This window comes from Kitasatospora sp. MAA4 (genome assembly GCF_029893355.1).
Classification (GTDB): Bacteria; Actinomycetota; Actinomycetes; order Streptomycetales; family Streptomycetaceae; genus Kitasatospora.
This window is the reverse complement of the sequence record NZ_JARZAI010000045.1, coordinates 1-45,170: the sequence shown is the minus strand read 5'-3', so window position 1 is coordinate 45,170 and position 45,170 is coordinate 1. Positions and strand designations below refer to the sequence as shown.

Sequence of the window (45,170 nt, the reverse complement as noted above, 5' to 3'; positions counted from 1 at the left end):
GCTCCCTCAATCCTGCGAGACCACCACGCTCAACGCCCACGGTCCCCGCAACTCCCATCGATCACGGGTGTTGCGAGGACCGTTAGAACCCAAGCGTTGGTCAGGGCCTCAGCGACCACGAAATACGCGGCCGTCTCAACTGCGGCGTCCGGCCGACGGTTCAGGGGTCCGAGGTCGAGCTCGGCGGGTACGACACAGCGCGCGGCCAGCGCGGAGAGCGCCGCCTGCAGGCCGCGGTCGGCGAGGATCGGCGGGGCGATGCCGCGCGACAGGGCCCGTAGCTCCTCCAGCGTCTCCTGAGCCTGGACGATCGCGTCGGCGAGCGCTTCCCGGGCAGCTTCCGGCCTGCTGTCGAAGTGGTGCTGGGCACGGCCCAGTTCCATCGCCAGGCGGACCAGACGCTGCTGGGGGCCGTCGTGAATATCGCGCTCGAGTCGGCGCAGGGCGGCCGCCTCGGCCGTCACCGCGGCGACGGTCTGTGCGCGGGCGGTGTCCCGCTCCTGCTCCAGCCCGTTGATCCTGCCGTGCAATGCCGACAGATCGGACAACAGTGCCTTCCCCAGGCCGGCTTGAGCGGCGACGCATGCGCGGGTCACCAGCGGCAGGGTGGCCAGCACGAGGAGGCCGACCGCGACCGCGAAGGGGACCCGCTCGTCCGGCGACGTCAGCCCCAGGCTCAAGGCGATGTGGGATTGGGGACTGCCCACGTACAGGTTCATCGGCCGCAGTGGCCCGGGCGTCGCGTACGGGCTGCGCAGGGGAGACGTGACGGCAGCCACGCCGACGAACCACCACAGCGCCGTCACCACCGACGTGACCACAACGACGGGGAGCACCAGTACCGTGTGCGCCACATCGAGCCACAGCCCCGGGTCGGACGCGGCGGCTGTCTCCCGCGGCCTCGGCCGCCGACGCGCGCCCTGTGCCCCGCCCACCTGGGAACGCACCTTGGCGATCCGCCACCGTTCCATGTCGGCGGACCATCGCGCCAGTTCCGACGCACCGGTCATGACCGGCGACCCGCTCGGCAACAGCAGACCGACCGTGCCGACGAACAGGCCGCTGAGCACCAGCAGCAGACCGAACGCCGCACTCACCGGCGCGGTCAGCAGGTACAACGAGTCCAGAAGCGTGCGGTGACCCAAGCGCACCGCGAACCGGGGACCCCGCCGCCACCGACCCGCGACCACGCCCGCGACCACGGAAGGCAACGACTCAGCCATGCGCCCAGCATAATCGGGATCGCCTCAGTGCTGTTGACAGCTACCCCCGCCGGCCGAAGGCGTCCAGCAGCAGCCGCAGGACAGCCCGCGCCGCCTGCCGCCGCGCGGGCTGCCGGGACCACACCGCGGGCAGCACCACGCCCAACAGGACGACCAGCACGGCCAGGTAAAGGAAGTAGAGGGTCACGACGACCTCCGAGAGCAGAGCTTCACTTTCACGGACGAGGACGAATCTCCCCGACTGCGTGTTCGCCGCCGTTCGGCCGTACGAAGATGAACACGCACAGCGGAGGCTCAAGGACCGGAGGTCACGTGGACGGTATGACGGCGGAGAACCAGGCGGCGCTCACCGAGCTGAGCGGCACGATGGCGGCACTCAGGCTGGAACAGCGGCTCTCCGTCGAAGCCCTGCAACGCCGGGCGCAGTTGGGCCGCACCACGGTCAGCCAGGCCCTGAACGGCTCCGCCATCCCCTCGAAGGACACCGTGCGCCGGCTGGCCCAGGCCCTGCACACCAATCCCGCACCGCTGCTCGCCCTCCAGCGCAAGGCCAGCCCGGCCAAGTCCCCCGTGGCACCGCAGGATCTGGAGTTCTCCACCCGCTACCGTTCCTATCTGGTCGGCCGCCACGGGCAGTTGGACATCATCGGGCTCGACCTGAGCCGTCCCGAGCGGACCAACTGGCCCCTGGACGCCGCCTACCTGAGCCTGGAGCTGGCCGAGGACAGCCGGGGCGAGCGGTACGGCGCCGGGCAGTTGGACAGCCTCAACGGCCTCACCGGCCGGGTGCGCCGAGCCGAGCAGGCCCTGGCAGGACGGCGGCGAGTGCTGATCCGCGGGCACGCCGGCAGCGGAAAGACCACGCTGCTCCAGTGGCTGGCAGTTGCCGCCGCCTCCGACCAACTCCCGGACGAGCTGTCCGACTTACGCGGTCACGTCCCCTTCGTCCTCCCGCTGCGCACGCTGATCCGACTGGACAGCCTGCCGTCGTCCCCCGAACAGCTGCTGCGCGCGCTGGACTGCCCGATCGCCGACGCCCAGCCGCCCGGTTGGAGCGATCGCGCGCTGGCCGCCGGGCGGGCCCTGGTGCTGATCGACGGGCTCGACGAGGTGTCGCAGTCCGCGCGCGAACGGACCCACCGCTGGCTGCGCGACCTGCTGGCGGCCTATCCGCGCGCCTTCTACGCCGTGACGACGCGGCCGTCCGCCGTCCGGGAGGGCTGGCTCGCGGCCGACGGCTTCGGCGAGTTGGCGGTCCGCCCGATGAGCTCGCGCGATATCGGCGTCTTCGTCACCCGCTGGCACGCGGCGGCCCGGGCGGACGCGGCGACCGCCGAGGAGAGCGCCCGGCTGACCGCGCTGGAGGACCAGCTCAAGGACACCGTCCGGGCCCAGCGCGACCTCGCCCAACTGGTCACCACACCGCTGCTCTGCGCGCTCGTCTGCGCCCTACACCGCGACCGGCGCGGCCATCTGCCGCACGGCCGGATGGAGTTGTACTCCGCCGCGCTCTCGATGCTGATGGTCCGCCGCGACCACGAACGCGACATCCAGGCCCCCGAGGGCATCGCGCTCGGCGAGCAGCAGACCGTCCAGCTGGTGCAGCGGCTGGCCTGGTGGATGATCCGCAACGGGCAGGCCGAGATCGACCGCGCGGACGCCGAACAGCAGATCGCCGACGCACTGCCGGCGATGCCCGCCGTGGCGGCCCAGGGGGACGCCGCGCAGGTCCTGGATCACCTGGTCGCCCGTTGCGGCCTGCTACGCCAACCCACCACCGACACCATCGACTTCATCCACCGCACCTTCCAGGACCACCTGGGCGCCAAAGCCGCCGTGGAGACCCGCGACTTCGGCCTACTCGACCGGCACGCCACCGACGACCAGTGGGAGGACGTGCTGCGGATGGCGGTCGCGCACGCCCGACCGGACGAGGGCGCCCGGATCATCCAGAAGCTGATCACCCGCGGCGACCGCGTGGCCAAGCACCGCCCCCGCCTGCACCTGCTGGCAGCCGCCTGCGTGCAGTACGCGACGGAGCTGGACCCGGCGGTGCGGGCGCAAGTCGAGGAGCGGGTGACGAAACTGCTGCCGCCGCGCAGTGTCCGGGAGGCGATCGCGCTGGCTGAACAGGGCGCTTTCGTCCTCGACCTGCTGCCCGGACCGGAGGACCTGGAGGGCGACGAGCTGGAGGCGGTCGTCCACACCGCCGCCAGGATCGGCGGGGAGGCGGCGCTCCCCTTCCTCAAGAGATTCCGAACCCGTACGGAGGAGGCGGTCTGGAACACCCTGGGCCAGGGCTGGTCCTGGTCTCCCTTCGATCCGGCGGAGTACGCCCGCGAAATTCTGGCGCATTGCCCGGGCGATGGCCGCGTCACCGTCAATTCCCCGGAGCAACTCGCAGAACTGCCCGGTGGAGAGAAGTTCCCGTCCGTCACCTTCGACGGGCCCTTCACCGCCCAGGAGTTGGCCACCACTCCCGACATCGACGGTCGCTTCAGCGTCACCGTGCAGAACAACACCTCCATCCACGACCTCGCGTTCGCCCTGCGCTTCCCGTGGCTGATGAGTCTGACGCTCGACTGTCCCCAGTTGACGGATATCACGCTCCTGGCCGGGCTGTCCCTGATGGACCTCAGCTTGGAGATCGCTCCTGGAGTCGACCTCGGTGTCCTCTCCGAACTGACCGACCTGAAGACCCTGTCGCTCGCCATGCCGTTGCGCTACCGGGACCTCTCCGAGCTGCCGGCGCCCTGCGGGCTGACCAATCTGTACCTGTCCCACCGCGCGCTTGAGGACACCTCGGCACGAGGGATCAGTCGCTGGGATCAGCTCCGAAGTCTGTACGTACCGGCTACCGCTCTGCCCGAGGTCGGCTCCGAACTCACAGCTTTGAAAAACCTAGACCGCCTGAGTCTGCTGGGCCCGTCCGACCTGCGCCTTAACCCGCTGCCTTCGGTGACCGAGGTGTTCCTAGGCAACTTCATGACCGGCCTGGATCTGGGCCCGCTGGTCAGCAGCTTCCCCGGCCTGCGGAAGCTCGCACTCTTTGGACTGAACGGGCAGAGCGTCGACATCGCGCCACTGGCCACAATAGATGGGCTCACGATCAGCGCTCTCGGCCATATCCGCATCGAAGGCGCCGACCACATTCCCGCCGACAGACTCACCCGACGCCTGTGACACGGACGCTCAGGCCGCGAAGCCGCCGTCCACGGCGATGGAGGCACCCGTGACGTACCGGCCGCCGTCACCCGCGACGTCCGAGGCCTGCCCGAAGCGGCTGAGCGCCGTCAACTCCCGCTGCATGTCGGCTGCCAGTCCGTCGGCGGGGTTCATGTCGGTGTCGATGGGTCCGGGGTGGATCAGGTTGGCGGTGATCCCCCTCGGGCCCAACTCGCGGGCGAGGGCCTTGGTCAGCCCGGTCAGGGCCGTCTTGCTCATCGCGTACAGCGAACCGCCCGGGAACGCGACCCGCTCGGCGATGCAGCTGCCGATGGTGATGATCCGCCCGCCCGCCGCCATGTGCCGCAGGGCCGCCTGGGACGCGAGGAACGGCGCGCGCACGTTGACGCTCAGCACCCGGTCGACGTCCTCCAGCGACAGCTCCTCGACGGGACCGAGCACACCGATCCCGGCGTTGTTGACCAGAACGTCGAGCCGGCCGAACTCCGCCACCGCCTGGTCCACCGCCTCCCGCACGGCCGCAGCGTCCGCACTGTCGGCCCGGACAGCCCAGGGCCGGCGGCCCAGCGCCTTGATCCGCTCGACCACCTCCGCCGCACGCTCGGAACTGTGCTGGTAGGTCAGCGCGACGTCGGCTCCGTCCTCGGCCAGCCGCAGCGCCACCGCCTCGCCGATCCCCCGGCTGCCGCCGGTCACCAGGGCCACCTTGCCGTCAAGCACCGCAGTCGTCATGTTCGTTCGCCCATCTCGCTGTCGGGTGTGGGGACATGACGATGCTCGTACGCCACGGGCGAGGAGTCCGGCACAATTCGGACGTCGAGTTGGAGCCCGCCCCCTGGTCCTCGACCGCTACTCGCCTGTAGCGCCGTCGATGCACTCGCGCAGCAGGTCAGCATGTCCGTTGTGCCGTGCGTACTCCTCGATCATGTGAGTGAGGACGTAGCGCAGCGAGAACCGCTCCTCCTTGAAGTACCCGACGAGATCGAGCGACTCGGCAGCGTCGACGATCTCCCTGGCCCTCGCACACGCCTCCTCCCAGGCCTTGAACGCCTCGTCCGGGTTGGCTTCGTCGACGTCGAACTGGGCCAACTCCCCGTCAGGCCTGCGCGCCCAGTGCCCTCGGACCTCCTCGCCGTTCATCACGTACCGGAACCAGGTCAGCTCGACATCCGCCAGATGACGGACCAGCCCGAGCAGGGACATCGACGACGGCGGAACCGCCCGCTCCCGAAGCTGCTCGGTCGTCAGTCCGACGCACTTCATGGCCAGGGTCTGACGCTGGTACTCCAGGAAGGCGACCAGGGAGCTGCGCTCGTCGGTCACCCGAGAAGGTTCGGTTCTCGTGTACTCGCCCATCGGCCGATCCTCTCAAGCCGACCCGCGCTCAGGACACCGGATTTCCAGGCTCGGTGGGGTCTGCGAGCCGGCGTCGGTGTGGCTGAGCGTTCCGGTCGGCATGTCCGGCGAATTAAAAAAATTAGGGACCCCGGGGTCGCCGGGAACGGTGCCGTACGCGGCTTCGCCGGGCCCGCAGCGGCCGCCGGGGCGGCAGCTCGCACCCCTGTGGTCGACCGTCTCCGGACGGGTGCTCACGCACCCGTCCACGCCCTCAGCAAACATGGTCTGACCTGGTGTTTTCCCCGAATTCGCCTAGGCTGGGGAGGTCTGCTGGACACCATCGGAGGGGACATCATGAGCGAGGAAACCAGCAAGTACGACGCCAGCCAGATCGAGGTGCTGGAGGGGTTGGAGGCCGTTCGCAGGCGGCCCGGGATGTACATCGGCTCGACCGGTGAACGCGGTCTGCGTCAGCTGGTGTTCGAGATCGCCGACCAGGCGGTGAACGAGGTCCTGGCCGGCCACGCCAGCTGCGTCGACGTCACTCTCACACCCGACGGCGGCGTGTGTGTCGCCGACGACGGGCGGGGCGTTCGCATCGACGAAGAGGGGGGCACGGGCGTCCCCGGCCTCGAAGCCCTGCTGACCCGCATGGGCGCTGGGGTGGGACCCGGCGACCGCCACGATGTGACGCTCGGCTTTCGCAGGGTAGGGCCTTGCGTCGTCAATGCCCTGTCGAGCCGCCTGACAGCGGAGGTGCGGCGCGGAGGAGCGCACTGGGTCCAGGAGTACGCGCGCGGCGTGGCCGTGACACCGCTCACCGAAGCGGGGACGTCGACCGGCCGTGGGACCGCCATCACCTTCTGGCCCGACGCCGGCATCTTCGAAACCGCGGAGTTCTCGTTCGACGGACTGGCGGAGCGATTCAGGGAACTGGCTTTGCTGAACCGGGGATTGGAGATCTCGCTGACCGACCGGCGCCGCCCGGGCGAATCCCGGTCGGCGCGGTTCCGGTACCCGGACGGAGTGCAGGACTTCGTGGCGTTCCTCGACGGGCAGGAGGAGGAACCCGTTCATCCGCACATCATCGGCTTCGAGCGGGAGGACCCGCGAATGGCCGGAACGGTGGAGGTGGCCCTGCGTTGGCGCGGCTCCCGAGAGGAACGGATCCGGAGCTTCGCCAACAGCCGGCCCACCATCGATGGCACACACGAGCGCGGCTTCCGCGACGGGGTGGCGGCCGCGGTCACCGCGTACGCACGGCAGCGGCAGCTGCTGACAACGACCGACCCCGACCTGGACGCCGACCGTATCGGCGAGGGCCTGACGGCGGTCGTGTCGGTGAAGCTGGACCATCCCGAGTTCGAGGGCTCCACGCGCGGCGCGCTGGGTAACGCCGCAGTGCGCGCCTGCGTCGAACAGGCCGTCCAGGAACACTTCGGCGGGTGGCTGGCGGGGCACCCGGAGCAGGCCGCAGCCGTCATCGACCGGATCCTCCGGGGCCCCCACCGGGACTGACCTGCCACAGGCCGCCCTGCTGCGACGGAAGCCCACGCTCCAGGCCTTCCACACATCATCACCTCCGGCGGCCGACTCATCGTCGGCCGCCGGCAACTCACAGCTGTCCGGGTTGCACGCCCTCCCCGGACACGCAGCCTCCGACGTCCCACAGGTGACCCAGCGGACGCGGCGCCGCGTATCGATCTTGTCGGCTAGGCTCTCTACAGGCTCGGGGACGGCGAGTTCATGACATGAAGTGCGGCGGGGACGCCAGGCGGCGAGGATCCGCGAGTCCCCGGAGGCCTCCCCGGCAAGGGTGTGCTGCGGACAGCGCGGCCGACTGGCCTCGTCGCACCAGGCCGCATGGGTGCGGGGGCGCACGGGGGTGAAGTGAAGGTTCGCGGGCAGGACCGTCCCGCACAAGACAGACAAGGGAGTGGAGTACACGTGTCCGACTCGATACAGCAACTGCTTTCGTGGGGCAGTGAGAAGCTCGCCTACACCACGCGGGAGCCGACCGGTGCGCCGACCGGTCGCACCGCGGTCGTCATGCACGGTGCGGGCACCAGCGACCAGAGCGTGCACGCGCAACTGGCACAGCAGCTGGCCGAGCGCGGCTGCCGCACCATCGCTTTCGACTTCACCGGCCACGGCGCCAGCTCCGGCCGGCTTCAGGACCTCAGCCTCAGCGACCGCTTCGACCAGGCGCGCGCCGTCATCAACTCCCTTGCCCCGGACGGCGACCAACTCCTGCTCGTGGGCGCGAGCATGAGCGGGCAGACGGTCGCCGACCTCACCGCTCACTACGGCGGCCGGGTCGTAGCGGTCGGCCTGCTGGCCCCCGCCGTCTACCCTCGCCGGGCCTGGCCGCTTCGGTTCGGCGCCGGCTTCACACAGGCCATCCGCGTGCCGCAAGCCTGGCGCGACTCGGCCGCCCTGGACACCTACACCCTCTACACCGGCCGCGCCGTCCTGGCCGTCCCGGGAGAGGACCACGTCATCCCGCAGGCCGTGAACGATGCCCTCGTCCAGGCGCTGTCCATGCGGGCCGACTTCACCCACCTGGTGCTCCCCGACGCCGACCACCACCTCGGGCGCTACTTCAAGGCCCACCCGGATGCCTGCGCCCGGTTCGCCGACACACTCACCGCACCCTGACCCCGGCAGGAGCCGGACAGGGATCTACGCGACTCCGAAGTCGCCGGCCTTGATCCCCGCGACGAACGAGGTGAACGCGGCGGTGGTCAGGGTCAGGGCAGGCCCCTCGGGGTCCTTGGAGTCGCGGACGGGGTCCACGGCGTGTCCGCAGTGGCGACCCTCCATCGCGCATGTCCATGTGCAGCCAGATCAGTTGAGGAGCGCGGCATCCAGGTAGACCTGCACCGGCTCGAAGAGCCCGTACGGCACATATTCGGGAATCTCGGCATGAGTGACCCACGCCAGCTCGTCCAGTTCCTCGGTATCTACGACCTGGGCTGTTCCAGCCACGACCTCGCAGGCCGTGTACGACATGAGCCGTCCCGTCTTCGGATGCACGCGCTCGCCGAGGAGCTTGGTGGCAGCTACGCCGAGTCCCGTCTCCTCCTGCGTCTCGCGGACGGCCGCTTCCTCCGGTGACTCGCCGGTCTCGATCTCGCCGGCCGGGAACTGCCAGGAGAGTTGGCCCTCGCTGACCCGGCGTCGCACCATCAGAACGCGGCCGTCACTCACCACGATTGCGGCGGCGATGCCTGGTCGATCATCGGCAGTCTGCTGCGACACGTCTGCTCCTCCAGGGCGGCCAGGATGGGTGGGAAGATCGTGTCGGCGGCGAGGAAGCCGGGCACCGAATGTCGGAAAACCACATCACGTCAACGTTCTCGACGGCGTCGCTGTCGCACCCGAACATAGGCGACCCCGGCGGTGGCCTGAACGCGGCCCGCGGCCTGCGGGCCGACGTCCTCTTGCGCCCCTGATCGCCGACCCGGACAACGACTCGGCGGTCGCCCGAGTCGCCTCCGCTCGCTGTACTACACGGTTCCGAAGTCGCCCGCGTTGATGCCCGCGACGAACGAGGCGAACGCGGCGGTGGTCAGGGTCAGGGCAGGCCCGTCGGGGTCCTTCGAGTCGCGGACGGGGACGACGGTGGCGAAGTCCGGACAGATCTCCACGCAGTCGCCGCCGTTGTTGCTGTAGCGCGACTTCACCCACCGAGCGCCGGTCAGATCGATGTCGTGAGTCATGCGAGCTCCTTCCGAGTAGTCAGACGCGCCCGAAGTCGCCGGCCTTGATCCCCGCGACGAACGAGGCGAACGCCTCGGCGGAGACGGTCAGGGCCGGGCCCTCGGGGTCCTTCGAGTCACGGACGGGGACGACGGTGGCAAAATCCGGGCAGACCTCCACACAGTTGCCACCGTTGCCACTGTGCAGCGACTTCACCCACCGGGCGCCGGTCAGATCGATGTCCATCTCTCAAGGTCCTTCCGAACGGCGCGAATCATGGCGAGCGAGGCCACCTTGGACAGCGACTCCACCTGGAGCTGATCGTACTCTCTCTCCAACGCCGAGATCGGGTCTCGGCTGCGCTCAAGGTGACCGCGGAGCTGCGATTCTGAGTAGCCGACCACCGTGCGATCAGGCTGTGTCATCAGAACCACGGGCAGCATGAAAGGGCGGTGCTCCGCCAGAGCGAAGGGGGCGATCTGGATGGTGATATGTGGTCGACCCGCCAGCTCTTCGAGGTGGTCGAGCTGATCGATCATCACATTACGCCCACCGATAGGACGCATGAGGCAGCTCTCATCCATGACCGCATGGATGATCGGCGGCGACTTTTGAGCCAATAGCCGCTGCTGTCGGTTGGCGAGGAACGCAACTCGTTCGTCTGCCTGGTCCTGGGTGATACTGCCGCGCTGTACGGCCGCTGCCTCAAGTGCCGCTGCATAGGCCGGGATCTGGAACAGGCCGGGGATCACGCCCAGTTCAAAGGTCCGCAGCCGTCGGCATCGGGACTCGCAGTCCGCGAACTCCGGGAAGCCCTCCAGCAGCGCAGCATGGGCGATCCTTCGCCACAGCTCGTAGAAGATGCCCGGGGTTCCCAGCGCCTCGTCCGCCTTAACAGCGAAGTTAGGCGTGGGAGGGCGCTTCCCTCGTTCGACGTACGACACCAGTGCGTTGGAGAATCCCATCCGCCTGCCGAGCTCGACCTGGGACCAGCCCTTGGCCCGCCGTAGCCTGCGAAGTTCTGCGCCGAACCGCGTGAGCGGAGATGACGTTGCGTCAACTTCCGCATCTTCCAAGATCATCAAAGCCCCTCACGCGTCGGAAGTGTCAATGTCCAAGCACTTCCGATCGTACGCGTCGATGACGATCCTGGGTAGTGGAACGACTACAGAACGGAGTCACCATGCACCCGCTCAAGGCGGTCATCGAACAGGCGCTCAGGCGAGCCACCGATGCGGTGGCGGAGTTGAGGGAGGCGCTGGCGCTGGACGGCGCCGTGCTCCCCTCCCTTTGCGTCGACTCGGTCGGCGAGATCACCGGCATCGTCCTGGTCGACCTCGGCAGGATCCGGCCCGATGTGGCGGTCCACTTGGCCGGGCTGGTCCGGGACGGGGTGAAGTACCGTGCTCAGCAGAAGGGTTGATCAGCGTCCGCGCGGGAGTGCGATGACCATCGCCACCTACCGGATCACCCAGCGCGGGGAGCGGATCGAGCTGTCGCCGCGCGAGGTGGTCGACGCCGATCGGCCGTCGCACGATCCGCTGAACTGGCCGCCCTGCCGCTGCCCGCGCCACCGGGAGTCAGCTGACCGTAAGGACGCCGACTGAATCGCCCGGCCGGGAAGTCCCGGCCGGGCGACTAGGCATGGGCCAGGCGTCAGGCCCCCGGGGTCACCGAGGCGAGGTAGGCGCCGGCGAGCTCGGGGTCGTAGAACCAGTGCTCGAAGTCGGCCGCGTTGTTGAAGCCGTTGGCGAAGCGGTGGGCCACGGGCGGGAGTTGGCCGGCGGCGCCGATCAGGTTGAGGACGTGCTCCGGCGGCGGGGCGAGCATCGCGTTGGTCCACTTGGTGACGTGCTGGGCGTCGTCCCAGTAGCGGTCGAAGGCGGACTGCATGAACTCGCGGTCGAACGGCTTGTCGCCGTGCGCCAGGATGGCGGCCAGGTAGACCGCCGCGCAGCGGGCGGCGTTGTTGGAACCCTGGCCGGTTATGGGGTCGTTGGCGACGACGACGTCGGCCACGCCCAGCACCAGGCCGCCGCTGGGCAGTTCGCCGATCGGGTTGCGGACCACGGGGGCGTAGCGGCCGGCCAAGGTGGCGCCGGCGTCGGTGAGTTCGACGCCGTTGCGGGTCCGGTCGTACTCCCAGGGGGTGAAGGTCTTCATCAGGTCCAGGGTGAGCCGCAGGTGCTCGGCCGGGTCCTTCACCTGGCCGAAGACGTCCAGCGGGCCGCCGGGGATGCCCTCCCAGAAGAGGATGTCGCACGGGCCGGAGGTGGTCAGGGCGGGGATCACGAAGAGCTCACCGGCACCGGGGACCAGGTTGCAGCGCACGGCTTGGAAGTCGTGCTCGGGCCGCGGGCCCAGGCCGTGGACGTAGGAGACCGCGAGGGCGCGCTGCGGGGCGTCGTACGGCGAACGGCTGGCGTCCCGGCCGAACATCGAGACCAGCTCGCCCTTGCCCGCCGCGACCAGCACCAGGTCGTAGGTCCGCGCCAGGTAGTCCAGGTCGGAGACGGCGACGCCGTGCACCACGACCTGGCCGCCGCGCTGGGCGAACGCCTCAAGCCATCCGGCCATCTTGAGCCGCTGGTCGACGGACTGCGCGTAGCCGTCGAGGGTCCCGACCCAGTCGATCACCCGGGAGGAGTCGGGCCCGGTCACCGAGACACCGAGGCCCTCCACTCTGGGTGCCTCGTCCTCCCAGAAGTTGATGCCGAGATCGCGCTCGTGCTGGAGGGCGGTGTCGAACATGCACTGCGTGGACATCACCCGCCCGTCCCGGACCTCGTCCGCGGTGCGGTTGGTCATCACCGTGACGTCGTAGCCGTTGGACTGGAGACCCAGCGCCAGCTGGAGTCCGGCCTGACCGGCCCCGACGATCAAAATCCTGCGCATCGCTGTCTGCCTTCTTATCTGGAGAAGAGAATTGAGGGTGTGTCAGACCATTTCGGGAGCCGGTGCGGGCTCCTCGGCCAGGGCGTGCACCACCAGGGCGGTCAGCACCTCCACCGTCGAGGAGCGCTGCCGCGCGTCGCAGAGCAGCACCGGCACGCGCTCCGGCACCGCGAGCGAGTCGCGGACGGCCTCGGCCGTGTAGACGGGAGCGTCGTCGAACTGGTTGACCGCCACCACGAACGGCAGTCCGCTGCCCTCGAAGTAGTCCAACGCGGGGAAGGAGTCGGCCAGTCGGCGGGTGTCGACCACGACGACGGCGCCGACCGCGCCGCGCACCAGGTCGTCCCACATGAACCAGAAGCGGCCCTGGCCCGGGGTGCCGAAGAGGTAGAGCACCAGGTCGGGCGCCAGGCTGATCCGGCCGAAGTCCATCGCCACGGTGGTCGAGGTCTTCGCGGGGACGGCGGAGGTGTCGTCCACCCCGAGGCTCGCCTCGGTCATCACCGCCTCGGTGGTGAGCGGCGGTATCTCGGAGACCGAGCGGACCAGCGTGGTCTTGCCGACGCCGAAGCCGCCCGCCACCACGATCTTGGTAGAGGTGGCGTTGCCCGCCACCAGCGGCACACCCGGCGGGATGACCGGTCGGGACGAGCCGGCCGAACCAACTGAGTCGGCAGTACCTGAGCCGGCACCAGCCGCCTCAGAGCTTGCGAAGTCCACCCAACACCCTCTCCAACAGATCCCGCTTCGACGCCCCCGGCACCTCGTCCCCACCGTCCAGCTCCGCCCCGTCCACCGAGTCGGCGCCGTGCACCCGGATCCGGCCCTGGTCGGCGAGGTCGCTGACCAGCACCTTCACCACCCCCAGCGGGATCCGCAGCAGCGCCGAGATCTCCGCGATGGACCGCATCTGCCCCCGGCAGACGTCGCAGATCGCGGTGAGCTCGGGCAGGCTGCGGTCCGCCGGGTCGGCCGGCCGGTTCAGCGCCGAGACCAGCGTCTCGACCAGCAGGACCCGCCCGAACCTGGTCCGTCCACGGGTGATCGCGTACGGCCGCACCCGGGACGAACGCCCCGCGCCCGGACGGACCGTGTCGCTCCGGCGGCCGCGGACGGGACTACTGCTGCCACTTGCGGTACTGGGCATGTCTCCCACCTCCTCTGGGCTCATCGGACGGCTATCGCCCGGTGGAGTTCGCTGCGCACCTGCGGCGTCAGCGCGTGACCGGCGCGCTCGACGAGCAGCGCCATCTGGTAGGCCAGGACGCCAAGTTCACAGTTGAGCGTGGCGTAGACGCCAAGGCAGGAACCGTCGCTGATGGCCATCACCACGAGGTGTCCCTCGTCAAGCGTCACCATGGTCCGGCGCACGCCGCCGTACTCGAGCACCCGGGCCACACCGGCTGCGAGGCTGGTCAACGCCGAGACGATGGCGGAGAGTTCGTCGGTCCGGACACCCGCGCGCGAGTCGGCGAGCAGCAGTCCGTCGGACGAGACCACCACGGCGTCCGCGACGCCGGCCACGGTGCCGAGGAACTCGTCCAGGAGCCAGCGGAAGTTCTTCGCGGCCTGGCTCACCGGCTGTACGGAGTCGAAGTCGGTCATCGGTCCTCTCCTTCGCCGGGCGCGGGGCGCTGGTCCTCGGCTGTGCTGATCTCGGAGGCTTCGGAGGCCGCAACGGCGCTCTCGGCTGCAGCGCTCTCCGCGGCGGCCTGGCGCAGGCCGCTCTGGAAGCCGCCGAGTCTGCGTCGCAGCTCCTCGGGCGAGATCCCCGATCTCGGCGCCGCGGTCGGCTGCTCGGCGGGCGACGGCTGGGCGTGCCGTGGTCCGCTCGCCACCGGTGCGGGCGCCGCCTCGGGCTCCGCCGCGAACCGCCGCAACCCGGAGGCCGGCGTCTCGCCGGTGCCCGGCAGCCCATTGCCGCGCGGCAACCGCCGGGGCAGCCCGAGGGGGGTGACGGAGTCACTCTCCGCCTGATCGGGAGCGGGAGCGGCAGCAGGAGCAGGAGCAGGAGCAGGCGAGTCAACCACTGGTTCGGGCGCAGCCGGCTTGCGCCGCGGCAGCGCCGGCAGCTCCGCACCCGCACCCGCCACCACCACCACCGCCGGCAGCGGCGCGAGCGGCACCGGCTGCGCGGCCGCAGCCGCGGCCTCCACCGCCCGCGCCTGCGCCGCCGCCGACGTCACCGTGCGCTCGGCCCGCCGCTGGTCGTCCAGGTCCGCGGTGCTGACGGCGTCCGGTTGCAGCGCCTCGCGCGGCAGCACCACCATCGCGGTGACGCCGCCGCCCTGCGCGTTCTCCCGCAGCTGGACCCGGATGTCGTGCCGCCGGGCGAGCCGGGCCACCACGAACAGGCCCATGCTGCGCCCGGTCAGCGCCCCCGCGAGCAGCGCGTCGCGCCGCTCGGCGCCGGCCTCGGAGGGTTCCGCCAGCTGGTCGTTGAGCGCCCGCAGTCGCTCGGCGGGCAGGCCGATGCCGCGGTCGACGACCGAGATCATCACCTCGCCGTTGTCCAGCAGCCAGCCGCCGACCTCGACCTGGTCCTGCGGGGGCGAGAACGCCGTGGCGTTCTCCAGCAGTTCGGCGAGCAGGTGGCTGGTGTCGTCGGCAACCGCGCCGGTCAGCCGGACGGCGGCCAGGAAGCCGAGCTTGACCCGCTCGTAGCGCTCGATCTCGGAGACGGCTGCCCGGACCATGTCCAGCAGCGTGACGGTCTTGCGGCTGCGGTGGCTGTTCTCCATCCCGGCCAGCAGCAGCATGTTCTCGCTGTTGCGCCGCATCCGGGTGGCCAGGTGATCGAGCCGGAAGAGGCTCTCCAGCTGGGCGGCGTCGGCCTCGCGGCCCTCCAGTGCCTCGATCAGCACCAGTTGGCGCTCGACCAGGGTGAGTGTGCGCATCGCCAGGTTCACGAAGGTGGCGTCGACGCTGCCCTGGAGTTCGTCGCGCTCCTTGACCAGTTCGTCGCGCTCCCGCAGGAGTTCGTCCCGCTCCCAGCGCAGCTGCTCTCCCCCGCGCTGCAACTCCTCCACCCGGCTCGCCGTTTCGGCCTGGACGGCCATGGCGTCGTTCCACTGCCTGGCGAACTCGTCCTGGCGGCGCAGGAGTTCGTCGCGTCCCTGGACCAGCTGGCCGCGTTCGGCGAAGTGCCCGCGCAGCTCGGCGATGAACTTCTCGCGCTCGGCGACCAGGACGGCGCGCTCCTCCAGCAGGGCCCCGAGGTTCTGCGCGGCCTGGTCACGCGCTCGCTCCAGGGGTCGCGCGGTGACCCGTCGGACCACCACGGCGGTGCCACCCAGCAGGACGACGGCTGCGGCGGAGCCCGCGGTCCACAGGGCGGGGCCGCTGCCACTGCCACCCGTCAGGCCGCAGCCGGAGAGCGCGGTCACGGCCGGGAGCGCCAGCAGCGGGGCGGCCAGCCGGCGCGGGAGCCGTCTGACGGAGCGACGGCGCAGCAGCCGCCCGGCGGCCGTGCTGCCGACGGGTTCGGGGTCGCGCTCGCGCGTCTCACCCGACAGCCGGGCTGCGCGGCGGCGCCCCGTAATCCTGTTACGCAACGGTGCTCTCAATCTCGTCAGGCCTCAAGTGTCCAGACCATGACTGGCCCTGACATCACTCTCAGTAAGACGGCCGCACCCCGTTCCGCCGCTTATACCCGCAAGAGTGAATCGTAGAACAAGGTCGAGTAACAAGATCAACTCTTTCGCCGATCTTGGCGAATTCTTCACGCCGCATCCCCGATACCCGATGTTTTCGCAGGTCACGGATCTATCTCCGACGACGTTGAAGTCACCCCACCACAGCCCGGTGTGACGCATATCTCACCACTCCCCGCCGCTGTCGCACCCGGCGCTCAACTGAGCACCCGCCAGGCCGCCTTCCGGGCCGACGACCCTCCCGAAGCGGCGGTTCGGGTGCCGCTGCGAACGGAATTCCCACCACCATGAATCCTCGCCGGGCGCAATTCCGGTTCGCCCCCGTCCCGTTATCCGGACATGCGTGAACACCCGTCCACCGGCCCCTGTTCGGGCGGTGGACGGGCGCCGGGAAGCGTGCGGTCGCAAACGGAGGCGGCAAACGAAATCCGCGGCATGCGGCCGAACAGCGGTTAGTGGCAGGGTTGCTGACGGTCCAACGTCAGATAGCCGTGGTCCGCGGCGAGCCGGTGGTCGTAGCAGCCGCCGTCCGCCGTCCGCCCGACGTAGTGCTCGGAGGCGCTGCCGTCGGCCTGCACGAGGGTGCCCGACTGCCGCTCCAAGACGCCCTGCGCCGTCAACTCGTCGTCCGTGGAGACGAAGGGGTGCTGATGCCACCCGCCGCCCAGCGTCTGGTCCGTCAGGTGCCGGGCCACGGTGACCTGGCCCATGGCCAGGTAGCTGTCGGCGTCGGCGCCCGGCGTGTAGGTGCTGGTGACGTCGATCGGGTACGACCAGGTGCTGCGCTCCACCTGCGGCACCCCGAACCCGCGACCGCGGTCGGTGCTGGTCACCGTCCAGCCGCTGTCGCGCTGCGAACTGATCTGCTGCTGGCCCTGGTCGGCGATGGTGTCGCTGTTGCGGTACTCGCCGTGGTGGTCGATCCGGGTGCTGACCCGGCCGTGCGAGGTGTCCACGTAGCCGGCCACCGTCCAGTCGCGGTCAGCGGTGGCGGTGATCAGGTCGCTGCCGTCCGCCGTGGTGCTCTGCGTGGTGGCGACCTGGGCGGCGGCCGTGACGGTGTCGGTCGTGACCGCGCCGGTGGTCTGCGCGCGCAGCGGGTCGGTGGTCAGGAAGAGGCTGCCGTCGAGCGTCCAGCCGTCGCTGATCCCGGCGGGCGGGACGAGCGTGACGGTGTGCGGCTTCCCGTCCGTCAGCGTGCCGGCGAACGGCGTCAGGTCGACGTCGTACGGCAGCGTGCGGAACGCGTCGATGCTCGGGATCGGCCGCCACATCAGCGGGCTGATCCCACCGGTGTAGATCGCGGGGAACGGCTGCACCGTCCCGGCGATCCGGCCGTCCACCAGCACCTGGACCTCGCGGTAGGTGCCGCCGCCGCACAGGCCGTAGCCGGGGTGCGCGGCGGCGTAGGCGTCCGGCACGTTGGAGTACCAGAACTCCTCGCAGCCGCCGCCCCGCGCGTACACCTGGAGGCGGGCGGCGGTGAGGTTGCGCGGGAAGGTGAGGGTGGAGGTGGCGGTCTGGCCGTTGGTCAGCGTCCACCAGCCGGGCGCGGTGGTCGACTGCGAGACCGGGAGCACCTGGTCGGCGGTGGCAGCCGGCGGGTTGGCGCGATCGGCCTGGTAGTACGTGACCGTCATGGTCATGTGATACGTGCCGGTATAGGTGGAATTGACGATGTTTCCGAGGTCGACCACCAGCGGCTGCGGGGTGCGCAGCAGCGGGATGAAGCTGCTGAGGTCCTGGTCGACGTGCCAGCTGATACCGGCCGGGTCGGGCTCCGGGGTGCTGGTGCGGAACACCTCGGCGCCGCCGATCCAGACGCCGGCGAGCCGGTCGTACTGGCGGCCCGCGACGCTGCCGGACCAGTCCAGGACCACCTTCGACCAGGGTCCGGGGCAGTTCGCGGGCGGCGCGAGGGTGCCCGTGAAGGGCTGGCCGTAGCTGTTCGCGAAGTCGTGCTGCATCGCGGTGACGGTGCAGTGCGGGGTATCCGGACGGCTGACCGGGGGCAGCGCGGTGGCGGGGTCGGCGTAGTTGGTCTCGACCTTGCCGGCGGCGCCGGCGGCGGGCGCGGAGACGGCGGGTGCGGAGACGGCGGGTGCGGTGTCCGGCGCGGCGGCCGAGGCCGAGGCGACCGGCAGGCAGAGCGCCGCGGCGACCGCCAGCACCACGGCGGGGACGGCGAGTGCGCGCGAGCGGCGGTGCGGGGATGTCTTCATCGGGCCTTCCTCCGGCGGCGGCCTCGCACGGTGCCGCGCAGCGCTGTGCTCTGCTGCGCTGCACTGTGCTCCGCGGCCATGACGACATTGATGCGCTTGGCATGTACTCACGCTGCAGCGATCACTGTCAAGGCTCCCGACCGCCTTTCCGGCCACCGGCCCGCCCTGCTGACACCCCGTCCGCCAGTCACGGCACGGCAGGGCCGCCGTACCCGACGCCGTAGCTCGGGTGCGGCGGCCCTGCCGTGACTAGCGGACGCAGCGGACGGCGTTCACCGCGCGTCGTGGTGCAGCTGGGCGGCGAGCGTCCGGCACCAGCGCGCGAGTTCCTCGCGGCCCTGTGGCCGCCCCGCCGACTGCCCCGCGCAGAGCGCGTCGACCTGCGCGTCGCTGAGCCGGTTGGCGCCCTGCACGGCCAGCAGGTGGCCGAGTTCGTCCAGCACCTCCGCGAGCCGGATGGCGTCGGTGTGCTCGACGGTGCTGACGGCCTCGGTGTGGCCGATCGTGACGGATCCAGGCATCGCGGTCTCCTTTTCTCGCCCCTTTCCCCACCGTACGACCGCGACGGGGGGCCCGCATCGGGGGCCGAGGGGGCCGAAAGGGCAGAATCGTCGGCGTGCTCCCCTTCTTCGTCTACGGCACGCTCCGCCCCGGCCTGCTCAACCACGCGCGCTACCTGGCCGGCCGATGCGAGACGGCCCGCCCGGCCGTCCTGGAGGGCGCCGCGCTGCACGAGGGCCCGGGCTACCCGTACGCCGTCCTCGCCCCCGGGCAGCGCGTCCACGGCGACCTGCTCACCGTGAGGCCCGCCGACTACCCGCAGGTGCTGGCGGAGCTGGACCTCCTGGAGGAGTGCCGCCCGGACGGCACCGGCCTGTACGTCCGGGTCCGCCTGCCGGTCACCGTCGCGCCCGGGGCGGAGCGGGTCGACGCCTGGGTCTACCTGGCCGGCCCCGCGGAGTCCGCCCGGCTGCGCGCCGCGCCCGCGCCGATACCGTCCGGCGACTGGCTGGACCGGGGTTGAGCGCAGCGTTCCGCAGAAAGCACCGGATCAGCCGGTGACCGGCAGCGCGTGCAGATACGCGTCGCGCCCGGCGAAGATCCGCCGGCCGTCCGTGCTGACCGTCCAGACGTCCACGCCGGGGCTGCTGTCCCGGAACGTCCAGCGCACGGCGCCCGTCGCGGCGTCCAGGGCCACCACGCCGCCGTCCGCGGTGCCGGGGACCACCAGGGTGCCGGCCACCAGCAGCGGCCGGTTGCGCGTGTCCAGGCGGAACGGCAGGGTGGCCGACCAGATCTGGCGCCCGCTGTCGGCGGCGTGCGCGGTCACCAGGCCGTCGTCGGTGAACAGGTAGACCGACCCGGCGGCGGCCAGCGGTTGCAGGTAGTGCCAGGACTGATCGGCACGGGGTGCGACCTGCCAGCTCACCGTGCCGTCCGCCAGGCTCAGCGCCTGGACGCCCGTGGTGTCCAGCCCCAGGTAGACGTGCTGCTCGTCGGCGGTCTGCCAGCCGAGGTAGCCGCCCGTCGCAGCCGACCAGAGCCGGCGGCCGTCGGCGGTGTTCAGAACGGTCAGCCCCTTCTGGGTGTCCCCGCAGAGCAGCCGACCGCCGGGGGCGGTCGCGGCGCCGAGCAGCCAGGCGTCCGGCGCGCCGGGCAGGGACCAGCGGACCTGGCGGCTCGGCACGTCGACGGCGACCAGGGCGGAGCCGCTCAGACCGTTCCCGGGCTGCTCGTTGGTGCAGTAGAGCACCGTGCCGTCGCAGGCCAGCGGCTGCGCGTCGACGGGTTTGCCCGGCGTCTGCGCGGGTGGTGCGTAGCTCCAGCCGGTCTGGCCGGTGGCCAGGTCCCAGCGGTCGATCCGGCCGCTCGGAACGGCGCTGACGCCGCTGCCCCGGAACATCTGCTCGGCGCCGACCACCAGCATGGCGCCCGGCGCCAGGTCCAGGTGGTAGCGGCTGCGGCCGGTGGCCGGATCCAGGCCCGTCAGGCCGGAGTCGGAGAGGAAGACCGGGAGGGTCGGCGGCCGGTCGAAACGGGCCAGCGCGTACGAGCCGGTGCCGTGGTACGTCCAGAGCGGGGCGCGACCGCTGAGGCTGGGCGGCGCGGGCTGCGGCGCCGCAGTCGGCGGGCGATGGCGCGGACGGCTCAGCGCCCAGGCGGAGCCGCCGGCCAGCACCGCCCCCGCGCCGAGCAGCAGCTGCCGCCGGGTGGGGCGGCGCCCGTCTCCGAGCCCTGCCGCCGTCGCGGGGTCGGACAGCTCCTCCAGCCCCCCGACGAACCCCGTACCGTGCTCATCGTTCCCCATCGGACGCACCGTTCCTCCCCGAACCACCGACGTCTCCCCGGCGTCTCCACGACCCTAGCCGACGCCCGCGCGCGCCTTCCGTGCTGCGCGTCGCGGTGCGCCCGCGACAGCCGGGGTGTAGTCAGGAGAGGTGCCCGCGCGGCAACGATCCGACAGAAGCCACCAGCCCCGCCGACCGGCCGGGGCCCTGGTGCTGCTGCCGCTTGTGCTGATCGTGCTGATCACGATCGCCGACATCCTGTCCCCGCCGTCCATCCACCTCGGCCCGCTGCTGGTGGTGGCCCCCGCGATCACCGCCGCCTTCGCCGGCACCCGGCTCACCGCGCTGATCAGCGTGCTCGCGGTGGCGGCGCTGACGGTGATCGGGGTGCTGCGCGACGGGCTGACCACCGCCAACCATCTGACCCAGATCGCCGCGCTGATCGTCGTCTCGGCTCTGGTGGTGGTCTTCTGCGCGGTGCGCGGACGGCACGCCCGCGAGCTGGTCCAGGTGCGCTCGGTCTCGGAGGCGGCGCAGCGCGTCCTGCTGCGGCCGCTGCCCGCGCGGATCGCCGGGCTGCGGATCGCCTCCGTCTACCTGGCCGCCGAGGCCGAGGCGCTGATCGGCGGCGACCTGTACGCGGCCACCCGCACCGCCACCGGCACCCGGCTGCTGGTCGGCGACGTGCGCGGCAAGGGTCTGCCCTCGCTCAGCGACGCGGCGCTGCTGCTCGGCGCGTTCCGGGCCGCCGCGCACCTGCAGACCGGCCTGCCGGAGCTGGCCGCCCACCTGGACGCCAGCGTCAGCTGGGACAGCGCGGAGACCGAGTCGTTCATCACCGCGGTGCTGCTGGACATCCCGGACCACGGCGGCGAGATCCGGGTGGTCAACTGCGGCCACCCCTCGCCGCTGCTGCTGCGCGCGGGCCGGGTGCAGGCGCTGGACCCGAGCCGGCCCTCGCCGCCGCTGGGCCTGGGCGCCCTGGCGGACGTCACGTACCGGCCCGACGCGTTCTGCTTCGAGCCCGGCGACCGGCTGCTGATCTACACCGACGGCGTGATCGAGGCCCGCGACGGCCACCGCACCTTCTACCCGCTGGTCGAGCGGATCGCCGCCTGGGGCGGCGAGCACCCCGCGGAGCTTCTGGAGCACCTGCGCGCGGACCTGCTGGACCACGCCGGCGGCCACCTCGGCGACGACGCCGCGATGGTCGCCGTCGAACGCCTGCCGGACGCGTAGAGGCGCTCACGAACCACCCGGTGTGTAGGCGGGCGTCGCCGGGTCGGCCGGGGTGGCGGTGCCGGAGACGGGCGAGCCGATCTCCCCCGGCTGGGGCGGCGCGGACGCCCCCGGAGCCGGCGGCGGCGCCACCGGGAACTGCGTCGCGGGCGCCCGCAGCACGCCGTGCAGGGTCAGAAGTACGGTGCCGACACTGGCGGTTGTGCAAGCCAACCAGATCAGCGGGTAGCGCCAGACCGGTTTCATGAGGCCATCCTGACGCATCGGCTACGGTGTGCCTCATGGCGTCCGTCCTCGTCGTCGAAGACGATCCGATCATCCGCACGTCGCTGATCCAGACCCTGACCACGTGCGGCCACCTCGTGCGCAGCTCGCCGGACGGTTTCGGCGCGCTGCGCGAGATCACCCAGTCCCCACCGGACGCGGTGGTGCTGGACCTTGGCCTGCCCGACATCGACGGCGCCGACGCGCTGCGGATGATTCGCGGCCTGTCCAGAGTTCCGGTGCTGGTCGCGACCGCCCGGGACGACGACCTGGAGATCATCAGGCTGCTCAACGCGGGCGCCGACGACTACCTGGTCAAGCCGTTCTCCGGCGGACAGCTGGCGGCGCGGCTGGAGGCAGTGCTGCGCCGGTGCCTGCCGGCGGCGGCCGGGGCGCCGCAGTCCGGCGCCGGGAGCCTGCCGGGCGGTGGCGGCGACCCGTACAAGCCGGAGCGCGCGCCGATGGTGATCGGGGAGTTGCGGATCGACCCGCTGGCCCGGGTGGTGCAGCTGGCCGGGCAGGATGTGCAGCTCACCCGGCGGGAGTTCGACCTGCTGGCCTTCCTCGCCGAGCACGCCGGGCGGGTGGTCTCCCGGCAGCGGATCCTCAGCGAGGTGTGGCGCCGGTCGTACCTGGACGAACAGACGGTCGACGTCCACCTGTCCTGCCTGCGGCGCAAGTTGGGCGAGTGCGCGGCGCAGCCGCGGTTCCTGCACACCGTGCGGGGTGTCGGCGTCAAGCTCGTGTGCCCTCCGTGAGAGCTCTGCTGGCCGGGGTCGTTCTGGCGGTGACCTCCACGGCGGTGCTCGCCTTCCTGATCCCGCTCGCCCTGCTGACGCAGACCCAGCTGCGCGGCCAGGCCATCGCCCGGGCCGAGCAGCGGGCCGCCGCGCTGGCACCCGTGCTGGCCGTCTCGGGCCCCTCGGCCGAGCCCGACGCGCCGGACGACCCCGAGCACACCACCATCGCGGTGGCCGAACGGGCCAAAGCCTGTGTCCACCTCCCCGACGGGAGCGTGGTCGGCCTGAGCCACGCCCCCGCCGCCCGGCTGCGCGGCGCCGTCCGCGGCGGCGAGGCGGTCGGGTACGACGTGCCCGGCGGCTGGGACTACCTGCAACCGGTGGTACTGGCCGACGCGCGGGTCGCGGTCGTCGAGGAGTTCGTCCCGGCCGCCGAGCTCTCCAAGGGCCTGACCGCCGCCTGGACGGAGCTGGCCGCGCTGGGCACCGCCCTGGTGCTCGGGTCGGTGCTGGTGGCCGACCGGTTGGGGGCCAGGATCGGGCGGGCCCTGCGCCGCGTCTCCGCGGCCTCGGACGCACTGGGCGCCGGCGATCTCGACATCAGGGTGGACCCGGCCGGCCCCCGGGAGCTGCGCGCGACGGGCCTGGCCTTCAACGCGATGGCCGACCGGATCAGCACCCTGCTCGCCACCGAGCGCGAGCTGATCGCCGACATGTCGCACCGGCTCCGGACGCCGCTGACCGCGCTGTACCTGGCCAGCGAGCAGGTCGGGCCGGTCCCGGGGGCGGAGCGGGTGTCCGCCGCGATCCACCAGATGGAGTCCGAGCTGGACTCCGTCATCCGCGCCGCCCGCGCCCCGCTGCCCGCCAACCGGCCCGGCGGGGACGGCGGTTCGGCCGCGCGTACGGCCCCGGCCGCACGGACCGCCGGGCGACGGGCCGGGGCGGGCTGCGAGGTGGCCGAGGTCGCGCGCCACCGGGTCGGCTTCTGGGAGGTGCTCGCCACCCAGCAGCAGCGCAGCTGCACCTTCGCCGCGACCGACGAGCCGACGCCCGTCGCATTGCCGGAGGACGACCTCGCGGTGGTCGTCGACGCGCTGGTCGGCAACGTCTTCCGGCACACCGGGCGCGGGGTGCCGTTCGAGGTGAGCGTCCAGCGGACGGCGCAGAGCGTCGTGCTGGTGGTCGAGGACGGCGGCGCGGGCATCGCGGACCCGGACAGCGTGCTGGCGCGCGGCGTCAGCGTGGGCGGGTCCACCGGACTCGGTCTTGACATCGCCCGGCGCACGGCCGCCTCGACCCGAGGTTCGCTGCGGGTCACACCCAGCGCGCTGGGCGGCGCCCGGGTGGAGGTGGAACTCGGCCTGGTCGTCGGGCCCCGCCGCCCGCTGCACGCGGCCTGGACCGAGCAGCGGCGCCGCCGCCGGGCCCGCCGCTAGCTGACGATGTGTCAGCACACTGCCCGAAGGGGCACCTCAGCGGAACCTTAGGGCTTCGTTAGGTACGCCCTCCGGCCGCATATCCGGCCGAGAACTGCTCATACGATCGGCCATGCCGGCCCCGGACCGCTGAGGGCCGGCGTGTGCTCGATCGGTGGCCGGCAGCCGACCGCCCCGCCGCGAGCAGACACGAGGCAAGGGATCCACGACCATGACTGCTGATGCGGCGTCTCGACTCACCTCCGCGCCGACACCCCAGGCGCCGACACGCCAGCCGACAGCGCCCATCCCGGGCTCCGCCCTGGACGCCTGGACCAGACACCTGACGTACGACTACGGGATCCACCACCTGGCACGGCTCACCGCGCTGATCGCCTACGTCCTGCTGGTCTGCGCGCTGGTGCTCGGCACCGTCCTGCGGATGCGGTACTTCCAGCGCATCGTCAACCGCCCCACCGTCTACGGCGCCCACATGACCATCGCCCTCTCCGCGCTGATCTTCGGCGCGATCCACGGTGTGACGTTCCTCTACCAGCCGGTCTGGAACATCGGCTCCGCCGAGCTGATCGTCCCGTTCGCTGGAGGGGAGCAGCGCGTCCCGGTCGGATTCGGCGTCCTGGGACTGGAGTTGGCGATCGCCGTCGGGTGCTCGGTCTGGCTGCAACGACGGCTGGGCTATCGGCGCTGGCTGAGATTCCACCAACTCGGCTACCTGGCCTTCGCGCTGATCTGGCTGCACATCTTCACCGTCCATCCCGAGCCGCGGCATTTCGACCCGGTCGCCGTGGGGGTCGCCGCGGGTGCGGGCGCCTGCCTGTTCGCCTTCGTGATCCGCGTCCTGCCCTCCAGGTCCAGGCTCCTCAACTACCCTGGAAGCCAGCCGAGGTGAGCCAGTGACCACCCAACTCGCGGCCGGTCGTCCCGGCCCTGCGCGTCCGGTCCCGGCCGGGCCCACCCCGGTCCGTCCTGTCCCCGTCCGCCCCGGACCCGCCCGGCGCTCCGGTCGCCTGGAGAGTCGCAGCCGCCGGAGGCGCCGATGAGCCGCCGAGGCACCCGCGCGCGCCGGCGCCGCAGCGCGCCCGCGCCGTACGGCGGGTCGGTGCGCCGACTACTCGCCCTGCCCGCACTTCTCCAGATCCGCTGGCTCTGCATCGTCGCCGTGATGGCCGCCGCAGCGGCCGCGTACGCGGCGGTGCTGCTGACCGCACCGCCGATGCCCCCCAGCCGGGCACCCGTTCAGATCACCCGTTGACGGAGGTTCCCATGCCGTTCTCCCGCCCCCGCGGTCGACGCAGCTCCCGCCAGCGGCAGCGCCGGATCACCGTCCTGAGCCTGGCGGGTGGCGGCGTGCTCGCCGCCACCTCGGCACTGCTCAGCCTCTCCTTCGCCGCCACCACCCCTGCCCCCGCCGTGGCCGACCCCTCACCACCGAGTACCTGACCACCGCCCGCGGCGCCACCGCCCAGAAGACCGCCGCCAACTCCGCTCGACTGCAAGCAACTTCCCTGCTCAACGGCAGCGACAACCTGCTGCTGACCCGGTTCGTCGACCCCGCCCTCGGCTGCACCCCGTGGACCGCCCCCGACCTCGCCGACCCGGGCGCCCGGGTGACGTCACTGGCCCTCGACGAGCTCCAGGCGGCGAAGTTCCAGACCACCCCGGTCGCCCTCGTCCCCCTCAACGACCCGATGGTCCTCAACAACACCCGCCAGAGCACCGCCAAGACCAACCTCTACCGCGCCGGCGTGGACCAGCCCCGGCTCAGCGGCGCCGCCAACGGCTCCCCCACCGCCTACTGCACCAACCTCGCCACCCTGGGCGCCCGCCGCCTCACCCTCGACCAGCCCTTCACCGCCGCCGCCCCCTCCCCCACCGCCGGCCAGACCCTCCTCACCTTCCTCTCCCAGCGCCTGGCCGCCTCCCTCACCAACCTCGCCTGCCGTCCCACCCCCTAGCCGACTTTACTTATCCATTGCCTGCACTTGGTGCAAACTTGGCCATCTGCCCAACTGATCGTATGCTTGCGATCTCAGCGGCCGTCGGGGGGTCCGGCGCCGAAACAGGTTGGGGGAAACCGCATATGGCGGACGAGAAGGTCCTTGCCGCGCAGAAGTGGGTCAACGCCACCTACGCGAGCGTGCCGGGATACACCAAGTGCCCGGAGGACGGCCGTACCGGCTGGTCGACGATGTTCTCGCTCACCATGGGGCTCCAGGCCGAACTGGGTATCAGCCCCGTGGTGGCGAGCTTCGGACCGGGCACGCTGGCCAAGTTGGCCGCGCGCGGCGACATCGGCTCGAACGAGCCGAACGCGAACATCCGCAGGATCATTCAGCACGGACTCTTCTGCAAGGGCTACTGGGGCGGCGACGGCAAGGGAACGTACGACGCCCTCACCGGGCAGTCGGTCGCCAAGCTGAAGATCGACGCCGGCCTCGACGGCACCAACGCGATGATGCAGCCCAAGCTCTTCAAGGCACTGCTCACCATGGACGCCTACGTCATGCTCGCGGGCGGGTCGGACAAGGTGCGCGAGATCCAGCGCTGGCTCAACGGCCGCTACGTCAACCGGTCCACCTTCTTCGTCGGGCCCTGCGACGGCCACTATTCCCGCGACGTCCAGAAGGCGCTGATGCGGGCCATCCAGTACGAGGCGGGCATACCCGACGACCAGGTCACCGGCACCTTCGGGCCCGCCACCCAGGCCGCCCTGAAGACCCGCACGGTCAAGCAGGGCGACTCCGGCATCTTCGTCCAACTCATCTCCGCCGCATGCGTCTTCAACGAGCCGGTGACACTGCCGACCGGCTCCTTCGTCACCTCGTTCAAGAGCAGCTTCGACAGTAAGCTGCGGGAGTTCGTCGAGGCGTTCCAGGCGTTCTCCGTCCTGGGCGTCAACGGGACCGGCGACTACGGGACTTGGACCCAGCTGCTGCTGTCCACCGGGGACCCGGACCGCGCGGTCCAGGCCTGCGACACCCGCTTCACCATCACCGCGTCCCGTGCCAAGTCCCTCCACGACGCCGGATACCGCTACGTCGGCCGCTACCTGTACGACCCGCCGGGCAGCACCCTCGACAAGGCGATCAAGCCGGGCGAACTCCAGGACATCTTCCAGGCGGGCCTGCGGGTCTTCCCCATCTACCAGGACAACGCCCGCAAGTTGGCGGACTTCACCTACACCCAGGGCTTCCAACACGCGCTCAAGGCCCACGAACTCGCCTCGGGCCACGGCTTCAACCGCGGCACGGTCATCTACTTCGCGGTGGACTACGACGCCACCGATCCGGAGATCGCCTCGAACATCGTCCCGTACTTCAACGGGGTCTACGCCGGCCTCGCCAACCGGGGCAGGACGTACGTCCACGGCGTGTACGGCTCGCGCAACGTCTGCGCAACCGTCACCAAGGAGACCTACGCCCGCTACTCCTTCGTCTCGGGCATGTCCTGGGGGTTCTCCGGGAACCTCGGGTTCCCACTGCCGCCGAACTGGGCGTTCAACCAGATCAAGGAGTTCAAGTACGCCGCCGGTGCCGACACCTTCGACCTGGACAACGACGCCCACCGCCCGGGCTCGGACGAGGGCCAAAGCAGCGTCAACCAACTGGTCGACCCCGCAGGTGACTTCATCGCCTACATCCAGCAGCTGTACGGCCTGGCGGTGCAGTACGCCAAGGGCGACCCCAACCGGCTGGTGATGGAGTACGTCCGGCACCTCGGCTACGCCGACTTCACCTGGTGGGCGCTGATCGGCGATCCGGACCAGGGCTTCATCACGTACGCCGACGACCACGGTATGCGCGTGTGGAAGGAGTTCGAGGACCCGTACACCGGCTTCGACCTGGACGCCCAGCACCTGATGGCCACCGCGAACGGCCACTACGTCAAGCCGCAGTCCTCGGATCTGCGGACCACCGGCGCGGGCGATGTCGGCGGCTGGGGCGGCGACCTCATCACCCTCTACGGTGAGTGGCGCCGCGACAGCGACAGCTACTCGTCCGGATATACGTACTGCATGGACAAGTTCGCCAAGATCGGGGTGAGTTCCACCTTCAGCTACGACGATCTGCTGGAGGACGCGGACGGCTACCTGATCGCCGAGCGCTGCCGGAGCACGGACATCGCCACCGCAGTACGCGAGCACTACAGCGGCCCGGGCGGCCTGACCCGCTTCCGCGACTACTACGCCCGGCGCTTCGGCAACACGGCCGGCGCCGCTGCCGACATCGCGCGCAGCATGCTGACGACGCAGGTCGATCCGGTCATCGCCGCGGGGCGCCAGCTCCTCATCGACAAGATCGCCGGTCCGCTCACCCTGATGCCCAGCAACCTCCCGGAGGCCAAACTCACCGAGTTCTGCAAGGGATTCGGCGATTCGCTGCAGAGCCGGGTCGGCCTGGAGAACGCCCAGCGCTCGGCGTTGGCGGCCGCGCAGCAGCGCAGTCCGGCGGCCTCGTGACAGCCAGGGCCGGCGCGGGGTCGCGGTCGCGGTCGCAGTCGCGGTGGTGGCTGACGGGCGCGGTGCTGAGCCTGGCGGCCTCGGCCGTCCTGTTCGGCTACGGCGCGCTGTCCGGGTTCACCCGGGCGGGCAAGCTCTGCGCCCTGGCGGCCGGCCGCAGCCCGAGCGACCTTCCGGACGGCACCGTGGAGCAGACCCTCCTGCCGCTCTCGCACGTCTGCCGGTGGCGCGACGGGACGTCGGTGGACCTGGTCCCCGGCTGGCTGAACCCGCTGCTCGCCCTCTGTCTCGCGGCTGCGATCGGCTGCGTCGTCCTGGCCGTTCGGTCGGCCCGTACCCCATCCGAGGAACCCTCATGAGCTCACAGCCCAGCCGCCGCCGCGTCCTCACGGTCGGTCTCGGCCTCGCCGGGGGCGTGGGCCTGTGGTCCGCCGCCGTCACCGCGGCCGGTGCCGCGACCACCTTGACCGGCTGGGCCGGCGACACCAGCGCCAACGGCTGGCCGGTCATCGCCCAGGCGGCAGCGCGACCGGTCGAGGGCGCGGGCGCGGTGTCGGTCGCCGTCCTCGACGGCGACGCGGCCACCGTGCTGCTGCACGTGGCCCGCCGCTTCCACTACGACGTCCAACCCCTCGCCCCGGACGAGATCACCGGCCACCGCACCGACCGCGCGCTCGCCGTCCCGTACGAGAGCAACTACCTGTCCGGCACCGCGATCGCCGTCCACCCCCTGCTCTACCCGGTGCACGCCTCCGGCGGCTTCTTCCCTCCCGAGCTCACCGTGATCCGCGACATCCTCGCCGACCTGGAGGGAGTCGTGAGGTGGGGCGGCGACGAGAGCGTGCCCAAGGAGTCGCACTTCCAGCTCGACGTGCCGCCGGGCGACCCCGGGCTCAAGCGGGTCGCTGCCAAGGTCCGCCAGTGGAACTCCCAGCCCGGCGAGGGCGCCGGAGCCATCGACCCGCTCGCTCCGGGCCGTCTGCAAGCCGCCCGCTCACTGGCTCAGCGCCAGCGCTGACTCAGCTGCGGCGACGGTACGCGCCGGGCGGCGTCCCGTGCGTGCGCTTGAACGCGTTGGCGAACGCGAACTCGGAGGCATAGCCCACCTGCCCGGCGATGGTCCGCAGCGGTGCGTCCGAGGTCCGCAGCAGGCGCGCTGCCGTGGTCATCCGCCACCAGGTCAGGTAGCCGAGCGGCGGTCGGCCGATCAGCATCGCGAACCGCCTGGCGAACGGTGCCCGCGACAGCCCCGCCTCCGCGGCGAGTCCCGCCACGGTCCACGGCGCCGCCGGGTCGCGGTGGATGGCGTGCAGGGCGGCGGTGACCGGTGGATCGTTGAGCGCCGCGGCCCACCCGGTGGCGTCGCCCCGGGCGGGCTGTTCGTCGAGCCAGCTCCGCAGGATGTACAGCAGCAGTGTGTCCAGGAGCGCCGGGACGACCCCGTCCGTACCCAGACGCGGGTACTCCACTTCGGCGGCCAGCAGATCCACGGCAGCGCGCAACCGGGGATCGCGAGGGGCGTCGGCCGGCAGGTGGATCAGGTCCGGCAGGGTCAGCAGCAGCGGGTGCGTCCGGGACGGGTCCAGCTGGTACGCCCCGCAGAGCACCACGGTGACCGGACCGCCGGCCGCGCTCCGGTCCACGCTGTCCGACGCATGGGACCCGGGCCCCTCGGACACCCCGCAGGCGGGGGCCGTCACCGGGGTCTCCGGGCTGTCGGCCAGTGTGTGCCCAGTGCCGTGGGGCAGGAACACCACGTCGCCCACGCCCAGTTGGACGGGCTCCGCGTCCGGCGGCAGCAGCCAGCAGGAGCCCTGGAGAACCACCTGGAAGCCCGCCGACCCCGGCACGGAGGCGAACTCCTGCCCCCACGGGGCATGCCACCGCACGTGCGCCGACCGGGGCCGGCCGGTCCGCGTCACCGCCAGCACATCGCTGAGTACGTCCACCCGCCGAGCGTACGCATGGGGGACGTGGGAGACGTACGCGTATGAACTGGGCACTCTGGCACATGGATCGTCTCCGTGCGCGCTCGTAGATTCGCGGCATGACGATGATGAAGAGCGCACGCATCCACGCATACGGCGATGCATCCGTGATCCGCTACGAGAACGTTCCGCGCCCGCGACCCGCCCACGGCGAGGTGCTCGTCCGTGTCGCCGCAACCTCGTTCAATCCCAGCGAGGCCGCGCTGCGCGCCGGACTGCTGCGGACGTTCCTCCCCGTGGACCTGCCCCACACGCTCGGCTGGGACGTCGCCGGCACGGTCACCGAAGTCGGCCCGGGGGTGGAGCGGTTCACCGTCGGCGACCGCGTCATCGGGCGACTCGACGGCGGAGGCGCGGCAGCCGAGTACGTACGGGCACCGGTCGCCGTGCTGGTCGGGGCACCGGAGTCGATCCCTCTCGCGAACGCCGCGGCCCTGCCCGTAGCCGGTCTGACGGCGTGGCAGGCGGTGTTCGAGCACGGCAGGGTGGCCGCCGGTCAGCGGGTCCTGATCAACGGCGCGGGCGGAGGCGTCGGCGGCTTCGTCACGCAACTCGCCAAGTACGCCGGCGCCCAGGTGATCGCCACGGCCGGCGCCCGAAGCGCCGAGGCGGTCCGGCGGCAGGGAGCGGACCACGTGGTCGACTACACCGCCGTGCCGTTGGGGGCCGCACTCGGCGACGGGCAGGTGGACACGCTGCTCAATCTGGTCCCGCTGAGCCCGCCGGACGCAGCAGCGCTGGCGCGCCTGGTGCGGCCGGGCGGGCGGATCGTCTCGATCGCAACGCCGATCGAGCCACGGCCCGACGCCGGTGTGACTGCGCTGCACATGGTCACCCGCAACGACGTGGCGCAGCTGACGGCGCTCGTGGAACTCGTCGATGCGGGCACGGTCACCGTCGACATCAGCCAGTCGCACCCGCTGACCGCCCTCCCGGACGTCCACCGCCTCAGCGAGGCCGGCCGAACCCGAGGCAAGATCATCATCCTGCCCCACCAGCACTGACCACCCGCCGCCCGTCATGCGCCCGCACCCTCGGCGCCAGCTCCTCCCCCAACGCATCGAGCACCCGCACCGCGTAGACCTCCTCCATCCGCGCAGTCACCTCCTCCGGCGTGAGCCACGCGACAGCCGTGGCCTCGTCGGTGGGGCGCGGCTGCCCGCCCTCGACACGACACCGGAAGACCAGCGCCACGACGCCGCGCGCCAGGTTCTTGTACACCCCGGTCAACCGCTCCACCCCCACCCGCACCCCGGTCTCCTCGAACACCTCTCGCACCACCCCGTCCTCCACCCCCTCCCCCAACTCCAACACCCCACCCGGCGCCTCCCACCGCCCGTTGTCCGCCCGCCGAACCACCAACACCCGCCCATCCCCCCGCACCACGACACCGGCCACGGAGACGGAGTGCAGGGGCGAAGAGGGGCCCACCTGACCGCTGTTGCTCATATACAGGAGGATAGGAGAGAGTGCAGGACTGTGACGAATGGTGAGGTGGCCTCCACGGCCAGGGCGAAGTACCTCCAGATCGCAGAGGACCTCGCGGCCCAGATCCGCTCCGGCACGCTTGCACCCGGCGCGGTAGTACCCAGCGAAGCCGAGCTGATGGAGCGCTACGGCGTCGCTTCGGGCACTGTGCGCAAGGCGGTCGCAGAACTTCGGACGACCCAACTCATCGAGACCCATCAGGGCCGGGGCTCGTTCGTCCGTTCTCGACCGCCCGTGCAGCGAAAGTCTTCCGATCGATTCCGGCGGGCTCATCGCCTGGCGGGGAAGGCCGCCTACCTGGCCGAGGCCGAGCAGTCGGGCGGGACTCCCTCGGTGAACGTCCTCTTCGTCGGCCCGCTGGACGCGCCGTCCGGAATCGCGGAGCGACTCGGCGTCCCCCAGGGCACAAAGGTGCTTGCCCGCAAGCGACGCTACTTCCGGGACGGGATTCCGACCGAGGAGGCCACGTCTTTCCTGCCGTGGGACGTGGCGAAGGACATCCCGGAACTCTTCGCCGAGAATCCCGGTGGCGGAGGGATCTACGCGAGGCTGGAGGAACATGGCCATCTCCTGGTCGAGTTCGGCGAAACCGTCCAGGCCCGCCTCGCCAGCAAGGCGGAGTGTGTCGCCCTCACCCTGAGTCCCGGCTCGCCCGTGATCCACCTCGTCCGAGAGGCCGTTGCGGCGAACGGAAGAGTCGTTGAGGTGTGCGACACGGTGATGGCAGCCGACCAGTTCGTTTTGGACTACCGCTTCGTCGCCGAGTCCTGATTATTCGTCAACTCTCTTATATGCATAGATAGATCATCTCTGGACCGGCTTGACTCATGCACACGAGGCAGGGCACTCTGAATCAGCTCCTGTACATGAGTGGATGAGTAGACCTCATCTAGCTGAGCTCAACCGGAGGTGGCTCCACCATGCCGAATACGCTCGACACCCTGCCTATGTCGGAAGGTGAGAGTCACCACTGGCTGCGGCCCACCAGCAAGTCACCCCACCTGGCTCGTCAGCTGCTGAGGGAGTTGCTCGCGAGGGTGGAGGGCGGAGAGCGCTTCGCGGACATCGGGCAGCTGGTGCTCAGTGAGCTGGTGACCAACGCGGTACTGCACGCACGGGTACCAGGACGGCTGATCTGGACGTCGTTCGCGGTGAACGCCGATCGGCTGCGACTCGAGGTCCACGATGCGAGCAGCGACCGGAGGCCGGTGCTCGCAACGGCGACCGAGGAGGACGAGTCGGGCCGGGGGCTGTTTCTGGTCAAGGCCCTCTCCCGGCGGTGGGGGTGCTGCCCACGCGGGGGAGGTGTCGGCAAGGCTCTCTGGGTCGAGATCGGGCCCCAGTAAGCGACGGCCACCGGTGACCACCGGCGCCCCGGAAGTCGGCCCCTCCGACTTTCCATACCAGCGAACCCCCAGCTCGCAGCCCCGCCGCCCCCGCTCCGGCTCGCCTTGACACCCCCTGGGGGCGGGCGTAGAGAGGGAGGATGCGCCAGGGTGTGCCGGCGGCAGGTGGTACCAGGGCGACGCGTGGCGCGCGTCGTGGGTGGGGTGATCCCGACGGCGCGGCGGCGCGGGATGCGCTGCTGGCGGGGGCGGTGCGCAAGGCGGTGCAGAGCAGTGAGGCGTACGGGTGCGTGATGTACCTGCGCTCGCGGGATCGGCGATCGCTGCTGCTCAGCACGGTGGCGGGGGTGCCGGTGTCGCTGCTGAGCGGGTTCCGCAGCCTGCCGGTGAACGGACGGCTGCCCGTACCCGCCGCGTACCGGACCGGGCGCACCGTGTACCTGTCCGGTGCCGAGGAGACGCTGCGGCGCTTCCCGCAGCTGCTGATGGGCCTGCCGTACGCCTTCGCGACGGTCTGCGTGCCGGTGACGGCGGGGGCGGAGCGGTTCGGGGTGCTGTGCGCGTTCTGGCCGGGGTCCGCGCAGGGGGTCGCGCCGAGCGCGCGGCGGCATCTGCGGGCCATCGCCAACCGGCTGGGTGCCTCGCTGGCGACGCTGACGGGCAGGGCCGGGAGGGTGGACCCCGTCGAGTCGGACGGCGGGACGGCGGTGGTCGAGCTGCCAGCGGCGGCCGGTCCGGCGATCACCGTCGGGCTCTTCGACTGGGACCTCGCCACCGGCGCGTTCAGCGCCGACGAGACGGCCCGCGAGGTGCTGGGCCTGCCCGCCGGCACGCCCGGCACCGTCGACGCCGTGGCCGAGCGGCTGCACCCCGCGGACCGGCCCGAGTTCCTCGCCGCCGCCGAGGAAGTCCGTACGCACGGCCGGCTGCTCGGCCTGCACCTGCGCGTCGAGGACGAGGACGGCGACGGCCGGCAGCGGCCGGTCGAGCTGTGGGGGCAGGTGCCCGGAACCGACGCAGGCCACCTGCTCGGCGTCGTGCTGGACAGCCGGACCGGCGCGGCAGCCGCCGGGGCCGTCGAGCGGCTGCCGCACGCGGTCTTCTCGCTCGACCCGGACGGCTGGATCAGCTACGTCAACCACCGCACCGAACTGCTGCTGGAGACCTCCCGCGAGGATCTGCTGGGCCGCCACCCGTGGGACGCACTGCCCTGGCTCTCCGACCCCAGCTACGAGGACCGCTACCGGGCCGCGATGCTCTCCCAGCAGCCGACCTCGTTCCTGGCCTGCTGCCCGCCCGAACGGTGGTTGGCGTTCTCGCTCTACCCGGACGCGCACGGGGTGACCGGCACGGTGGCGCCCGCCGCCGCCCCGAACCGTCCGCCTCCGAGCCCCGACACCAGGTCAACGCCCGCGCCCGCCAGCGTCGGCGCGATGTACCACCTGCTCCAGCTGGCCGGCCTGCTGACCCAGGCGGTGACCGTGAGCGAGGTCTGCGAGACCGTCGCCGACCAGATCCTGCCCGGCTTCGGCGGCCAGCAGCTGGCCATCTACGTGATCCGCGACAACCGGCTGCACCTCGCGCTGGAGACCGGCTACCCGGACGGCTTCCTGGACGAGTTCGAGGGCACCCCGATGCGCGCCCGACTGCCCGGGGTGGAGACGCTGAACACGGGCTCGCCGATCTTCTTCGAGTCCGCCCACGACCTCTCCAGCGCCTACCCGGGCATCCCGCTGGACGAGATGTCCTCCTGGGCCTTCCTGCCGCTGATCGCCTCCGGGCACCCGGTCGGCAGCTGCATTCTGGGCTTCGAGGAGCCGCGGCCGTTCACCACCGAGGAGCGCGGCGTGCTGACCGCGCTCAGCGGACTGATCGCCCAGGCGCTGGAGCGCGCCCGGCTGTACGACACCGAGTTCGCGCTGGCCCGCGGCCTGCAACACGCGCTGCTGCCGCACCGGCTGCCGAAGATACCGGGCCTGGCGACCGCCGCCCGCTACCTGCCCGGGACGATCGGCATGGAGATCGGCGGTGACTGGTACGACGTGATCGTCACCGCGCAGGGGATCTGCCTGGTGATCGGCGACGTCGAGGGGCACAGTGTGGCGGCGGCCGCACTGATGGGCCAACTGCGCAGCGCAGTACGGGCGTTCGTCACCAGCGTCGGACGCCCGGAGGAGGTGCTGGCGCGCACCAACCAGCTGCTCACAGATCTCGATCCCGGACTGCTGGCCAGCTGCCTCCTGCTACGGATCGACCCGGCCGACGGGCGGGCGCTGGCCGTCCGGGCCGGCCACCTGCCGCCGCTGCTGCGGCACGCCGACGGGCGCACCGAGGTGCTGGACCTGCCCGGCGGCCCGCTGCTCGGCATCGATCGGACGGCCGAGTACCCGGTCAGTTCGCTGCACCTGCCGCCGGGCGCGGTGCTCGCGCTGTACACGGACGGGCTGGTGGAGGAGCCGGGGCTGGAGATCGACCTCGGGGTGGACCGGCTGCGGGCGGCCCTGGCGCACGCCGAGGCCGGGTCGCTGGAGGCGCTCGCCGACCGCCTGACCGGCGACGCCCGCCGCTCCAAGCACCGGGCGGACGACGTCGCCCTGCTGCTCACCGCCCGGACCGCGGCGGGCGGCCCTGACTCCTGACCGACCCTGGCGGACCGTACCGTTGCCCCATGGACAGCGACCGCGACTTCACCCCCGAGCAGCTCGCCCGCGGCCGGGCCCTGCGCCGCGCGCAGGTGCCGTGGGTGCTCGGCGGCCGAGCCGCCGGCCTCGCGCTGAGCCTGCTGCTCGGCCTGACCCCCGCCGGTGCGCACCTGGTGGGCGGGGCGGGCCGGCTGTTCGGCGGTTCCTGGGCGGCCGAGGTGCTGGCGGGGGCGACGGCGCTGGTGCTGCTCGGGCAGCTGCTCGGGCTGCCGTTCGCGGCCCGGGTGCGGTCGGTGCGGTCCGGCTACGGCCTGGTGACCCAGGGCTGGGGCGGCTGGGCGGTGGACCTGCTGCGCGGCCTGGCACTCACGCTGGCGCTGGCGCTGCCCGCCGCACTCGGCCTCTACGCGCTGACCGGCTGGTCGGCCGACCGCTGGTGGCTCCCGGCGGCGGGCGCGGCGGCGCTGCTGACGGTGGCCCTCTCGTTCCTCTTCCCGCTGGTCGTCGAGCCGCTCTTCAACCGCTTCAGCCCGATGCCGGACGGCGAGCTGCGCTCGGCGCTGGTCGCGCTGGCCGAGCGGGACGGGGTGCCGATCCGGGACGTCCTGGTGGCCGACGCCTCGCGGCGCACCACCGCGCTGAACGCGTACGTGTCCGGCCTGGGCGCGACCCGCCGGGTGGTCGCGTACGACACGCTGATCAGTACGGCCGAGCCGCGCGAGGTGGAGTTGGTGGTCGCCCACGAGCTGGGCCACGTCAAGCACCGCGACGTGGCTGTCGGCACCGTCCTGGGCGCGCTCGGCGCGGCCGTCGCGGTCGGCCTGCTCGGGCTGCTGATGTCGCTGCGTCCGCTGCTCGACGCGGCCGGGGTCCCGGACGCCGCCGACCCGCGCTCGCTGCCGCTGCTGGCCGCCTGCGCCGCCGGGCTGGGTGCGCTGGCCGGGCCGGTGCAGAGTGCGGCGAGCCGCCGGATCGAGGCCCGGGCCGACCGCCACGCGCTCGAACTCACCGGTGATCCCGAGCAGTTCATCGCCATGCAGCGCCGGCTCGCGCTCACCAACATCGCCGACGTGGACCCGCCGCGGGTGCTGGAGCTGCTCTTCGCCAGCCACCCCAGCACCGCCCGCCGGATCGCCGCCGCCCGCACCTGGGCGGCAGCCCGTCCGTAACTCTCAGGCGGCGGAGCCGCGGTTCGCCAGGCCGGTGACCGCGGTGCGGGCGATGTGCGAGAGCTTGGCCAGCTCGAAGGCGCTGTACGAACCGCCCGCGAGCAGCGAGAACTTCACACCCTCGCGCCCCCCGGGCCGCTTGAAACCCTGCGGGAGACGGCGCTGGTAGTGCTCGGCGGCGCGGTGGAAGAACTGCGGGCGCTCCGCGCGCGCCACGCAACCGGCCAGGTCGAAGACGAACAGGTAGTGCCGGATCATCCGGGCGAACAGGAACGCCCGCGCCGCCTCCACGTCGTCGCGCCCGTCGAGCAGTTCGAAGCTGCGCTCGTACTGGTCGAAGAGGTCGAACTGGCTGCTCCCCGGCGAGCCGGCCGGGTGCACCGTCTCGCGGCGGCGCAGCTGGACGAGCTCGCGGTCCAGCACCGCCAGCCGACCGGCCGTCAGCATCGCGTGGTGCACCAGCGGCACCTCCTCGTAGCGCCCCTCGGGGAAGGCGAGGGCCTGCTCGGTCCAGAGCCGGCGGCTGATCAGCCGGTCCCAGGCCAGCGCGGGGGCGCCCAGCAGTTCGGGACGGTCGGGCAGCACGAAGGCGCCTGGTCCGGCCTGGGTCAGCAGCTCAGCGGCGCCGCCCGGCCAGATCCGCCCGGCCTGCACCCGGGTGTGGCCGAAGAGCAGCACGTCCGGCACCCCGTCGCCGTCCGCCTCCAGTCGGCGCAGCCGGTCGGCCAGGGCCAGGAAGGCGCCGGGCTCCACCAGGTGGTCGCTGTCGAGGAAGAGCAGGTGGCGGCCGGTGGCCCGGGCTGCCCCGGCGTTGCGGCAGCGCCCGACGCCGACCACGGCGTTCAGCCGCAGCAGGGTCACCCGCGGGTCGGCCGCGACCGGCGGCAGCTCGTCCGGGCACTGCGGCGAGGGGTCCGCGACCACCAGGACCTCGAAGCCGCCGAAGGACTGATCGAGGATCGATTCCAGGCAGCTGGACAGCTGACCCTGCTGGTCATGGGCGGGGAGGACGACGCTGATCAGGGGTTCCGGCATGAGGCCCGAAGGTAAGCGGCTGTCAGGGACCCGGCAAGGCGGGAAGAGTGACATAACCGGCAATCACCCCGAAGCACCCCTGGTGGGCACGGGATCCTCACTCCCCGGGCGACGGACGACCACACCCTGAAAACCAGCTGACGACACCCGCCGCCACCGGCGACCATGCTCTGAACAGCCCGGACGAGACCGGCTCGACGCCGCGCACCGGCGGACGGCAGAGTGGGCGGATGACGACGACCCGAGGGCTGGACGAGGACGGCTGGATCGCCCGGGACGGCTCGCTGAGCCGCGTGCCGCAGGAGTTCGCGGCCGTGGTCGACGCCGCCCGGACCGGGATCGCCGATACCTTCGCACCCGAGCGGCTGCACAGCGCCTACCTCTACGGCAGCATCCCGCGCGGCACCGCCGTCCCCGGGGTGTCGGACCTCGACCTGCTGCTCGCACTGCGCGCCGCGCCCACCGCCGCCGACCGGGCGGACGCCGACGCACTGGCCGCCGCGCTCGACGCCGGCTTCCCGCAGATCGACGGCGCCGGCATCCTGCTGTTCGGCGCCGACACGCTGCTGAGTGAACTCGAACGCCACGACCTGGGCTGGTTCGTCGCCTGCCTGTGCACCCCGCTGCTCGGCGACGACCTGGCCGACCGGCTGCCCCGCTACCGCCCGACCTCGCTGCTCGCCCGCGAGACCAACGGCGACCTGGCCCTGCTGCTCCCCGGCTGGCGCGAACGCGCCGCCGGGTGCGCCGGCCCGGGGGCCGAGGCCGAGGCCGCGCGCAGGCGGCTCAGCCGCTCGGTCGGCCGACGGATCGTCAGGACCGGCCTGACCCTGGTGATGCCGCGCTGGAACGGCTGGACCAGCGATCTCACCGAGTCCGCCGAGGTGTTCGCCCGCTACTACCCCGAGCACGCCGACCGGATGCGAACCGCCGCCCTGGTGGCCCGCACGCCAACCGCGGACCGGGCCGTCCTGGACCTCATGGTCGAGGAGCTCGGGCCGTGGCTGGCGGCGGAGTATGAGCGGATGCACGGCCCGAAGGCGCCACGGCCGCCGTCGTCGTGACGGGTGGGCGGGCGGGCGGATCAGCCGAGGCGCTCGGTCGGTCCGCCGAAGGGCAGGAACGTCGTGCGGGTCGCCAGCAGCCAACTGCCCTCCACCCGGCGGAAGGTGTCCTCGTAGTGCCCCACGTTCACGGGGAGCCGGGGCGCCAGCATGCCGCCGGTGTAGCCGTCGACCCGGTAGGTCGCGAAGTAGCTGGTGGCGTGGGCGTCGTCCGGACCGTCCACGGTGACCAGGACGTTGCTGCACATCCGGCGGGAGAGCCGGTCGGCGGGCCGCGAGCCGAAGTAGCCGCGCAGCGCGTCGCGCCCCTGCACGCGCCGGTCGTCGTGCGGCCACTCCCAGACGCCGTCGGAGGTGAACAGGTCGGCCACCGTGCTGGGATCACCCAGGTCCAGGCGGCGCAGGAAGTCGACAATCAGGCGCTCGCAGGCGCGCTCGGCAAGGAGTTGCTCAAGATCAGTGATCATCCCCCCTTCCTACCAGAGCGGTTCAGAGCACCAGCGGGCGGTCGGTAGCCGCGATCGGGGCCGACAGGGCGGTCGAGCCGGTCAGGTAGCGGTCCACGGCCGCGGCCGCCGCTCGGCCCTCGGCGATCGCCCAGACGATCAGCGACTGGCCGCGCCCGGCGTCGCCGGCCACGAAGACTCCGGTCGTGCCGGTGGCGAAGTCCCGTCCACGGGCGAGGTTTCCGGCGGCGTCCAGCTCCAGGCCGAGCTGGCGCATCAGCGTGCTGCCGCGCTCGGTGCCGGTGAACCCGAGGGCGAGCAGCACCAGTTCGGCCCTGATCTCGCGATCGGTCCCCGCCCTGGGACGCCGTTGGGCGGGTTCGACCTCGGCGCAGTGCAGGGCGCGGACCCGGCCGCGCCCGTCGTCCTCGAAGCGCAGCGTGGCGGCGGAGAAGAGCCGCCGGTCGTCGGGGGCCGCGCTCGCCGCGTCGTGGTCGGGGACCGGGCGGGCCCGGGCCTCCTCGTGCGAGGCGGTGAGCCGGTAGACCTTGGGGTGGACCGGCCACGGCTGGTCGTCCGCCCGCGAGTCGTCCGGGCGCGGGTTGATGTCCAGCTGCGTGACGCAGGCCGCGTTCTGCCGCAGCGCCGTCCCCAGGCAGTCGGCGGCCGTGTCGCCACCGCCGACGATCACCACGTGCCGCCCCTCGGCGCAGATCGGCGAGCGGGCGAAGTCGCCCTCCTGCACGCGGTTCGCCAGCGGCAGGTACTCCATCGCCTGGTGGATGCCGTCCAGCTCCCGGCCCGGCACCGGCAGGTCGCGCCGGGCGGTGGCGCCGACCGCGAGAACGATCGCGTCGAAGCGGGCGAGCAGTTCCTCGCCCGACAGGTCGCGGCCGGCCTCGACGCCGGTGTGGAAGCGGGTGCCCTCGGCGCGCAGTTGGTCGATCCGCCGGTCGAGGAGGCGCTTCTCCAGGCGGAAGGAGGGGATCCCGTAGCGCAGCAGGCCGCCGAGCCGGTCGGCGCGCTCGTAGACGGTGGTGGCGTGGCCCTCGCGGGTGAGCTGCTGCGCGGCGGCCAGCCCGGCCGGGCCGGAGCCGATCACCGCGACCGTCCGGCCGGAGAGGCGGGCGGGCGGCCTGGGCGTCTCCAGACCGAGCTGCCAGGCCTGGTCGGCGATGGCGGCCTCGACGTTCTTGATCGTCACCGGGTCGGCGTTGATGGCCAGCACGCAGGCGCTCTCGCAGGGCGCCGGGCAGAGCCGGCCGGTGAACTCGGGGAAGTTGTTGGTCGCGTGCAGGTGGGCACTGGCGTTCGCCCACTCCTCACGGCTGACCAGGAAGTTCCAGTCCGGGATGAGGTTCCCCAGCGGGCAGGCGCTGTGGCAGAACGGGATGCCGCAGTCCATGCAGCGCCCGGCCTGGCCGCCGATGATCGGCAGCAGTCGCCGCTCGGCGTTGACCTCGTTCCAGTCCCGGACCCGCTCCTGCGGGGCGCGGCGCTCGCGGGGCCGACGCGGAGTGCTGAGGAAGTTCGGATCGGCCATCGGCCGCCTCCGTCATCCGGACGGTAGTTCCACCCACCCTACGTCCGTCCCCGCGACAGCGCCGCCGGGCTCTCCTAGCGCTTTAGCGCTTGACGCCGACGCCCGCGTAGCCCGACACGTGCTGCCAGTCCGCGGGCAGCTCCACATCGTCGGTGCGCCAGAGCGGCAGCTGCACCAGGCCGGGCTCCACCAGGTCGAAACCGTCGAAGAAGCTCGCGATCTGCGCGCGGTCGCGCAGCACCAGCGGGGCGCTCGACTTGCTGTAGATGCCGGCGGTGGCCTCCGCCGTCTCCGGGGTGATGAAGTCCTGGCTGCCGTGCGAGAGGATCAGCATGCTGCCGGGCGCCAGCGCGTCGCGCAGCTGGGCGACCACCTGCGCGGCGTTCTCCTCCTCGCGCACGAAGTGCAGCACCGCGACCAGCATCAGGGCCACCGGCTGCGCCAGGTCGATCGCCGCCCGGACGCCGGGGTGGTCCAGGATCGCGGCCGGCTCGCGCAGGTCGGCCTGAATCACCGTGGTGTACCCGGCCGGGTGGTTGGCCAGCAGCGCGCGGGCGTGGGTGAGCACGATCGGGTCGTTGTCGACGTACACGACGCGGGCGTCCGGGGCGACCCGGTGCGCCACCTCGCTGGTGCTGCCCACCGCCGGGATGCCGGTGCCGATGTCCAGGAACTGCCGGACCCCGCGCTCGGCGGCGAAAGTGACCGCGCGACCGAGGAACTGACGGTTGAGCCGGGCGCCGAGGCGGGCGTACGGGACCGTCGCGATGATTCTCTCGGCGGCCTCCCGGTCGGCCGGGAAGTTGTCCTTGCCGCCCAGGTAGTAGTCGTACATGCGGGCCGGGTGGGCGATCGCGGTGTCGAGCTCGCTCGGGGGCTCCCAGTCGTCGGTGTTGGCCCACCGCCAGTCGGCCTGGAGTTCGTCGGCCTGGACAGCATCGCCCTGCACTGCATCGCCCTGCACTGCGTCGTCCTGCACTGCCCCGCCCCCAGCTATGTGATGTCAGATCAGATGACTTCACGCCACTTCGCGTCACGTCACCGGCGATGGTAGCGGACCACTCCTGGCGAAGACCGGCCAACGCCGGACTCTGCCCCTCCGGTCGCCAGTGATCAGGAACACCCTGTCTGCGGACCTCCCCGGTGCGGAAGACTGGCCGGCGTGGACGAACCGATCTCCCCCTCAACGCCCTTCCTCCGCCCGGACTCCGGCTCCGCGACACCGGGCGAGGACCCCCGCCCGGCGGCGCTGCAGTTCGCGGCACTCGTCCTGGACCCGGGGTCCTTCGTCAGCTGGGACACCCCGCCGCAGCACCCCGCGAGCGGCCCGTACGCCGACGCGCTGGCGCGGGCGCGGGCCCGCAGCGGCGCGGACGAGGCCGCCCTCACGGGGGAGGGCCGGATCGCCGGGCGGCGGGTGGCGGTGCTGCTCAGCGAGTTCACCTTCCTGGCCGGTTCGATCGGCAACGCCACCGCCGCCCGGCTGCACGCCGCCGTCGAACGCGCCACCGCCGAGCGCCTGCCGCTGCTCGCCTTCCCGGCCTCCGGCGGCACCCGGATGCAGGAGGGCACCCCCGCGTTCGTCCGGATGGTCGCGATCGCCAACGCCGTCACCGCGCACAAGGCCGCCGGACTGCCGTACCTGGTCCACCTGCGGCATCCCACCACCGGGGGCGTGCTGGCGTCCTGGGGCTCGCTCGGCCATCTGACCACCGCCGAGCCCGACGCGCTGGTGGGCTTCCTCGGCCCGCGCGTGTACGAGGCGCTGTACGGCCGGCCGTTCCCCGAGGGCGTCCAGCGCGCGGAGCACCTGCGGCTGCACGGGACGGTGGACGCCGTGCTGCCGCCGGACCGGCTGCGCCGCAGGCTGGCGGACGTGCTGGACATCCTGGACGCAAGGGATGTCCCCGCCGCTCCGCAGACCACTCCGCAGACCGCTCCGGCGACCGCTCCGGCGACCGCTCCGGCGACCGCGCCCGAGCCAGCGGGCAGCGCCGAGGTCTGGCCGTCCGTGCTGCTGACCCGCGAGCCGAAGCGGCCCGGCCTGGTCGAGCTGCTGGCCGAGGCCGACACCGTCGTCCCGCTGGCCGGCACCGGCGAGGGCCAGCGCGACGACGCGCTGCGCCTCGCGCTCGCCCGGTTCGGCGACACCTCCTGCGTGGTGGTCGGCCACGACCGCGCGGCGGCCGCCCTGCACGGCCCGATCGGTCCGGCCGGCCTGCGCACCGCCCGCCGGGGCATGCGGCTCGCCGCCGAGCTGCGGCTCCCGCTGCTGACGGTCGTCGACACGCACGGCGCCGAGCTCAGCCAGCGCGCCGAGGAGGGCGCGCTGGCCGGCGAGATCGCCCGCTGCATCGCCGAGTTGAGCACACTGGCCGCGCCGGTCGTCAGCCTGCTGCTCGGCGAGGGCGCCGGCGGCGCGGCGCTCGCGCTGCTCCCGGCCGACCGTACGATCGCCGCCCAGCACGCCTGGCTCTCGCCGCTGCCGCCGGAGGGCGCCTCGGTGATCCTGCACCGCACCCCCGAGCGGGCCCCCGAACTCGCCGACCAGCAGCGGATCGGAGCCGCCGAGCTGCTGCGCGAGGGCGTGGTGGACCGCCTCCTGCCCGAGCCGGTGCCGGGCTCGGAGGATCCGGACGGCTTCGTACGGCGCGCCGTCGCGGCGCTTCGCGAGGAGCTGGCCACCGCCGCGGGCGGCGACTACCCGGCGGCCCGGCTGGAGCGCTTCCGCCGGCTGGCCGCGGGGACGAAGGAGACCGGGAACACATATTCGACTGTCACCAACACCACCTCCTGAAGCGTTTGGTACTTTGAGGCGCTTTCCGCTCAATACGAACTATCAGACATCCACGAGCTTCAGGAGCTTGACCGTGACTCATGCGATTCGTCGGCGTATCGCCACCACCGGTGTCGTCGCCGGCCTGCTTGTCGGCGGCGTCGCCGGCCTCGCCGCGCCCGCCGTCGCGGCCGCCCCCGTCGCCGTCCGGGCATCGGTCGCACAGGTCGACCCGTTCGGCGACGCGCTGCGCGCCATCGAGGTCAACTACGCCCAGGCGCACTGGAACTGGACGGCCTGGAACGACAGCACGCCCGTCGCGTTCGGCGCCGACCAGGACAACTACCAGTGCGCCGAGTTCGTGGCCAGAGCGCTGGCCGCCGCCGGCCTGGTCCCGGGCCTCGGCCCGGACGACCCGCAGAGCGACTACTTCACCTACACCGCGCCCAACGGCAAGACCTACGACCTGCTGCTGATCAGCGACCTGCCGCAGTACCACAACCTGTACGACTACCTGATGGACAGCGGCCTCGGCACCGACGTCGGCGACCACCCCGAGCAGGCCCGCCCCGGCGACGTCGTGGTCACCTACGCCGGCCCCGGCGTCACCAAGAGCCACACCGGCCTGGTCGACACCGCCGCGACCGACACCGCGGAGCCGACCGTCGACGCGCACAACCGCGCCCGGCTGCAGTACGGCTACCACTTCTACGCGCCCTCGCACCTGGTCCGGATCAACCCGCTGGCCGCCATGCTGAAGGGCTTCGGCGGGTTCGGCACCACCACCGCGCCGAGCACCGCGCCGACGCCGAACCTGCGCAAGAGCACCCCGAGCACGATCCCGAACCTCGGTCTGCACGACCCGGCGGGCCCGCAGGTCTGATCCCGGTCGCATCACACGGTGGCGGGGGGGGGCGGGGCGCGGGGCCGCCCCCCCCCCCCCCCCCCCCCCCCCCGGTTAGGGGCGGGGCCCAACTGATTTAACGAAGGTATGATGGCGGGAAGGGCTAGACGGTGGTGTAAGG

Annotated in this window: 47 protein-coding genes and 1 pseudogene; 24 read left to right on the top strand and 24 right to left on the bottom strand. The window is 72.0% G+C overall.

What is annotated here, in order from left to right; all coding sequences use genetic code 11:
* Positions 1-29: 29 nt before the first annotated feature.
* Both P3T37_RS35460 and P3T37_RS35455 read right to left on the bottom strand, forming a co-directional pair.
* Entirely contained in the window at positions 30-1,223 is a 1,194-nt protein-coding gene (locus tag P3T37_RS35460) for a sensor domain-containing protein (protein WP_280728083.1), read from the bottom strand.
* A 40-nt stretch (positions 1,224-1,263) separates the two neighbouring features.
* Complete coding sequence (locus P3T37_RS35455) at positions 1,264-1,410, bottom strand: hypothetical protein (RefSeq protein ID WP_280728082.1); 147 nt, start codon at positions 1,408-1,410, stop codon at positions 1,264-1,266.
* Between the two features lie 134 nt (positions 1,411-1,544).
* On the opposite strand from P3T37_RS35455, the gene P3T37_RS35450 reads away from it, so the two are divergent.
* Positions 1,545-4,406, top strand: coding sequence for an NACHT domain-containing protein (locus tag P3T37_RS35450; protein ID WP_280728085.1), 2,862 nt, complete (start codon positions 1,545-1,547; stop codon positions 4,404-4,406).
* A gap of 9 nt (positions 4,407-4,415) precedes the next feature.
* Here the strand turns inward: P3T37_RS35450 and P3T37_RS35445 are convergent, their stop codons facing one another.
* Together P3T37_RS35445 and P3T37_RS35440 are read right to left on the bottom strand one after the other, a co-directional pair.
* Positions 4,416-5,141: a 3-oxoacyl-ACP reductase family protein gene (locus tag P3T37_RS35445; RefSeq protein WP_280728081.1), complete on the bottom strand. Its 726-nt coding sequence runs from the start codon at positions 5,139-5,141 to the stop codon at positions 4,416-4,418.
* 117 nt (positions 5,142-5,258) lie between these two features.
* Positions 5,259-5,732: a DinB family protein gene (locus tag P3T37_RS35440; protein WP_348533315.1), complete on the bottom strand. Its 474-nt coding sequence runs from the start codon at positions 5,730-5,732 to the stop codon at positions 5,259-5,261.
* Positions 5,733-6,101: 369 nt separating this feature from the next.
* Here P3T37_RS35440 and P3T37_RS35435 point away from each other — a divergent pair, with 369 nt between their 5' ends.
* Both P3T37_RS35435 and P3T37_RS35430 read left to right on the top strand, forming a co-directional pair.
* Positions 6,102-7,265, top strand: a complete 1,164-nt coding sequence (locus P3T37_RS35435; RefSeq protein ID WP_280728079.1) for an ATP-binding protein — start codon at positions 6,102-6,104, stop codon at positions 7,263-7,265.
* A 429-nt stretch (positions 7,266-7,694) separates the two neighbouring features.
* Positions 7,695-8,405: an alpha/beta fold hydrolase gene (locus P3T37_RS35430; protein WP_280728078.1), complete on the top strand. Its 711-nt coding sequence runs from the start codon at positions 7,695-7,697 to the stop codon at positions 8,403-8,405.
* A gap of 24 nt (positions 8,406-8,429) precedes the next feature.
* Here P3T37_RS35430 and P3T37_RS35425 read toward each other — a convergent pair.
* From P3T37_RS35425 to P3T37_RS35405, 5 genes and pseudogenes are all read right to left on the bottom strand, one after another.
* A pseudogene (locus P3T37_RS35425) lies at positions 8,430-8,549 on the bottom strand (DUF397 domain-containing protein); the annotation flags it as partial.
* Between the two features lie 45 nt (positions 8,550-8,594).
* The gene (locus tag P3T37_RS35420) at positions 8,595-9,008 is read right to left on the bottom strand and encodes an NUDIX hydrolase (protein WP_280728077.1); all 414 of its coding nucleotides are present in this window, start codon (positions 9,006-9,008) and stop codon (positions 8,595-8,597) included.
* A gap of 248 nt (positions 9,009-9,256) precedes the next feature.
* A complete protein-coding gene (locus P3T37_RS35415) occupies positions 9,257-9,469 on the bottom strand; it encodes a DUF397 domain-containing protein (protein WP_280728076.1) in 213 nt (70 codons plus the stop codon).
* 19 nt (positions 9,470-9,488) lie between these two features.
* Entirely contained in the window at positions 9,489-9,695 is a 207-nt protein-coding gene (locus P3T37_RS35410) for a DUF397 domain-containing protein (RefSeq protein WP_280728075.1), read from the bottom strand.
* Complete coding sequence (locus tag P3T37_RS35405) at positions 9,680-10,531, bottom strand: helix-turn-helix transcriptional regulator (RefSeq protein ID WP_280728074.1); 852 nt, start codon at positions 10,529-10,531, stop codon at positions 9,680-9,682. Before P3T37_RS35405 ends, P3T37_RS35410 begins: the two co-directional genes overlap by 16 nt.
* A gap of 101 nt (positions 10,532-10,632) precedes the next feature.
* Here P3T37_RS35405 and P3T37_RS35400 point away from each other — a divergent pair, with 101 nt between their 5' ends.
* Together P3T37_RS35400 and P3T37_RS35395 are read left to right on the top strand one after the other, a co-directional pair.
* Positions 10,633-10,872, top strand: coding sequence for a hypothetical protein (locus tag P3T37_RS35400; protein ID WP_280728073.1), 240 nt, complete (start codon positions 10,633-10,635; stop codon positions 10,870-10,872).
* A 22-nt stretch (positions 10,873-10,894) separates the two neighbouring features.
* Positions 10,895-11,056: a hypothetical protein gene (locus tag P3T37_RS35395; protein WP_280728072.1), complete on the top strand. Its 162-nt coding sequence runs from the start codon at positions 10,895-10,897 to the stop codon at positions 11,054-11,056.
* A 49-nt stretch (positions 11,057-11,105) separates the two neighbouring features.
* On the opposite strand, the gene P3T37_RS35390 is transcribed toward P3T37_RS35395, so the two are convergent.
* The 7 genes from P3T37_RS35390 to P3T37_RS35360 all read right to left on the bottom strand — a co-directional run bounded on the left by P3T37_RS35390 (position 11,106) and on the right by P3T37_RS35360 (position 18,740).
* On the bottom strand, positions 11,106-12,344 hold the full coding sequence (locus P3T37_RS35390; RefSeq protein WP_280728071.1) for a styrene monooxygenase/indole monooxygenase family protein: 1,239 nt from the start codon (positions 12,342-12,344) through the stop codon (positions 11,106-11,108).
* A 42-nt stretch (positions 12,345-12,386) separates the two neighbouring features.
* Positions 12,387-12,968 carry an ATP/GTP-binding protein gene (locus tag P3T37_RS35385; RefSeq protein ID WP_348533314.1) on the bottom strand — a complete coding sequence of 194 codons (582 nt, stop codon included), beginning with the start codon at positions 12,966-12,968 and terminating at the stop codon, positions 12,387-12,389.
* Positions 12,969-13,044: 76 nt separating this feature from the next.
* The gene (locus P3T37_RS35380; protein WP_280728070.1) at positions 13,045-13,491 is read right to left on the bottom strand and encodes a DUF742 domain-containing protein; all 447 of its coding nucleotides are present in this window, start codon (positions 13,489-13,491) and stop codon (positions 13,045-13,047) included.
* A gap of 20 nt (positions 13,492-13,511) precedes the next feature.
* Positions 13,512-13,949, bottom strand: coding sequence for a roadblock/LC7 domain-containing protein (locus P3T37_RS35375; protein ID WP_280728069.1), 438 nt, complete (start codon positions 13,947-13,949; stop codon positions 13,512-13,514).
* On the bottom strand, positions 13,946-15,898 hold the full coding sequence (locus tag P3T37_RS35370) for an ATP-binding protein (RefSeq protein WP_280728068.1): 1,953 nt from the start codon (positions 15,896-15,898) through the stop codon (positions 13,946-13,948). The genes P3T37_RS35375 and P3T37_RS35370 overlap by 4 nt, the downstream gene beginning before the upstream one ends.
* A 551-nt stretch (positions 15,899-16,449) precedes the next feature.
* Complete coding sequence (locus tag P3T37_RS35365; protein ID WP_280728067.1) at positions 16,450-18,219, bottom strand: peptide-N4-asparagine amidase; 1,770 nt, start codon at positions 18,217-18,219, stop codon at positions 16,450-16,452.
* Positions 18,220-18,491: 272 nt separating this feature from the next.
* Positions 18,492-18,740, bottom strand: a complete 249-nt coding sequence (locus P3T37_RS35360) for a hypothetical protein (RefSeq protein ID WP_280728066.1) — start codon at positions 18,738-18,740, stop codon at positions 18,492-18,494.
* A 95-nt stretch (positions 18,741-18,835) separates the two neighbouring features.
* Here P3T37_RS35360 and P3T37_RS35355 point away from each other — a divergent pair, with 95 nt between their 5' ends.
* A complete protein-coding gene (locus P3T37_RS35355) occupies positions 18,836-19,243 on the top strand; it encodes a gamma-glutamylcyclotransferase (protein WP_280728065.1) in 408 nt (135 codons plus the stop codon).
* Between the two features lie 27 nt (positions 19,244-19,270).
* Here P3T37_RS35355 and P3T37_RS35350 read toward each other — a convergent pair whose 3' ends face one another.
* Positions 19,271-20,527 (bottom strand): PQQ-binding-like beta-propeller repeat protein, encoded by a 1,257-nt coding sequence (locus P3T37_RS35350; RefSeq protein WP_280728064.1) that lies wholly within the window; start codon positions 20,525-20,527, stop codon positions 19,271-19,273.
* Between the two features lie 190 nt (positions 20,528-20,717).
* On the opposite strand from P3T37_RS35350, the gene P3T37_RS35345 reads away from it, so the two are divergent.
* Positions 20,718-21,746: a PP2C family protein-serine/threonine phosphatase gene (locus tag P3T37_RS35345; protein ID WP_280728063.1), complete on the top strand. Its 1,029-nt coding sequence runs from the start codon at positions 20,718-20,720 to the stop codon at positions 21,744-21,746.
* A gap of 6 nt (positions 21,747-21,752) precedes the next feature.
* On the opposite strand, the gene P3T37_RS35340 is transcribed toward P3T37_RS35345, so the two are convergent.
* On the bottom strand, positions 21,753-21,992 hold the full coding sequence (locus P3T37_RS35340; RefSeq protein WP_280728062.1) for a hypothetical protein: 240 nt from the start codon (positions 21,990-21,992) through the stop codon (positions 21,753-21,755).
* Between the two features lie 35 nt (positions 21,993-22,027).
* Between P3T37_RS35340 and P3T37_RS35335 the strand changes: the two genes are divergently transcribed.
* From P3T37_RS35335 to P3T37_RS35295, 9 genes are all read left to right on the top strand, one after another.
* Entirely contained in the window at positions 22,028-22,768 is a 741-nt protein-coding gene (locus tag P3T37_RS35335) for a response regulator transcription factor (RefSeq protein ID WP_280728061.1), read from the top strand.
* Positions 22,765-24,189, top strand: a complete 1,425-nt coding sequence (locus tag P3T37_RS35330) for a HAMP domain-containing sensor histidine kinase (protein WP_280728060.1) — start codon at positions 22,765-22,767, stop codon at positions 24,187-24,189. Before P3T37_RS35335 ends, P3T37_RS35330 begins: the two co-directional genes overlap by 4 nt.
* A gap of 211 nt (positions 24,190-24,400) precedes the next feature.
* Positions 24,401-25,078 (top strand): ferric reductase-like transmembrane domain-containing protein, encoded by a 678-nt coding sequence (locus P3T37_RS35325; protein ID WP_280728059.1) that lies wholly within the window; start codon positions 24,401-24,403, stop codon positions 25,076-25,078.
* Positions 25,079-25,225: 147 nt separating this feature from the next.
* Positions 25,226-25,441 (top strand): hypothetical protein, encoded by a 216-nt coding sequence (locus P3T37_RS35320; protein ID WP_280728058.1) that lies wholly within the window; start codon positions 25,226-25,228, stop codon positions 25,439-25,441.
* Positions 25,442-25,452: 11 nt separating this feature from the next.
* Entirely contained in the window at positions 25,453-25,629 is a 177-nt protein-coding gene (locus P3T37_RS35315; RefSeq protein ID WP_280728057.1) for a hypothetical protein, read from the top strand.
* A 167-nt stretch (positions 25,630-25,796) separates the two neighbouring features.
* Complete coding sequence (locus P3T37_RS35310; protein ID WP_280728056.1) at positions 25,797-26,144, top strand: hypothetical protein; 348 nt, start codon at positions 25,797-25,799, stop codon at positions 26,142-26,144.
* A 125-nt stretch (positions 26,145-26,269) separates the two neighbouring features.
* A complete protein-coding gene (locus P3T37_RS35305; protein WP_280728055.1) occupies positions 26,270-28,648 on the top strand; it encodes a glycoside hydrolase domain-containing protein in 2,379 nt (792 codons plus the stop codon).
* Positions 28,645-29,007, top strand: a complete 363-nt coding sequence (locus P3T37_RS35300; RefSeq protein WP_280728054.1) for a hypothetical protein — start codon at positions 28,645-28,647, stop codon at positions 29,005-29,007. Before P3T37_RS35305 ends, P3T37_RS35300 begins: the two co-directional genes overlap by 4 nt.
* A complete protein-coding gene (locus P3T37_RS35295; protein WP_280728053.1) occupies positions 29,004-29,666 on the top strand; it encodes a hypothetical protein in 663 nt (220 codons plus the stop codon). Before P3T37_RS35300 ends, P3T37_RS35295 begins: the two co-directional genes overlap by 4 nt.
* A 1-nt stretch (position 29,667) precedes the next feature.
* On the opposite strand, the gene P3T37_RS35290 is transcribed toward P3T37_RS35295, so the two are convergent.
* Positions 29,668-30,597 (bottom strand): AraC family transcriptional regulator, encoded by a 930-nt coding sequence (locus tag P3T37_RS35290; protein ID WP_280728052.1) that lies wholly within the window; start codon positions 30,595-30,597, stop codon positions 29,668-29,670.
* Positions 30,598-30,695: 98 nt separating this feature from the next.
* Between P3T37_RS35290 and P3T37_RS35285 the strand changes: the two genes are divergently transcribed.
* Entirely contained in the window at positions 30,696-31,640 is a 945-nt protein-coding gene (locus tag P3T37_RS35285; RefSeq protein WP_280728051.1) for an NADP-dependent oxidoreductase, read from the top strand.
* On the opposite strand, the gene P3T37_RS35280 is transcribed toward P3T37_RS35285, so the two are convergent.
* The gene (locus tag P3T37_RS35280) at positions 31,618-32,085 is read right to left on the bottom strand and encodes an NUDIX domain-containing protein (protein ID WP_280728050.1); all 468 of its coding nucleotides are present in this window, start codon (positions 32,083-32,085) and stop codon (positions 31,618-31,620) included. The genes P3T37_RS35285 and P3T37_RS35280 overlap by 23 nt on opposite strands.
* Positions 32,086-32,130: 45 nt before the next feature.
* On the opposite strand from P3T37_RS35280, the gene P3T37_RS35275 reads away from it, so the two are divergent.
* The 4 genes from P3T37_RS35275 to P3T37_RS35260 all read left to right on the top strand — a co-directional run bounded on the left by P3T37_RS35275 (position 32,131) and on the right by P3T37_RS35260 (position 37,281).
* Positions 32,131-32,895 (top strand): GntR family transcriptional regulator, encoded by a 765-nt coding sequence (locus tag P3T37_RS35275; protein WP_280728049.1) that lies wholly within the window; start codon positions 32,131-32,133, stop codon positions 32,893-32,895.
* A gap of 149 nt (positions 32,896-33,044) precedes the next feature.
* On the top strand, positions 33,045-33,470 hold the full coding sequence (locus tag P3T37_RS35270) for an ATP-binding protein (protein ID WP_280728048.1): 426 nt from the start codon (positions 33,045-33,047) through the stop codon (positions 33,468-33,470).
* 152 nt (positions 33,471-33,622) lie between these two features.
* The gene (locus tag P3T37_RS35265) at positions 33,623-36,109 is read left to right on the top strand and encodes a SpoIIE family protein phosphatase (RefSeq protein ID WP_280728047.1); all 2,487 of its coding nucleotides are present in this window, start codon (positions 33,623-33,625) and stop codon (positions 36,107-36,109) included.
* A 29-nt stretch (positions 36,110-36,138) separates the two neighbouring features.
* A complete protein-coding gene (locus P3T37_RS35260) occupies positions 36,139-37,281 on the top strand; it encodes a M48 family metalloprotease (RefSeq protein ID WP_280728046.1) in 1,143 nt (380 codons plus the stop codon).
* A 3-nt stretch (positions 37,282-37,284) separates the two neighbouring features.
* Here P3T37_RS35260 and P3T37_RS35255 read toward each other — a convergent pair whose 3' ends face one another.
* Positions 37,285-38,316 carry a glycosyltransferase gene (locus P3T37_RS35255; RefSeq protein ID WP_280728045.1) on the bottom strand — a complete coding sequence of 344 codons (1,032 nt, stop codon included), beginning with the start codon at positions 38,314-38,316 and terminating at the stop codon, positions 37,285-37,287.
* A 230-nt stretch (positions 38,317-38,546) separates the two neighbouring features.
* Between P3T37_RS35255 and P3T37_RS35250 the strand changes: the two genes are divergently transcribed.
* Entirely contained in the window at positions 38,547-39,380 is an 834-nt protein-coding gene (locus P3T37_RS35250; protein WP_280728044.1) for a nucleotidyltransferase, read from the top strand.
* 20 nt (positions 39,381-39,400) lie between these two features.
* Here P3T37_RS35250 and P3T37_RS35245 read toward each other — a convergent pair whose 3' ends face one another.
* The 3 genes from P3T37_RS35245 to P3T37_RS35235 all read right to left on the bottom strand — a co-directional run bounded on the left by P3T37_RS35245 (position 39,401) and on the right by P3T37_RS35235 (position 42,333).
* On the bottom strand, positions 39,401-39,847 hold the full coding sequence (locus P3T37_RS35245) for a nuclear transport factor 2 family protein (RefSeq protein ID WP_280728043.1): 447 nt from the start codon (positions 39,845-39,847) through the stop codon (positions 39,401-39,403).
* Between the two features lie 22 nt (positions 39,848-39,869).
* Positions 39,870-41,369, bottom strand: coding sequence for a glutamate synthase subunit beta (locus P3T37_RS35240; RefSeq protein ID WP_280728042.1), 1,500 nt, complete (start codon positions 41,367-41,369; stop codon positions 39,870-39,872).
* Positions 41,370-41,451: 82 nt separating this feature from the next.
* Positions 41,452-42,333, bottom strand: a complete 882-nt coding sequence (locus tag P3T37_RS35235) for an SAM-dependent methyltransferase (protein ID WP_280728041.1) — start codon at positions 42,331-42,333, stop codon at positions 41,452-41,454.
* A gap of 198 nt (positions 42,334-42,531) precedes the next feature.
* Between P3T37_RS35235 and P3T37_RS35230 the strand changes: the two genes are divergently transcribed.
* Together P3T37_RS35230 and P3T37_RS35225 are read left to right on the top strand one after the other, a co-directional pair.
* Positions 42,532-44,166 carry a carboxyl transferase domain-containing protein gene (locus P3T37_RS35230; RefSeq protein ID WP_280728040.1) on the top strand — a complete coding sequence of 545 codons (1,635 nt, stop codon included), beginning with the start codon at positions 42,532-42,534 and terminating at the stop codon, positions 44,164-44,166.
* A 73-nt stretch (positions 44,167-44,239) separates the two neighbouring features.
* Positions 44,240-45,028 carry an amidase domain-containing protein gene (locus P3T37_RS35225; RefSeq protein ID WP_280728039.1) on the top strand — a complete coding sequence of 263 codons (789 nt, stop codon included), beginning with the start codon at positions 44,240-44,242 and terminating at the stop codon, positions 45,026-45,028.
* Positions 45,029-45,170 lie beyond the last annotated feature (142 nt).

What these genes read in the sequence shown, in the direction of transcription:
- P3T37_RS35460 (WP_280728083.1), bottom strand. Translation starts at nt 1,223, where the DNA reads ATGGCTGAGTCGTTGCCTTCCGTGGTCGCGGGCGTGGTCGCGGGTCGG.
- P3T37_RS35450 (WP_280728085.1), top strand. Translation starts at nt 1,545, where the DNA reads ATGACGGCGGAGAACCAGGCGGCGCTCACCGAGCTGAGCGGCACGATG.
- P3T37_RS35445 (WP_280728081.1), bottom strand. Translation starts at nt 5,141, where the DNA reads ATGACGACTGCGGTGCTTGACGGCAAGGTGGCCCTGGTGACCGGCGGC.
- P3T37_RS35435 (WP_280728079.1), top strand. Translation starts at nt 6,102, where the DNA reads ATGAGCGAGGAAACCAGCAAGTACGACGCCAGCCAGATCGAGGTGCTG.
- P3T37_RS35415 (WP_280728076.1), bottom strand. Translation starts at nt 9,469, where the DNA reads ATGACTCACGACATCGATCTGACCGGCGCTCGGTGGGTGAAGTCGCGC.
- P3T37_RS35410 (WP_280728075.1), bottom strand. Translation starts at nt 9,695, where the DNA reads ATGGACATCGATCTGACCGGCGCCCGGTGGGTGAAGTCGCTGCACAGT.
- P3T37_RS35405 (WP_280728074.1), bottom strand. Translation starts at nt 10,531, where the DNA reads ATGATCTTGGAAGATGCGGAAGTTGACGCAACGTCATCTCCGCTCACG.
- P3T37_RS35400 (WP_280728073.1), top strand. Translation starts at nt 10,633, where the DNA reads ATGCACCCGCTCAAGGCGGTCATCGAACAGGCGCTCAGGCGAGCCACC.
- P3T37_RS35395 (WP_280728072.1), top strand. Translation starts at nt 10,895, where the DNA reads ATGACCATCGCCACCTACCGGATCACCCAGCGCGGGGAGCGGATCGAG.
- P3T37_RS35390 (WP_280728071.1), bottom strand. Translation starts at nt 12,344, where the DNA reads ATGCGCAGGATTTTGATCGTCGGGGCCGGTCAGGCCGGACTCCAGCTG.
- P3T37_RS35380 (WP_280728070.1), bottom strand. Translation starts at nt 13,491, where the DNA reads ATGCCCAGTACCGCAAGTGGCAGCAGTAGTCCCGTCCGCGGCCGCCGG.
- P3T37_RS35375 (WP_280728069.1), bottom strand. Translation starts at nt 13,949, where the DNA reads ATGACCGACTTCGACTCCGTACAGCCGGTGAGCCAGGCCGCGAAGAAC.
- P3T37_RS35365 (WP_280728067.1), bottom strand. Translation starts at nt 18,219, where the DNA reads ATGAAGACATCCCCGCACCGCCGCTCGCGCGCACTCGCCGTCCCCGCC.
- P3T37_RS35360 (WP_280728066.1), bottom strand. Translation starts at nt 18,740, where the DNA reads ATGCCTGGATCCGTCACGATCGGCCACACCGAGGCCGTCAGCACCGTC.
- P3T37_RS35350 (WP_280728064.1), bottom strand. Translation starts at nt 20,527, where the DNA reads ATGGGGAACGATGAGCACGGTACGGGGTTCGTCGGGGGGCTGGAGGAG.
- P3T37_RS35340 (WP_280728062.1), bottom strand. Translation starts at nt 21,992, where the DNA reads ATGAAACCGGTCTGGCGCTACCCGCTGATCTGGTTGGCTTGCACAACC.
- P3T37_RS35335 (WP_280728061.1), top strand. Translation starts at nt 22,028, where the DNA reads ATGGCGTCCGTCCTCGTCGTCGAAGACGATCCGATCATCCGCACGTCG.
- P3T37_RS35325 (WP_280728059.1), top strand. Translation starts at nt 24,401, where the DNA reads ATGACTGCTGATGCGGCGTCTCGACTCACCTCCGCGCCGACACCCCAG.
- P3T37_RS35320 (WP_280728058.1), top strand. Translation starts at nt 25,226, where the DNA reads ATGAGCCGCCGAGGCACCCGCGCGCGCCGGCGCCGCAGCGCGCCCGCG.
- P3T37_RS35315 (WP_280728057.1), top strand. Translation starts at nt 25,453, where the DNA reads ATGCCGTTCTCCCGCCCCCGCGGTCGACGCAGCTCCCGCCAGCGGCAG.
- P3T37_RS35305 (WP_280728055.1), top strand. Translation starts at nt 26,270, where the DNA reads ATGGCGGACGAGAAGGTCCTTGCCGCGCAGAAGTGGGTCAACGCCACC.
- P3T37_RS35295 (WP_280728053.1), top strand. Translation starts at nt 29,004, where the DNA reads ATGAGCTCACAGCCCAGCCGCCGCCGCGTCCTCACGGTCGGTCTCGGC.
- P3T37_RS35285 (WP_280728051.1), top strand. Translation starts at nt 30,696, where the DNA reads ATGACGATGATGAAGAGCGCACGCATCCACGCATACGGCGATGCATCC.
- P3T37_RS35280 (WP_280728050.1), bottom strand. Translation starts at nt 32,085, where the DNA reads ATGAGCAACAGCGGTCAGGTGGGCCCCTCTTCGCCCCTGCACTCCGTC.
- P3T37_RS35270 (WP_280728048.1), top strand. Translation starts at nt 33,045, where the DNA reads ATGCCGAATACGCTCGACACCCTGCCTATGTCGGAAGGTGAGAGTCAC.
- P3T37_RS35260 (WP_280728046.1), top strand. Translation starts at nt 36,139, where the DNA reads ATGGACAGCGACCGCGACTTCACCCCCGAGCAGCTCGCCCGCGGCCGG.
- P3T37_RS35255 (WP_280728045.1), bottom strand. Translation starts at nt 38,316, where the DNA reads ATGCCGGAACCCCTGATCAGCGTCGTCCTCCCCGCCCATGACCAGCAG.
- P3T37_RS35250 (WP_280728044.1), top strand. Translation starts at nt 38,547, where the DNA reads ATGACGACGACCCGAGGGCTGGACGAGGACGGCTGGATCGCCCGGGAC.
- P3T37_RS35245 (WP_280728043.1), bottom strand. Translation starts at nt 39,847, where the DNA reads ATGATCACTGATCTTGAGCAACTCCTTGCCGAGCGCGCCTGCGAGCGC.
- P3T37_RS35240 (WP_280728042.1), bottom strand. Translation starts at nt 41,369, where the DNA reads ATGGCCGATCCGAACTTCCTCAGCACTCCGCGTCGGCCCCGCGAGCGC.